This is a genomic window from Roseburia sp. TF10-5, assembly GCF_003462365.1.
GTDB classification, from domain to species: domain Bacteria; phylum Bacillota; class Clostridia; order Lachnospirales; family Lachnospiraceae; genus Roseburia; species Roseburia faecis.
Window position 1 is genome coordinate 1 of record NZ_QTYW01000016.1, and the last position, 57,671, is coordinate 57,671.

The 57,671-nt window shown below is 43.7% G+C and carries 58 protein-coding genes (1 of these 58 running past the window's edge); 49 read left to right on the forward strand and 9 right to left on the reverse strand.

The features are described from left to right. Window positions 1–134 (reverse strand): winged helix-turn-helix transcriptional regulator (locus tag DXD06_RS12830; protein ID WP_147343632.1); only part of this gene is annotated, 134 nt, incomplete at its 3' end. 130 nt (window positions 135–264) lie between these two features. Here DXD06_RS12830 and DXD06_RS12835 point away from each other — a divergent pair. Next, window positions 265–774, forward strand: a complete 510-nt coding sequence (locus DXD06_RS12835) for a nitroreductase family protein (protein WP_055067323.1) — start codon at window positions 265–267, stop codon at window positions 772–774. A gap of 183 nt (window positions 775–957) precedes the next feature. Here the strand turns inward: DXD06_RS12835 and DXD06_RS12845 are convergent, their stop codons facing one another. Beyond that, a complete protein-coding gene (locus tag DXD06_RS12845) occupies window positions 958–1,461 on the reverse strand; it encodes a hypothetical protein (RefSeq protein WP_330418205.1) in 504 nt (167 codons plus the stop codon). 150 nt (window positions 1,462–1,611) lie between these two features. Beyond that, complete coding sequence (locus DXD06_RS12850) at window positions 1,612–2,262, reverse strand: DUF6198 family protein (RefSeq protein ID WP_055067324.1); 651 nt, start codon at window positions 2,260–2,262, stop codon at window positions 1,612–1,614. 254 nt (window positions 2,263–2,516) lie between these two features. On the opposite strand from DXD06_RS12850, the gene bsh reads away from it, so the two are divergent. From bsh to DXD06_RS12885, 7 genes are all read left to right on the forward strand, one after another. Beyond that, on the forward strand, window positions 2,517–3,491 hold the full coding sequence (gene bsh, locus DXD06_RS12855; RefSeq protein WP_117832289.1) for a choloylglycine hydrolase: 975 nt from the start codon (window positions 2,517–2,519) through the stop codon (window positions 3,489–3,491). 40 nt (window positions 3,492–3,531) lie between these two features. Then, window positions 3,532–4,278: a zinc ribbon domain-containing protein gene (locus tag DXD06_RS12860; RefSeq protein ID WP_117832292.1), complete on the forward strand. Its 747-nt coding sequence runs from the start codon at window positions 3,532–3,534 to the stop codon at window positions 4,276–4,278. Between the two features lie 258 nt (window positions 4,279–4,536). Beyond that, on the forward strand, window positions 4,537–4,764 hold the full coding sequence (gene thiS, locus DXD06_RS12865; protein ID WP_117832294.1) for a sulfur carrier protein ThiS: 228 nt from the start codon (window positions 4,537–4,539) through the stop codon (window positions 4,762–4,764). Window positions 4,765–4,963: 199 nt separating this feature from the next. Then, the gene (locus DXD06_RS12870) at window positions 4,964–5,734 is read left to right on the forward strand and encodes a thiazole synthase (RefSeq protein ID WP_022046362.1); all 771 of its coding nucleotides are present in this window, start codon (window positions 4,964–4,966) and stop codon (window positions 5,732–5,734) included. A gap of 11 nt (window positions 5,735–5,745) precedes the next feature. Next, window positions 5,746–6,999: a 2-iminoacetate synthase ThiH gene (gene thiH, locus DXD06_RS12875; protein ID WP_055261678.1), complete on the forward strand. Its 1,254-nt coding sequence runs from the start codon at window positions 5,746–5,748 to the stop codon at window positions 6,997–6,999. Further along, window positions 6,986–7,549, forward strand: a complete 564-nt coding sequence (locus DXD06_RS12880; protein ID WP_330418206.1) for a thiamine phosphate synthase — start codon at window positions 6,986–6,988, stop codon at window positions 7,547–7,549. Before thiH ends, DXD06_RS12880 begins: the two co-directional genes overlap by 14 nt. Before the next feature lie 148 nt (window positions 7,550–7,697). Continuing rightward, a complete protein-coding gene (locus DXD06_RS12885; protein ID WP_117832296.1) occupies window positions 7,698–8,588 on the forward strand; it encodes an alpha/beta hydrolase in 891 nt (296 codons plus the stop codon). Between the two features lie 78 nt (window positions 8,589–8,666). Here DXD06_RS12885 and pdxT read toward each other — a convergent pair whose 3' ends face one another. After that, the gene (gene pdxT / locus DXD06_RS12890; RefSeq protein WP_117832298.1) at window positions 8,667–9,212 is read right to left on the reverse strand and encodes a pyridoxal 5'-phosphate synthase glutaminase subunit PdxT; all 546 of its coding nucleotides are present in this window, start codon (window positions 9,210–9,212) and stop codon (window positions 8,667–8,669) included. A 2-nt stretch (window positions 9,213–9,214) separates the two neighbouring features. After that, window positions 9,215–10,093, reverse strand: a complete 879-nt coding sequence (gene pdxS / locus DXD06_RS12895; RefSeq protein WP_022046358.1) for a pyridoxal 5'-phosphate synthase lyase subunit PdxS — start codon at window positions 10,091–10,093, stop codon at window positions 9,215–9,217. A 235-nt stretch (window positions 10,094–10,328) separates the two neighbouring features. On the opposite strand from pdxS, the gene DXD06_RS12900 reads away from it, so the two are divergent. From DXD06_RS12900 to DXD06_RS12925, 6 genes are all read left to right on the forward strand, one after another. Continuing rightward, window positions 10,329–11,129 (forward strand): lysophospholipid acyltransferase family protein, encoded by an 801-nt coding sequence (locus DXD06_RS12900; protein ID WP_022046357.1) that lies wholly within the window; start codon window positions 10,329–10,331, stop codon window positions 11,127–11,129. Beyond that, window positions 11,126–11,962, forward strand: a complete 837-nt coding sequence (locus DXD06_RS12905; protein ID WP_117832300.1) for a glycosyltransferase — start codon at window positions 11,126–11,128, stop codon at window positions 11,960–11,962. The genes DXD06_RS12900 and DXD06_RS12905 overlap by 4 nt, the downstream gene beginning before the upstream one ends. 44 nt (window positions 11,963–12,006) lie before the next feature. Continuing rightward, entirely contained in the window at window positions 12,007–13,818 is a 1,812-nt protein-coding gene (locus tag DXD06_RS12910) for a glycosyltransferase (RefSeq protein WP_158569538.1), read from the forward strand. A gap of 134 nt (window positions 13,819–13,952) precedes the next feature. Next, the gene (locus tag DXD06_RS12915) at window positions 13,953–14,297 is read left to right on the forward strand and encodes a PadR family transcriptional regulator (protein ID WP_022046354.1); all 345 of its coding nucleotides are present in this window, start codon (window positions 13,953–13,955) and stop codon (window positions 14,295–14,297) included. 1 nt (window position 14,298) lies between these two features. Next, window positions 14,299–14,739 carry a DUF1700 domain-containing protein gene (locus tag DXD06_RS12920; protein ID WP_158569539.1) on the forward strand — a complete coding sequence of 147 codons (441 nt, stop codon included), beginning with the start codon at window positions 14,299–14,301 and terminating at the stop codon, window positions 14,737–14,739. A 21-nt stretch (window positions 14,740–14,760) separates the two neighbouring features. Next, window positions 14,761–15,201 (forward strand): hypothetical protein, encoded by a 441-nt coding sequence (locus tag DXD06_RS12925; RefSeq protein ID WP_022046352.1) that lies wholly within the window; start codon window positions 14,761–14,763, stop codon window positions 15,199–15,201. 29 nt (window positions 15,202–15,230) lie between these two features. Here the strand turns inward: DXD06_RS12925 and DXD06_RS12930 are convergent, their stop codons facing one another. Next, a complete protein-coding gene (locus DXD06_RS12930; protein ID WP_117832306.1) occupies window positions 15,231–16,034 on the reverse strand; it encodes an AraC family transcriptional regulator in 804 nt (267 codons plus the stop codon). Between the two features lie 191 nt (window positions 16,035–16,225). On the opposite strand from DXD06_RS12930, the gene DXD06_RS12935 reads away from it, so the two are divergent. The 9 genes from DXD06_RS12935 to DXD06_RS12975 all read left to right on the forward strand — a co-directional run bounded on the left by DXD06_RS12935 (window position 16,226) and on the right by DXD06_RS12975 (window position 26,075). Then, window positions 16,226–18,235 carry a beta-galactosidase gene (locus tag DXD06_RS12935; RefSeq protein ID WP_117832308.1) on the forward strand — a complete coding sequence of 670 codons (2,010 nt, stop codon included), beginning with the start codon at window positions 16,226–16,228 and terminating at the stop codon, window positions 18,233–18,235. A gap of 310 nt (window positions 18,236–18,545) precedes the next feature. Beyond that, a complete protein-coding gene (locus tag DXD06_RS12940) occupies window positions 18,546–18,731 on the forward strand; it encodes a PspC domain-containing protein (RefSeq protein WP_055261692.1) in 186 nt (61 codons plus the stop codon). 40 nt (window positions 18,732–18,771) lie between these two features. Next, entirely contained in the window at window positions 18,772–20,079 is a 1,308-nt protein-coding gene (locus tag DXD06_RS12945) for an alpha-amylase family glycosyl hydrolase (RefSeq protein ID WP_117832310.1), read from the forward strand. Further along, window positions 20,030–21,166, forward strand: a complete 1,137-nt coding sequence (mutY, locus tag DXD06_RS12950) for an A/G-specific adenine glycosylase (protein WP_330418207.1) — start codon at window positions 20,030–20,032, stop codon at window positions 21,164–21,166. The genes DXD06_RS12945 and mutY overlap by 50 nt, the downstream gene beginning before the upstream one ends. Before the next feature lie 325 nt (window positions 21,167–21,491). Next, window positions 21,492–22,505 carry a glycosyltransferase gene (locus tag DXD06_RS12955; RefSeq protein WP_117832314.1) on the forward strand — a complete coding sequence of 338 codons (1,014 nt, stop codon included), beginning with the start codon at window positions 21,492–21,494 and terminating at the stop codon, window positions 22,503–22,505. Window positions 22,506–22,592: 87 nt separating this feature from the next. Beyond that, window positions 22,593–23,951 carry an L-aspartate oxidase gene (locus DXD06_RS12960; protein WP_117832316.1) on the forward strand — a complete coding sequence of 453 codons (1,359 nt, stop codon included), beginning with the start codon at window positions 22,593–22,595 and terminating at the stop codon, window positions 23,949–23,951. A gap of 28 nt (window positions 23,952–23,979) precedes the next feature. After that, entirely contained in the window at window positions 23,980–24,840 is an 861-nt protein-coding gene (gene nadC / locus DXD06_RS12965; protein ID WP_117832318.1) for a carboxylating nicotinate-nucleotide diphosphorylase, read from the forward strand. A gap of 19 nt (window positions 24,841–24,859) precedes the next feature. Continuing rightward, on the forward strand, window positions 24,860–25,417 hold the full coding sequence (locus DXD06_RS12970; protein WP_022046342.1) for a transcription repressor NadR: 558 nt from the start codon (window positions 24,860–24,862) through the stop codon (window positions 25,415–25,417). Window positions 25,418–25,478: 61 nt separating this feature from the next. After that, window positions 25,479–26,075, forward strand: coding sequence for a DUF4190 domain-containing protein (locus DXD06_RS12975; RefSeq protein WP_055261698.1), 597 nt, complete (start codon window positions 25,479–25,481; stop codon window positions 26,073–26,075). Between the two features lie 28 nt (window positions 26,076–26,103). Here the strand turns inward: DXD06_RS12975 and DXD06_RS12980 are convergent, their stop codons facing one another. Next, window positions 26,104–27,117: a LacI family DNA-binding transcriptional regulator gene (locus DXD06_RS12980; RefSeq protein ID WP_117832320.1), complete on the reverse strand. Its 1,014-nt coding sequence runs from the start codon at window positions 27,115–27,117 to the stop codon at window positions 26,104–26,106. A gap of 276 nt (window positions 27,118–27,393) precedes the next feature. Here DXD06_RS12980 and xylB point away from each other — a divergent pair, with 276 nt between their 5' ends. The 13 genes from xylB (at window position 27,394) to DXD06_RS13045 (ending at window position 43,128) form a co-directional block, all read left to right on the forward strand. Beyond that, on the forward strand, window positions 27,394–28,866 hold the full coding sequence (gene xylB, locus DXD06_RS12985) for a xylulokinase (RefSeq protein WP_022046339.1): 1,473 nt from the start codon (window positions 27,394–27,396) through the stop codon (window positions 28,864–28,866). 61 nt (window positions 28,867–28,927) lie between these two features. Further along, entirely contained in the window at window positions 28,928–30,412 is a 1,485-nt protein-coding gene (locus DXD06_RS12990) for an L-fucose/L-arabinose isomerase family protein (protein WP_117832323.1), read from the forward strand. Between the two features lie 269 nt (window positions 30,413–30,681). Then, a complete protein-coding gene (locus DXD06_RS12995) occupies window positions 30,682–31,548 on the forward strand; it encodes a DMT family transporter (RefSeq protein WP_117832325.1) in 867 nt (288 codons plus the stop codon). 12 nt (window positions 31,549–31,560) lie between these two features. Continuing rightward, window positions 31,561–32,493, forward strand: a complete 933-nt coding sequence (locus tag DXD06_RS13000; protein ID WP_117832327.1) for a hypothetical protein — start codon at window positions 31,561–31,563, stop codon at window positions 32,491–32,493. A 326-nt stretch (window positions 32,494–32,819) separates the two neighbouring features. Further along, the gene (gene ileS, locus DXD06_RS13005; RefSeq protein ID WP_117832329.1) at window positions 32,820–35,987 is read left to right on the forward strand and encodes an isoleucine--tRNA ligase; all 3,168 of its coding nucleotides are present in this window, start codon (window positions 32,820–32,822) and stop codon (window positions 35,985–35,987) included. Window positions 35,988–36,021: 34 nt separating this feature from the next. Beyond that, a complete protein-coding gene (locus tag DXD06_RS13010) occupies window positions 36,022–38,490 on the forward strand; it encodes a glycogen/starch/alpha-glucan phosphorylase (protein WP_117832331.1) in 2,469 nt (822 codons plus the stop codon). A gap of 156 nt (window positions 38,491–38,646) precedes the next feature. Continuing rightward, window positions 38,647–39,375, forward strand: coding sequence for a LytR/AlgR family response regulator transcription factor (locus DXD06_RS13015; RefSeq protein WP_055261708.1), 729 nt, complete (start codon window positions 38,647–38,649; stop codon window positions 39,373–39,375). A gap of 223 nt (window positions 39,376–39,598) precedes the next feature. Beyond that, window positions 39,599–40,618: a sensor histidine kinase gene (locus DXD06_RS13020; RefSeq protein ID WP_158569540.1), complete on the forward strand. Its 1,020-nt coding sequence runs from the start codon at window positions 39,599–39,601 to the stop codon at window positions 40,616–40,618. Window positions 40,619–40,827: 209 nt separating this feature from the next. Beyond that, window positions 40,828–41,424, forward strand: coding sequence for a DUF4474 domain-containing protein (locus DXD06_RS13025; protein WP_117832335.1), 597 nt, complete (start codon window positions 40,828–40,830; stop codon window positions 41,422–41,424). An 85-nt stretch (window positions 41,425–41,509) separates the two neighbouring features. Beyond that, window positions 41,510–42,064: a DUF5104 domain-containing protein gene (locus tag DXD06_RS13030; RefSeq protein ID WP_055068700.1), complete on the forward strand. Its 555-nt coding sequence runs from the start codon at window positions 41,510–41,512 to the stop codon at window positions 42,062–42,064. Next, window positions 42,054–42,641 carry a DUF5104 domain-containing protein gene (locus tag DXD06_RS13035; protein ID WP_117832337.1) on the forward strand — a complete coding sequence of 196 codons (588 nt, stop codon included), beginning with the start codon at window positions 42,054–42,056 and terminating at the stop codon, window positions 42,639–42,641. Before DXD06_RS13030 ends, DXD06_RS13035 begins: the two co-directional genes overlap by 11 nt. 26 nt (window positions 42,642–42,667) lie before the next feature. Beyond that, window positions 42,668–42,904, forward strand: coding sequence for a hypothetical protein (locus tag DXD06_RS13040; RefSeq protein WP_117832339.1), 237 nt, complete (start codon window positions 42,668–42,670; stop codon window positions 42,902–42,904). 26 nt (window positions 42,905–42,930) lie between these two features. Continuing rightward, window positions 42,931–43,128 (forward strand): accessory gene regulator B family protein, encoded by a 198-nt coding sequence (locus tag DXD06_RS13045; RefSeq protein ID WP_117832341.1) that lies wholly within the window; start codon window positions 42,931–42,933, stop codon window positions 43,126–43,128. 127 nt (window positions 43,129–43,255) lie between these two features. Here the strand turns inward: DXD06_RS13045 and DXD06_RS13050 are convergent, their stop codons facing one another. Both DXD06_RS13050 and DXD06_RS13055 read right to left on the reverse strand, forming a co-directional pair. Next, the gene (locus tag DXD06_RS13050) at window positions 43,256–43,528 is read right to left on the reverse strand and encodes a hypothetical protein (RefSeq protein WP_147343633.1); all 273 of its coding nucleotides are present in this window, start codon (window positions 43,526–43,528) and stop codon (window positions 43,256–43,258) included. A gap of 344 nt (window positions 43,529–43,872) precedes the next feature. After that, complete coding sequence (locus tag DXD06_RS13055; protein WP_117832346.1) at window positions 43,873–44,724, reverse strand: patatin-like phospholipase family protein; 852 nt, start codon at window positions 44,722–44,724, stop codon at window positions 43,873–43,875. Between the two features lie 187 nt (window positions 44,725–44,911). Between DXD06_RS13055 and DXD06_RS13060 the strand changes: the two genes are divergently transcribed. The 13 genes from DXD06_RS13060 to DXD06_RS13120 form a co-directional block, all read left to right on the forward strand. Continuing rightward, complete coding sequence (locus tag DXD06_RS13060) at window positions 44,912–48,409, forward strand: DNA polymerase III subunit alpha (protein ID WP_117832348.1); 3,498 nt, start codon at window positions 44,912–44,914, stop codon at window positions 48,407–48,409. Between the two features lie 63 nt (window positions 48,410–48,472). Then, complete coding sequence (gene pfkA, locus DXD06_RS13065; RefSeq protein ID WP_117832350.1) at window positions 48,473–49,444, forward strand: 6-phosphofructokinase; 972 nt, start codon at window positions 48,473–48,475, stop codon at window positions 49,442–49,444. Window positions 49,445–49,537: 93 nt separating this feature from the next. Then, window positions 49,538–50,311 (forward strand): threonine/serine ThrE exporter family protein, encoded by a 774-nt coding sequence (locus DXD06_RS13070; protein ID WP_117832351.1) that lies wholly within the window; start codon window positions 49,538–49,540, stop codon window positions 50,309–50,311. Continuing rightward, a complete protein-coding gene (locus tag DXD06_RS13075) occupies window positions 50,308–50,742 on the forward strand; it encodes a threonine/serine exporter family protein (RefSeq protein WP_117832353.1) in 435 nt (144 codons plus the stop codon). The genes DXD06_RS13070 and DXD06_RS13075 overlap by 4 nt, the downstream gene beginning before the upstream one ends. A 27-nt stretch (window positions 50,743–50,769) precedes the next feature. Further along, window positions 50,770–51,564, forward strand: coding sequence for a TrmH family RNA methyltransferase (locus tag DXD06_RS13080; protein WP_117832390.1), 795 nt, complete (start codon window positions 50,770–50,772; stop codon window positions 51,562–51,564). Further along, complete coding sequence (locus DXD06_RS13085) at window positions 51,548–51,811, forward strand: hypothetical protein (RefSeq protein ID WP_117832356.1); 264 nt, start codon at window positions 51,548–51,550, stop codon at window positions 51,809–51,811. Before DXD06_RS13080 ends, DXD06_RS13085 begins: the two co-directional genes overlap by 17 nt. A 142-nt stretch (window positions 51,812–51,953) precedes the next feature. Next, window positions 51,954–52,613: a GTP pyrophosphokinase gene (locus tag DXD06_RS13090; RefSeq protein ID WP_022046320.1), complete on the forward strand. Its 660-nt coding sequence runs from the start codon at window positions 51,954–51,956 to the stop codon at window positions 52,611–52,613. Between the two features lie 48 nt (window positions 52,614–52,661). Further along, window positions 52,662–53,006 carry a DUF3837 domain-containing protein gene (locus tag DXD06_RS13095; RefSeq protein ID WP_117832358.1) on the forward strand — a complete coding sequence of 115 codons (345 nt, stop codon included), beginning with the start codon at window positions 52,662–52,664 and terminating at the stop codon, window positions 53,004–53,006. A gap of 91 nt (window positions 53,007–53,097) precedes the next feature. Next, the gene (locus DXD06_RS13100) at window positions 53,098–53,550 is read left to right on the forward strand and encodes a SpoVA/SpoVAEb family sporulation membrane protein (protein ID WP_082413936.1); all 453 of its coding nucleotides are present in this window, start codon (window positions 53,098–53,100) and stop codon (window positions 53,548–53,550) included. Between the two features lie 114 nt (window positions 53,551–53,664). After that, complete coding sequence (locus tag DXD06_RS13105; protein ID WP_117832361.1) at window positions 53,665–54,327, forward strand: stage V sporulation protein AA; 663 nt, start codon at window positions 53,665–53,667, stop codon at window positions 54,325–54,327. Further along, window positions 54,308–54,766: a stage V sporulation protein AB gene (locus DXD06_RS13110; RefSeq protein WP_243001079.1), complete on the forward strand. Its 459-nt coding sequence runs from the start codon at window positions 54,308–54,310 to the stop codon at window positions 54,764–54,766. The genes DXD06_RS13105 and DXD06_RS13110 overlap by 20 nt, the downstream gene beginning before the upstream one ends. 86 nt (window positions 54,767–54,852) lie before the next feature. Further along, window positions 54,853–57,606 (forward strand): glycoside hydrolase family 3 protein, encoded by a 2,754-nt coding sequence (locus DXD06_RS13115; RefSeq protein WP_117832363.1) that lies wholly within the window; start codon window positions 54,853–54,855, stop codon window positions 57,604–57,606. Window positions 57,607–57,609: 3 nt separating this feature from the next. Further along, window positions 57,610–57,671, forward strand: partial view of a Crp/Fnr family transcriptional regulator gene (locus tag DXD06_RS13120; protein ID WP_117832365.1) — the 5' end (the start) only. It continues 2,179 nt past the right edge of the window; the window shows 62 of its 2,241 coding nt (coding positions 1–62); its start codon is at window positions 57,610–57,612; its stop codon lies off the right edge, out of view.

Below are 57,671 nucleotides of genomic sequence, written 5' to 3' on the forward strand. Positions count from 1 at the left end.
ATAGCTGGAATTTTTTTGTGGATTTGGTTATACCTTAGCGTGTTGTTGCCAAGATGATACAATATAACGGCTTTATATTTTCCACCAATTTTAGATATCGTTGCATCAACAGGACAATTATATTTGTTTTGCATTTTTACATTTTACACTTTCTTTTTAGTTAGTATATTACAAAAAAGTACGTTCTTGTCTTTTTTATATCGAATCCATTATAATCAAATTGTCTAGACAATACAATCATAATTTTAAGGAGATTATACAGAAATGAATATTTTAGATATTGCAAAACAGCGTTTTTCAGTAAGAAACTATCTGACTAAAGAGATTTCACAGGAGACATTGGAGACAATTTTAGAAGCAGCTCATGTAGCACCAACCGCAGCAAATATGCAGCCTGTTAAACTATTGGTTGTAAAAAGCGATGAAGCAAAAGAAAAACTGGCAAAGGCAGCCAATATTTACAGTGCTCCAGTTGCAATCATTGTGTGTGCAGATACGGATAAAGCATGGACGCGTCCATTTGATGGGATGAAAACAACGGATATAGATGCGTCAATCATTACCGATCATATGATGCTTACAGCTACAGAACTTGGCTTGGGCTCTGTTTGGATTTGTTACTTTAAACCAGATGTGATAAAAGAAGAATTTAAACTTCCGTTGGGACTTGAACCAATCAATATATTGGCGATTGGATATACGAATGAGAAAGCAGATGCAAATAGACATGAATCCCAGCGTATACCAATGAAAGAATTTGTTTCATTCCTTTAATATAAAAATTATATATCAGCTCAAATTGCAGATGTAACAGAAAAGAGCATATCTGAAATTGAGAAAATTGTAAAGAAAGAGCCAGCAATGGCGTAAATATCATTAACGAAATAATAAAAAATAAGAGACGGCAAATCGTCAACAAGTTGTTGATAATTTGCCGTCTTTGTTGGTATATGGGAGTTATTCCTCTTTTTTTCTAGCCCTTGTCTTATAGACATTATACTGATTCTTGCATTTCGGAGAGCAGAATTCATTTCCCTTACGGCTTGCGATAAATGCCCTGCCACAGTGCTTACACAGCTTCATATCGCAGTCAGAATCCGTAAGCATAAAAGAAAAGCACATCTGGATCATGACGAGCAGGGAATGGAAGTTCCATACGATAACAGGGGCATTTTCCGCTAATGCGATATGGTAAGTCGGGGATATGCCGCCAAATGCAGACATACCCTGACGATATAGGTTTTTTGTCTGTTCATCCAGACTGTCATAGTCCATATAGTATAAGAAACTTGTGGTAAAGGTAAATGCCCAGTCGGAAAATTCTTTCACCAGCCAGTCATAGCGTTCTGCATATTCCTTCTGAAAACTCATCGTAACAGCCTGTGGATTCTTTCCCGTTGCAAGTGCGATTGCAATGCCATTCCGCATTGGTGGTGATGAATTTGTTGTATTTGCCGGCATGACACAAAAACAGGTTGAGTCAACCCTGCTCGAATTAAAGCATACAACAGAGAAGTAGTCTGGGACAAAGGTTGACAGAGTGAGTATCTCTGTTGGATATGCTCTTACGGAAGACCATAAAGAATTTTCTATTGAGGAGCTTGTGTATCATTAAGACAACAGGGAAACAAATTCCACGCGCTGATCCATCCAGTTCCCGATAATTGCAATTCCTTTTCCCATGGTAAAAGCTGCAACAATGGTTCCGATGCCAAGTCCCATGATATGTCCAAGACAGAAGAACGTCATACATGCGGTAATAACCAGACAGGTTACATCAAAACCGATTTTGATGCGGGCATAGGGAACCTTTGTGATGTCTGCGGCTTCCCGCGGAAACAGATCGGTTGGGATGATCGGTAGTTTGCAGCGGTTTGACAGCGCAATTCCAAAACAGATGATAAGATAACTCAATACAAAGTAGAGGATGCGAAGTGGTATATTCAGCGGCAGCCGCGTAATCCACAGTTCATGCAGATCCATCATCTCTCCAAACGCAAACCCTACAACAAAACTAAATAAATAGGATGGGACAAATTTTTTTCGCATAATCATTAGAATGCAGATCAAAAGTCCCTGAAACAGGTAAGTCCAGGTGCCGAGTGTCAGTTTCGGGAAAACCTGTTGAAACGCATACGGTACGCTTGAAATGGCGGAGATTCCGGAGCCGGACTGAAGCATCAGAAGGACACCGAGGCTGTTAATGATAACGGCAAGGACAAGTGCTGCCTCACCACGTAAGATTTTTTTCTGTTGTTTCATGATAATAGTGCTCTTTTCCGATAGATTTTGTATGCATTGCACACGGTTGCGATTATAGTCCTTTTTTCACAGATTTTCAAGTGTGGGTTATGTAATGGATGCATTTCCAGTGCAGAAGGTAACCGATTGTGGAGAGATTGCGTAAAACAGAATAAATTCTGATAAAATTTCTTGCAAAGTAGGTTTCCTTGTGGTATATGGTATTAAAACGGTTAAACTATGGAAACAGAAACGAAGAAAAGAGGGCAATCACAATGTGTACAGCAGCAACATACAAGACAACGGATTTTTATTTTGGACGTACCCTGGATTATGAATTTTCCTATGGGGATGAAGTGGCAGTCCTGCCACGGAATTATGCGCTTACCTTCCGGCATATGGGTGTATTAAAAGAGCATTATGCGATCATCGGTATGGCATATGTAGTGGGCGATTATCCACTGTATTATGATGGAATCAATGAAAAAGGACTGGGTATGGCAGGGCTTAATTTTGTCGGCAATGCCGTGTATCAGAAAATTGAAGAAGGGCGGGAAAACATCGCACAGTTTGAATTTATCCCATGGATTTTAGCACAGTGCGCTTCGGTTTGTGAAGCAAGAGAAAAGCTGGAGAAGATGAATCTGGTAGGAACACAGTTCAGTGAGCAGCTTCCGGCGGCACAATTACACTGGATGATTGCGGATGAAAAGGAATGTATTGTAGTAGAATGTATGGCGGATGGATTGCATATATATGACAATCCGGCGGGAGTTTTGACGAACAATCCGCCATTTCCGCAACAGATGTTTTTGTTGAATCAGTATATGCATCTGTCATCGAAGCAGCCGGTCAATGCGTTTTCCAAGCAGCTTCCTCTGGAGCAGTACAGCCGCGGCATGGGAGCACTGGGCTTGCCGGGGGATTTGTCTTCTGCTTCACGGTTTGCCCGTGTGGCATTCACCCGGCTGCATGCGATGTCGGGTGAATCCGAAAAAGAGAGTATCAGTCAGTTTTTTCATATTTTAGGTTCGGTGGATCAGCAGCGTGGCTGCTGTGAGGTGGCAGATGGCAAATATGAGATTACGTTGTATACTTCCTGCTGTAATGCAACAAAGGGTATTTATTACTATACGACATATGAAAATCATCAGATTACTGCTGTGGATATGCATCGGGAGAATCTCGATGGGGAAACGCTGGTGCATTACCCAATTGTGACAGGAGAACATATTTTGTGGCAGAATTAAAAGGGTGACATACACGAGGAGATGGAAAGGGAAGTTTGAAATGAAATATATTCCGTTAATCATAATATTACTTCTGATTCTGGCAATTTTGGTTTTGATTTTTTACGGAGTGTACCGTGTGAAACGTTTTTCCAGACAATTGTTTGGCACAGATGATATTTTGCAGGGCGTAAAAAAAGCGCAGGAAGATCTGTCAACAACACCGCGTTCGGTATCGGCAATGACAAGAATTGCCCTGCCGCAGATCGTTTCCGATTTTCCGGATTTTGAGTACAATGAAATGAAGCAGCGTGCAGAAAATGTCCTGATGCAGTATTTCGAGGCAGTAACGGCACAGGATGTAACAATTTTACAGGAAGGAAATGAAGATTTGAAAGAACAGCTTCGTTCGCAGATTCGCGCATTGGTCTCACAGGAAAAATGGGAACATTTTACGCAGGTAAAGATTCATCAGACGGAGATCGCCCGGTATCGGAAAGAAGCTGGCCGTTGCATCGTGACATTCCAGTCGGCGGTGGAAAGTTTTCATTATGTGACAGATGCAGCACATGCCGTGGTGCGGGGATCGGATCATATCTTAGAGCAGAGCCGCTATAATGTTGATCTGGTTTATATTCAAAATCGTGACCTTGCCAAAGGAAATACCGATGGAGCGCTTGGAGTCACATGTCCGAACTGTGGTGCGCCGATCACAAATCTCGGTGCAAAATTCTGTGAGTATTGCGGAGCAGGGGTTGTGGAGTTGAATGTACATGCATGGTCATTTGAGAATATTGAGGAAGCATAACTGTTTTGTATTTATTTGCAAGCATAGGTGAAATTGTTTTTAGTCTGCTTGCGTTTGCTGTGATATTGTGTTAAAGTACATATTGTTCTGAATATGAGAACCAGAGAGTGATGACAGAAGTCACACGAAGGGGTACACCACCGCGGGTGTAGCTTTCTTTGTGTGGCTTTTTTTGTTGCAATAATAAGTGATTGCGAAACTTTTTCCAGATTCTTCCGTAATCGCCTAAATAATTTCAAAATAAAAAGGAGGTCTTACATGGTACATATCAATGGAAAAGACATAGATGTGGCAGGGCAGTCCCTGATGGATTTTTTAAATGCAAATGATTATGAGATGGGTACGTTTGTTGTGGAATGCAATGAAGAGATTATTCATAAAGAGGATTATAAAACATATATCCTCAGGGATGGTGATGTTATAGAAGTTGTCCAGTTTATGGGGGGTGGCTGCGGTACATCTCTGATGTATCGCTCCATGATGTAGCGTCGGTCCATTTGCGAAGCAAATTTTTCAAATCATAGGAAATTCCTTCCTATGATTCAAAAACGCTCCGCGGGGATGCGCAGCTCGCGGAGTTGAGGGTTATGTTGAACATACCGCTCGCGCGCGAAAGTGTGCGGTCAAGCGCACACTTTATTTAAAGAAAAATACCAGAGAGAATACAAGAAAGAAGGAAGAAAAAATGAAGAATGACACATTTACATTAGGAGGAAAAGAATTCTCCTCGCGTTTTATTTTAGGATCAGGAAAATATTCCATGGAGCTGATCAAGGCTGCCGTTGAAAACGCCGGAGCACAGATTATTACATTAGCAGTGCGCCGCACCAACACAAAGAAAAAAGAAAACATTCTGGACTTTATCCCGGATAACGTAACATTGCTTCCAAACACTTCAGGTGCAAGAGATGCAAAAGAAGCAGTCCGCATTGCGCGCATGGCAAGAGAACTTGGATGCGGAGATTTCGTAAAGGTTGAGATTATGAAAGACAGTAAATATTTGCTGCCGGATAATGTGGAGACCGTAAAGGCAACCGAAATGCTGGCAAAAGAAGGATTTGTGGTACTTCCATACATGTATCCGGATCTGTATACCGCACGTGATTTGGTCAATGCCGGAGCCGCAGCTGTTATGCCATTGGCGTCTCCGATCGGTTCTAATAAAGGTTTGGCAACGAAAGAATTTATCCAGATTCTGATTGATGAGATTGATCTGCCGGTAATTGTGGATGCCGGAATCGGAAGACCTTCCCAGGCATGCGAGGCAATGGAGATGGGAGCTGCCGCAGTTATGGCAAATACCGCAATTGCAACAGCAGGAGATGTCCCGGCCATGGCGGGTGCATTCAAGGCAGCCATTGAAGCTGGAAGAAGTGCATATCTGTCGGGACTGGGCCGTGTACTTGAGCGTGGTGCTTCCGCAAGTGATCCACTGACCGGATTTTTGAGAGACTAGGGGGCGAAATCATGGCTGAAAATCAATTTTTTATTGACTCCGATAAGTTAAGCGAAGCTGCACTGGAGCGCAAACATAAACTGGAAACCGATCCGTCGAGCAGAACGAACCATATGGAATATATGCCGGGGATGGAACAGATCGATCCAACCATAAGAAATAAAGTCCTTTCCGAGATGGACAGTTACGATTACAACAAATATACGGCAAGAGATGTGCAGAATGCATTAGAGCATGAAACCTGCAGCGTTGAGGATTTTAAAGCATTGCTTTCGCCAGCCGCAGAACCGTTTTTGGAGCGCATGGCACAGCGTGCAAAGATCGAGACAGGCAAGCATTTCGGAAATACGGTGTATCTGTTCACACCGCTTTACATTGCAAACTACTGCGAGAATTACTGTGTGTACTGCGGATTTAACTGCTACAACGACATTCATCGTAAGAAACTGACTTTTGAGGAAATCGAGCATGAGATGAAAGTCATTGCAGACTCCGGCATTGAGGAAATCCTGATGCTGACTGGCGAGAGCCGTGCGCAGAGTGATGTCGAGTATATCGGGGAAGCCTGCAGGCTGGCAAAGAAATATTTCCGCAATATCGGTCTGGAAATTTATCCGGTCAACAGTGATGAATACCGGTATCTGCATGAATGTGGTGCAGATTATGTGACCGTATTTCAGGAAACCTATGACAATGTGAAATACGAAACCCTGCATCTGATGGGACATAAGAGAGTATTCCCTTACCGCTTTGAGGCACAGGAGCGTGCGTTGATGGGCGGCATGCGTGGCGTTGGATTTTCTGCATTGCTGGGGCTTTCTGATTTTCACAAGGATGCACTGGCATCGGCATTGCACATTTATTATCTGCAGCGCAAATATCCGTATGCGGAGTATTCTCTGTCCTGTCCGCGTCTGCGCCCGATCATCAACAACGATAAGATTAATCCACTGGATGTGCATGAGAAGCAGTTGTGTCAGATTCTGTGTGCGTATCGTATTTTTCTGCCTTATGTCGGTATCACCGTTTCTTCCCGCGAGCAGAAACATTTCCGTGACGGTATTGTAAAGATTGCAGCAACAAAAGTTTCGGCAGGCGTATCCACAGGAATTGGTGATCATGAGAGTAAATATACGGGAAAGGATACCGGAGAATCCGGAGATGAACAGTTTGAAATCTCCGATGGCAGAAGCTTTGACCAGATGTATAACGATATGGAAAGCGAAGGTCTGCAGCCGGTGTTAAACGATTATGTCTATGTATAGAAAGATTTGTGTGACGAACCGCCATCTGGCAGAGCGGCCGTTTCTGGAACAGTTAGAGCGTGTGCTTGCCACGAAACCGTATGCCATGATTCTGAGGGAAAAAGATCTCACGGAAGAGGCATACGAAGAACTTGCGGGAAAAGTAAAAAAGTTGTGTGAAAACACGGACACCAGACTGATTCTGCACAGCTTCCCGGATGCTGCAATGCATCTGGGGGGTACGGCCATTCATATGCCGTTGCATCGGTTTATGGAGATGCCGGAAGAGCAAAAGCAAAAATTTCTGGTGCGCGGTGTCTCCGTACATTCGGTGGAGGATGCGCACCGGGCAGAACAATGTGGGGCAACCTATCTGACGGCAGGGCATGTGTTTGTGACTGATTGTAAAAAAGGACTGGCACCGAGAGGACTTGATTTTTTGCATGAGGTGTGCAGCTCTGTGAAAATTCCGGTATACGCAATTGGCGGGATTCATGAAGAAAATATGGAAAGCTGCATCCAGTCAGGTGCAGCAGGCGTGTGCATGATGTCGGAATATATGAAAATCTGATACAGAAAAACGGATAACAAAGCGGTGAAAATATGATTTTCGGTATTTGTTTTTTATTGCTGAAAAAACCATCGTAACGTGTTATACTGGCAGAAGCATGAGGATAAATGTCAGGAAACATGAAAGAAGAGGTTACCAGTCAATAAAAATGAGTAACATACTGGAAAAACAGTTTTTAAAACAACGAAATGATTTTGAAAAATCCTGTGTGGAGAGAGATAAAAAACACCACTTTCCGCAAGGAGTGATTTTTGAAACAGATATCGCATATGCAAAGGATAAAAACAAAGCGCACCGTCTGGACAGATATCGTCCAAGAGGGAAAGAAGCGCAGATACTTCCGGTGATTATCAATGTCCATGGGGGAGGGCTGCTTCTCGGAAATAAGGAATTTAACAAGTATTTTTGTGCGCTGCTCAGTAAGAAGGGATTTCTGGTGTACAGCATGGAGTACCGGCTCATCCCGGACTGTACATTTTTTGATCAGCTGCGTGACATCTTTCTTGCAATGGATTTTGTAAAGGAACATGCTGCAGCAGACGGAGGAGATCTGTCGCATGTCTATCTTGTCGGGGACAGTGGCGGGGCCTGTCTGGCCACTTATGCAAATGCAATACAGAACAGCAAAAAAATAGCAAAGGCAGCGGGCGTAAAACCGTCTGAGCTTAAGGTGCACGCACTTGGTCTCATCAGTGGGATGTTTTATACGGCAAAATTTGATAAGATTGGTCTGTTTCTTCCGAAATATCTGTATGGAAAACAGTACAAAAAAGCACCATTTGCGGCTTATGTAAATCCGGAAAATCCGGAGCTGCTTTATGCGCTTGCACCGGCATGGCTGGTGACAAGCCATAACGATCATCTGAGAAATTACACGATCCGTTTTGAGAAGGCGCTGACAGCTGCAAAGAAAGAGCATGAGATTGTTGATTTTCCGAAAAACAAAAAACTGACGCATGCATTTTCTGTGTTTGAACCGTTTCTTCCGGAGAGTCATGCCGTTATTGATATGCTTACGGAATATCTCAGAAAATTTTGACATCGGAGTGGAAAAAACGGAATCAGATTTAGATAACAGAACAGGGAGATTGCAGCGAATGCTGCATTCTCCCTGTTTTTAGCTGATCATATCCAAAAACATCTGATGGATTTTCCGGTCGCTGTCGAGTTCCGGATGGAAAGCAATTGCGACCTGATTTCCATAGCGTACACCGACGATATGGTCATCGACTACTGAGAGAATCTCCACACCGTCCGATACACTCTCTACATAAGGGGCGCGGATAAAAGACATTGGAACCAGTCCGAGATCTTTAAATTCTGCCTTCGTATGGAAACTGCCGAGCTGGCGGCCGTAGGCATTTCTTTTTACCTGCATCGGGATTGTGCCAAAATGTTCCGGGGAGCCTAAAAGGATCAATCCGGCGCAGGTGCCAAGCACCGGCAGTCCATCAGTAATCTGCTTTCTCAGTGGATCAAACATTCTAAGTTCCCGGAGAAGTTTTCCCTGTACAGTGCTTTCCCCACCCGGCAGGATCAGTCCGTCATACGGCTGGTCTAGGTCTGCCGCCTGACGCAGTTCCACGGTCTTTACCCCAAGTTCTTCCAATACATGTTCATGTTCGATAAATGCACCCTGCAGGGCAAGTACTGCAACAGTCATGTTTATTTCCCTCTTTCTGCCATCAGTAAGGCGATTTCCTGTTCGTTGATTCCGACCATGGCTTCTCCAAGCCCGGCAGATAATTCTGCGATCAGTTTTGCATCGGTATAGTTTGTGACGGCTTTTACGATAGCAGCTGCACGCTTGGCAGGATTGCCGGATTTAAAGATTCCGGAACCGACAAAGACACCTTCTGCTCCGAGCTGCATCATTAAAGCAGCATCTGCCGGGGTAGCGACACCGCCGGCAGCAAAGTTAACCACCGGAAGTTTTCCGTTATTATGGACATAGACAACCAGATCATACGGTACCTGTAATTCCTTTGCTGCTTCGAAAAGTTCATCTTCCCGCAGGCTGACAACTTTTGCAATCTGGCTGTTGATCTTTCGCATGTGGCGGACGGCCTGTACGACATCACCGGTACCAGGTTCTCCTTTGGTACGGATCATGGATGCACCTTCACTGATACGACGGAGTGCTTCACCGAGATCTTTGGCACCGCAGACAAACGGAACCTTGAACTGGTGCTTATCGATATGGTAGACGTCATCGGCAGGAGAGAGCACTTCACTCTCGTCGATATAGTCGATCTCGATAGCCTCTAAAAGCTGTGCCTCTACAAAATGACCGATCCGGCACTTGGCCATAACCGGGATGGATACGGCTTCCTGAATGCCGCGGATCATCTGAGGATCGCTCATGCGGGAAACGCCGCCGGCTGCACGGATGTCGGCAGGAATCCGTTCGAGTGCCATGACGGCGCATGCGCCAGCTTCTTCTGCAATTTTTGCCTGTTCTGGTGTGGTGACGTCCATAATTACGCCACCTTTTAACATCTGTGCAAGGTTTTTATTTAATTCATACTGTTCTGCTGTGCTCATCGGTATTCTTCTCCTTTTTTGTTAAAATTTGTTTTATGCCGGTCATTATAGAACTTGATTGGATATATGAAAATAGCCAAAATAAATATTTATTATAAGACCAGAACGACAAAACAACGTTAAATGATATAAAATCACATGATGTAGTAATAAAAACCATATAATATAGTAGACATGCGATGACAAATGGTGTAATATGATGTGTGACATAAAAGGAGTAGAAAACGGAGGCGGGATGAAGCTGAAACAGCGCACGATTTATTATCAGGATGAACTGCATGACGAGTTTGCCGGAGATCATATTAAAGCAAAACATATTGGACAGGATTACCGGTATATCCGGGTGCGTCCGTTGGAACGTATGCTGCACGGATTCTGGTATGGCATAGTTGCAATTCCGCTTGCACGTCTTTACATGAAACTGCATTTTTCACATAAAATAATAAACAAAGAAGTGTTAAAGCAGGCCGGAAACAGTGGATTTTATCTGTATGGGAATCATACACATTTTCTGGCGGATGCGCTGATACCAACGCTGGTAAATCATCCGCGGGAAACGGCGGTGATCGTGCATCCGAACAATGTTTCCATGCCGGTGCTGGGGCGGATTACACCATATCTTGGGGCACTTCCGCTGCCGGATGACAGAGGTGCCATGAAACATTTTCTGGAGGCATTGACCTGGCATACCGATTGTGGAGATTGTATTATGATCTATCCGGAAGCACATATCTGGCCGTTTTATACCGGAATACGGCCGTTTCCTGATACATCATTCCGCTATCCGGTGCAGCAGAAACTTCCGGTTTTCTGTCTGACCAATACTTATCAGCGCAGGGGAAAGTCTCACATTCCGCAGATCGTAACGTATCTGGATGGGCCATTTTATCCGGATGCAGAATTGCCTGCAAAACTGCAAAAAACGCAGCTGAGGGATCAGGTGTATGAAGCCATGGGAAAACGGGCGCAAAACAGCAATATGGAAATGATTCGTTATATAAAAAAAGACACTGACAGGGAGAAATCATTCATATGAGAAATATTCTTTTTTGTGGAAACAGTAAAGTATTTGATGGTGTGCTTACATGCATGTTGTCTGTTTTAAAAAGAACACATGCAACAGATCCGTTCTGTTTTTATATTTTCACAATGGACATGACGCGGATCAGACCGGAATATACGCCGATCAGCGAAGATATGACAGATTTTCTGGAGCGCGTTGCAAAAAAATTTCATCCGCAGAACCGGGTGATTTCGGTGGATGTAACAGTATTATATGAGCGTTATTTCGGAGGATGTCCGAATGAAAGTGCTTATTGTTCGCCATATACACTTTTGCGCCTGCTGGCAGATCTGGTGCCGGGAATGCCGGATAAACTGTTGTATCTGGATGCGGATATTCTGTTTCAGAGAGATATCCGCCTGCTGTATGACAAGGATGTGTCACACGTGGAATATGCCGCGGCAAGGGATCATTATGGCAAGTATCTGATCTCCCCGGATTATATTAATGCGGGGGTATTGCTGCTTAATATGAAAAATATCAGAAGAACCGGTCTGTTTATGAAAGCACGGAAGCTGCTTCAGACCCAAAAACTCATTTTTGCGGACCAAAGCGCGATTATTCGCAGTACGCGTGCGAAAATGCTGCTCCCGCAGAAATTTAATGATCAGAAATTTTTACATAAACATACCGTTGTGAGACATTTTTCCAGGCGGCTGTTTTATCTGCCGTATCCGCATACGGACAACATCAAACAATGGGAGGTAGAACGGGTGCATACGGTATTTCATTACCACGCATTTGATGACATTTTAAAAGAGTATCTGTATTTAAAACATATTTACGAAAAAAGGAAACACATATAAATTGCTGCACCCGGATGAAGCGGATGCAGGGGAGGAGAAGGATCATGAAAGAGAAAATGAATAAAATACCGGTGTTTTACGCATGTGATGATAATTTTGTGAAATACACGATGGTTTCACTGCAGTCGATGATGGATCATGCATCCAAAGAGGTACAGTATGAAATTCATGTACTTCATACCAATATTTCGGAAGAAATGCAAAAGAAGATGTATGCTATGGAGAATGCAAATTTTTCTGTGCAGTTTGATCATGTGACGGAATATTTACATTCCGTACAGGAGAAACTTCCGCTTCGGGATTATTATTCCAAAACAACATATTTTCGCCTGTTTATCGCGGAAATGTTTCCGGAAATAGACAAAGCTATTTATATCGACAGCGATACGGTTGTGCTGGGGGATATTGCACAACTGTATGCTTATGATCTTGGAGATGCTTATGTGGGAGCGTGCAAGGAGCAGGTGATGATCCAGGAAGATGTATATGGCACTTATGTGGAGAAGGTGCTTGGGGTGGAACGCGACAATTATTTCAATGCGGGGATGCTGGTCATCAATTGTGAACAGTTTCGTAAAAATCACGTATTAGAGCAGTTTATGGAACTTCTCCCGATGTACAATTTTGTGGTCACTCAGGATGAAGATTATCTGAATCTGATCTGTCACAACAAGGTGTGCTGGCTGCCCCAGAAGTGGAATGTGGAAGTGTTCGGCCAGATCCCGTGCAGGGAAGAAGAAATCTGTGTGCTGCATTATATTATGGTCTCGAAGCCGTGGCATTACAGTGACTGCCGTCTGCAGGGATATTTTTGGGAGAGCGCACAAAAGACCAGTGTGTATGCCGAGATCCGTAAGGTGCTTGAAAGCTATACAGACGAAGAAAGAAAGCGGGATGCGGAGTCCTGTGACCGTCTGATGCAGACCGCAAAGGATGAGATCGCAAAGGAAAATAATTACCTGAATTTGGTGAAAGCAGGGAAATTAAAGTCCAAAGACCGCCTGGAAGTACTTGAAAAAATTGCTTTGTACGAAAGAGAAGGCCGTTTTGGGGAAGATGTGGAGGAAGATCCGCCTACCCGTGAGCTTCAGCCGTCTGAGATCGATTATCTGCGCAAAAAATTAAAGAGCCGTATCAAGACAAGATTGACTTACAAAGTAGCGCGGACATTTTTAAACAAGATCATTGAAAATAAACAGCTGATCATCAAGGATGTCATTGGAACGGAACATATGGATGCACTGACTTCCGGTGCGGTGATTACCTGTAATCATTTCAACGCATTTGACAGCTTTGCCATGCAGATTGCCTATGAAAAATCAAAACAGTGCAAAAAACGCCGGCTTTACCGTGTGATCCGGGAAGGAAACTATACGAATTTTCCGGGATTTTACGGAATGCTCATGCGAAACTGTTACACGTTTCCACTGAGTTCCAACCGCGATACGATGAAGAAATTTTTAAGTTCCATGGATACTGTGCTGCAGCACGGAGATTTCATGCTGGTCTATCCGGAGCAGAGTATGTGGTGGAATTACCGCAAACCAAAACCGTTAAAGAAGGGTGCCTATACATTTGCCGCCAAAAACCATGTGCCGGTGCTGCCTTGCTTTATCACCATGGAAGACAGCGACATCCTCGGCGATGATGGCTTTTATGTGCAGGAATACACGATACACATTGCAGAGCCGATTTATCCGGACCCACAGAAAACACAGGCAGAAAATGTGGATGCGATGCGCAGGAAAAATGCTGCTGTATGGAAACAGATTTACGAAGAGTTTTACGGAATTCCCCTGGTATATGATACTGCGGAAGCAGTGCAGTATGTGGGAAAACCGACCAATATCGCATAAGAACAGATACCAGACCGCCGGAGGATGCCTCCGGCGGTTTTTTCATAAGGGGATTGACAGAAAAGCAGTGTGAGAGTACTATACTACTTAGCAATGCTAAATAGCACCACTAAATAAAAAGAAAAGGGATGGGTATGGAAGAAAAGTATATACAGCAGTTTAAAAAGGGCGCATACGAAATGATCCTGCTTTCGCTGATCGCCCAAAAAGAAACATACGGTTATGAGATTCTGACGGAAATACAAAAACAGGGTGGTGAAATCTTTGCATTTGCCAAAGAGGGAACCATTTATCCGATCTTGTACCGTCTGACAAAGGCAGGACTTATCCAGTACCGCCTGGTGCCGGCGAAAGCAAACGGGGGCGAAAAAAAATATTATTCGCTTACCGGAGAGGGAAAAGATATGCTCGAAAAAATGAAAAATTTTTGGGAAAACTACAAGGATTGTGTGGATGGATTTATGAAAGGGGATGCGTAATATGAACAGAGAAACCTATATACGGAAAGTAAAAAAACAACTGGACTGTTCCGTGAAAGAAAAAGAGGAGATCGTGCGGGATCTTCAGGAGATTTTTGATTCTGGAAAAGAGCATGGAAAAAGCGAAAGCCAGATCATAAAACAGCTCGGAAAACCGCAGGCGTATGCACAGGCGCTCGGCTGTGGCAGACAGACCATGCCGCTGTCCGGAAAACGAAAAGTTGCTGTAGTGTTTTTGGCGGTGGGTGGACTGTTCTGTCTGTATGCACTGGGCGAAAGTCTGCGGTTTCGGATGCCGAAAAATGCCATTGGCGGTGGGGATGCGATGACGATGATCGTGCTGCAAAACTCGTCACCGGTAAACAGCAGCGAGATTTTTGGGGGATTGGCGGTCATCTGTATGGTTGCACTGGTTTTTCTTTTACGAAAGAGGAAAAAATAAGGAGAGGAATATTAAGAAATAATGGAACACATAAAGAAAAAACTAGCAGTAATTGTTGTGTTTTTCGCTGTTTTTATTGGAATTGTTACAATCTGGACAGTCCGAAAACAAAGCCAGCCAAAATTGACAGCGGTCACATGGAAATTGGAGGAAGAAGCGGATTTAGACGGCAACGAGCTTTCATCCTACGCAAAAGATCCTTCCAAAAGCAAGGTCGTTCTGACATTTAAAAAAGATCAGACCTATCGGTGCAAAAATCTTGAAAACAAAAAAATCTGGAAGGGAACATACACACTGTCGCGTACAAAATCGAAAGATACCTACATGCTGCATCTCGTTCCGGATCAGGGAACGGCATCGTACTATGGCGTGTACGGGACACGCGAGTATGAAGATGGTACCGGGCACATGTCGGTCATACTGACCACAAAAGACAAAATTTTATCATTCCTTGCAGAATAAGGAAAAGACAGCAATTCCGGCTGTTCCTTTTACTGTCTGCGGAACTGTGCGGGTGTCATGCCGGTAAGTTTTTTAAACATCACGATAAAATGGCTGGAATCTGTATAACCGACATCGTGTGCGATCTCCTGAATTTTGCGGTCACGGCGCATAAGCAGCAGCTCTTTTGCCTTGGTGATCCGGTAGTTTGTTAAATATTCGTAGACGGAGCAGCCTAGGTAGCGCACAAACAGGCGGGACAGGTATTGCGGGGATACATAGACCTGCCGGCATAACTTTTCGGCGGTCAGGTCTTCCATATAGTGTGTTTCGATCAGCCGCAATACGGGCTCAACATATTTTTCCCACAGGGGATCGCTGGTATTTGCGTGGAAAAATCCATTGGAAAACTGCAGCAGCAGTGCATAACAGTCGCAGGAAAGCTGGTGTGTATTGACTGGTGCTGTTTTAAAACGTGCTACAGCACGGTCGATTACAGCTTTGATTTCCAGAGCATTTTCCTTTTCTGTAAAAATTATGCGGTTGTTGCCAAGAATCTGCGGCAGATGTGCTTCCATTGTACCGCCAAATGTTGCAAAACACGTAATCCATGCAGAGGTGTCTGCTGCACGGTAAGCATGTGGGACATGCGGTGTGATCAGAATGCCGTGACCTTCGGGCAAAAAATATTCTTTTCCGTCAATTGTGAAAATGCCACAGCCTTCTTCTGTCTGCAAATAGTGATAGATTGGGTAACCTTGTGGACGGCTGAGCGCTTCCTGCAGCCAGTGGTTTCCAACGGAATCAAACTGGAATGGTTCTTTGCTGAGCGTGTTGCTGAAATAGATTGCCATGAGATACCTCCACTTCTTTTTTCTATGGAATCATAGCATATTTCAACAGAAAAAGAAATAGTTTCAAAATGTTATATAAATTGGTTTATCATGTTATACAAATGTAAAAGATTGTATCGTATAATAGGGAAAAATCAACGAAAACAAAAAATGAGACATAAATTCAGAATCGAAAAGAAAAGGAGAAAACTATGAGCACGCATTTTAAGAGAATCCTCTACGGAGGAGATTACAACCCGAATCAGTGGCCGAAGGATATCTGGCAGGAAGATATGCGCATTTTTAAGGATGCACACATCAATACCGCGACAATCAATGTATTTTCATGGGCAAAGATCCAGCCGTCGGAGCATGAATATTATTTTGATGAGCTTGACGAGATCGTGGATATGCTTTCGAAAGAAAATTACGATATCGTATTTGCCACGTCCACGGCAGCCCTTCCGGGATGGATGGTGCGTAAATATCCGGAAGTGATGTTTACCGATTATGAAGGAAGACAGCACAAATTTGGCGGCCGTCACAATGCCTGCCCGAATTCTTTTGTGTTTAAACATTATGCGCGTGAACTGGCATATAAACTGGCAGAGCGCTATGCAGACAATCCACATGTGACCTGCTGGCATGTCAGCAACGAATATGGAAACGAGTGTTTCTGTGAGAACTGTCAGAAGGCATTCCGTGTGTGGCTGAAAGATAAGTATAAGACAATTGATGCATTAAACAGGGCCTGGAATATGGAATTCTGGGGACATACCGTTTACGACTGGGATGATGTGGTACCGCCAAATGCGTTAAGTGACGGAATCGGAAGTGAAAAAACCGCTTTCGCAGGTATTTCCATTGATTATCGCAGATTTTATTCGGACAGCCAGTTAGCGTGCTTCAAGATGGAGCGCGACGCTATAAAGAGTGTGAAACCGGATGCATTTGTTACCACAAACCTGATGGGAACGTTTAAAGGACTTGATTATTTCAAATGGGCAAAAGAGATGGATGTTGTATCCTGGGATAATTATCCTTCCTATGATACGCCGTGGAGCAGCATTGCCATGACACACGATCTGATGCGCGGTTTAAAAAATGAGCCGTTTATGCTGATGGAGCAGACACCAAGCCAGCAGAACTGGCAGAAATACAATTCCCTGAAACGTCCGGGGCAGATGCGGGCACAAAGTTATCAGACACTGGCACATGGGGCAGACACGATCCAGTTTTTCCAGCTTCGCAGAAGTGTGGGCGGATGTGAGAAATTCCATGGCGCTGTGATTGCACATGCAGGAAGTGAAAATACCCGTGTTTTCCGTGAGGTGGCTCAGCTTGGCGCGGAGCTGGAAAGCTTTGGAGACCGTACTTTGGGATCACGCAATGAAGCGGAAGTCGGACTGATTTTCGACTGGGATAATTACTGGGCATTGGAGTACACCAGCGGTCCGTCCGAGGATTTAAAATATGTGGATCAGATTCATCAGTACTATCAGTATTTTTACAAAAAGAATATTGGTGTGGATATGATTCCTGTGGATGCGGATTTTTCAAAATACAAGATTGTTGTGGCGCCGGTGCTTTATATGGTAAAGGATGGAATGAAAGAAGCGCTGGAGAATTTTGTGAAAAATGGCGGTATTCTGATTACTACGTTTATGAGCGGAATTGTCGGACAGTCGGATAATGTATATCTGGGCGGTTATCCGGGACCGCTCCGCGAGATGGCGGGGGTATGGGTTGAGGAGATTGATGCCCTTGCACCGGAACAGAAAAATAAGGCAAAGTTTGCAGACGGCAGTACAGCAGCATGCGGTCTTCTGTGTGATCTGATGCATTTAGAGGGTGCGAAAGCACTTGCCTCTTATGAGGAAGATTTCTATGCGGGAATGCCGGCAGCATCGAAGAATACATACGGAAAAGGTACCACATATTATATTGCAACCCAGTTTGAGGAAGAAGGGCTTGCAAAGATTTTGGATCAGGCAGTCCAGGAGGCCGGAGTTTCATCCGTTATCCCGGAAGAAACCGGACTTGAAGTTGTCACACGCGTCAGTGATACCACGCGATTCTATTTTGTCATGAACTTTACGGATGAGGAGCAGATTCTGCCGGAGAGTCTGACCGGAAAGAAAGACATGATCAGCGGAAAGATGACAGAACACGGAATGAAATTGAAAAAATGGGATGTCCTTTTACTGGAAGAACATCTGTAAACAAAAGACAGCGCCGGAATCCGGGAAAGTGGATCCGGTGCTGTTTTTATTCCCGTTTAAAGTACAGGTTTGCATGGTATCTCTCCCCTCCTGGTAATCTTTTCATTATTTTCTTGATTTTATCACAGAACAGTTCATACAACATCGATCTATCTTGCAAATTGTTATGCATTCTTTTGATTTTGCAAAAATCCTTAAAGTTTTTTTAACCAGGCATGAACAGTTGAAGGGACAGTGGAAATTTTATTCAGGATTGTGTATACTGAAACTATCCTGACAATTGCAGATTTTCAGAAAAGAGGGAAATACTATGAAGAAAAGATTATACAAGAGCAGTACAGATAAAAAGGTTTGTGGAGTATGTGGCGGAATCGCAAACTATTTTGACGTAGATCCGACCGTGATTCGTCTGATCTGGGTGATCTTTACACTTGCGGGCGGCAGTGGACTGATTGCATACATCATTGCGGCCATTATCATGCCGGATGAAATGTAACATAAAATGATAGAAAGCCGAAAGGAGAATTAATAAATATATGTGGGCTTACGAAAGTGTTTTTTATCAGATTTATCCGCTTGGGTTCTGCGGAGCACCATTTGAAAATGACGGTGTGCTGGAACATAGAATTGAAAAAGTAAATGACTGGATTCCTCATATTAAAAAATTAGGGGCCGATGCCATTTATTTTTCTCCGGTATTTGAGTCGGACACACATGGATACAATACCAGAGATTATACAAAGATTGATACCCGCCTGGGTACAAATGAGGATTTCGCAAATGTATGTAACAATCTGCACAAAGAAGGAATCCGCGTGGTACTTGACGGTGTATTCAACCATGTGGGAAGAGGGTTCTGGGCATTTGAGGATGTCTTGAAAAACCGGGAGCAGTCACCTTATGTGAACTGGTTCGGACGCATTGCCTTTGACGGAAATTCCAACTACAATGACGGCTTATGGTATGAGGGATGGGAAGGAAACTATGATCTGGTCAAACTGAACCTGCGCAATGAAGAGGTGATCCAGCATATCTTTTCTGCCATCAAAGGATGGGTAGACGAATTTGATATTGACGGACTGCGGCTGGACGTGGCATATTGTCTGGATCATGATTTTGTGCGCAGACTGCGCAGTTTCTGTAATGAATTAAAACCGGACTTTTTCCTTGTCGGAGAGACACTGCATGGGGATTATAACCAGCTGATGAACGATGAAATGCTGCATTCGGTGACGAACTATGAGTGTTACAAGGGATTGTATTCCAGCTTTAACTGCATGAACATGTTTGAGATCAATCATTCACTGCTTCGTCAGTTCGGACCGGAAAACTGGACGTTATATAAGGGAAAACACCTGTTGTCTTTCGTGGATAATCATGATGTGACCCGTGTGGCCTCCATTCTGACCAATAAAAATCATCTGCCGCTGATTTACGCGCTTGCTTTTGGGATGCCGGGAATCCCATGCGTATATTACGGAAGTGAGTGGGGCGCAGAAGGACGCAAAGAAGATGGAGATCCGGCACTTCGTCCAGCGTTTGAGAAACCGGAGTGGAATGATCTGACAGAGTGGATTTCCAAACTGGCAGAGGCAAAGAAACAGTCCAAAGCACTGCAGTATGGAAACTTTATATCTAAAGTTCTGACCAATGGACAGTGCGTGTTTGAAAGAGAATGGGAAGGGGAACGCGTCTACGTTGCGATCAATGCGGCAGACAGTCCGTTTTATGCAGGATTTGATGCCGGAGCAGTGGAAGCCACCGACCTGATCACCGGAGAAAAAATTGCATTGAATGGTGGATTTGAGATTCCGGGATATCGTGCGTTTTTCCTGCGGGTGTAATATGGTAGCGGATTTTGAATTAAAGAAGCTGGTAAAGCCATTGCAGGACTGGTTTGATGGGCATGCCCGCGTACTCCCCTGGAGAGATGATCCGAAGGCATATAAAGTATGGATTTCTGAGATCATGTTACAGCAGACAAGGGTAGAAGCCGTTAAACCTTACTTTGCACGGTTTATGGAGGCGCTTCCCGATGTGGAGGCGCTTGCCGCGTGTCCGGAGGATCGTTATCTGAAACTGTGGGAAGGACTTGGTTACTACAACCGTGTCCGGAATCTGCATGCCGCAGCGGAACAGATTATGGAGCAGTATGGCGGGACAATTCCGGATACGGTGGAAGAACTGCTTCGCCTGAAAGGCATCGGAAGCTATACGGCAGGAGCGATAGCTTCGATTGCCTATAACCGGCCGGTTCCGGCGGTGGACGGGAATGTGCTGCGGGTGATTTCCCGTGTGTGCGCAGATGATTCGGATATCATGAAGCAGTCGGTTCGCAGTGCGATGGAGCGCAGCCTGCAGGCGATGATGGAAACGGAAGTAACGAATGGTCTGATTCCGCGCAAATTTAACCAGGCACTGATGGAGTTAGGCGCAATGGTGTGTGTGCCGAATGGGGCACCGCATTGTCCGGGATGTCCATGGTATGGATTCTGTGAGGCACGTCTGCAGGATAAAATTGACACGATTCCGGTGAAAACCAGAGCAAAAGCGCGCAGAATCGAGGAGCGCACGGTGTTTGTTATCCGGGACGGAGAACATGTGGCATTGCGCAAGCGGCCGGCGAAGGGGCTTTTAGCAGGCTTGTATGAACTTCCGAATGTTTCGGGTATCTTAGAGCAGCAGGAGGCTTTGGAATATGTGAAAAACCAGGGGTTTTCACCGATACGGATACATGCACTTGCACCGGCCAGACACATTTTTTCCCATGTGGAGTGGCATATGCATGCCTATGTGGTTCTCGTAGAAGAAACTACGGCACCAAAAGAAAATATTTTATTTACTGAGGCACAGAAAGCAGTGGAAAACTATGCAGTTCCCAGTGCTTTTTCCGCGTATTGGAATGCCATTAAGATGGAAATCAAAGAGTAAGCAAAAGAGCTGTCCGGACAGGACAGCTCTTTTTATGTGTTATGAGAAAAAATTAATCTCTAAAAAAGGGAGGACCTCGCGCCTTGCGGTGCGAGGATTATGAAAAAGAAAAAGTTTATTTCTTAGGTATGACTAAAGTATAGTTTGCAATTATGACGCCGGTGTGTGGAGTTTATGAGAGATTTGTAAATAAATTATGAACAAAAATAACAATGGAAAAAGATTAAGCAAATGTTAAGATAATATCTCTCGACTGTTTATAAATTCTCATTTATAATAGGTCTATCAATTATTTTTTCAGCAGGTTTGTACGAAGGGAAAACATATGAAATTATTAACATTTACAATACCGTGTTACAATTCACAGGATTATATGCGTCACTGCATTGAATCGATTCTTCCGGGAGGGGAAGATGTGGAGATTTTGATTGTGGATGACGGATCAAAGGATGATACCGCTGCGATTGCAGATGAATATGCCGAAAAATATCCAACGATTGTAAAAGCAATTCATCAGGAGAACGGGGGACATGGAGAAGCTGTGAATGCGGGAATCCGCAATGCAACCGGTTTATATTTTAAGGTAGTGGACAGTGATGACTGGGTAGACTGGAACGCTTATCAGGCGATTCTTGCAAAGCTTAGGGAGATTGCAGGGGGAAGTGTGGCACTTGATATGCTTCTGGCAAATTATGTATATGAGAAGGAAGGGGCAAAACACAAGCGGGTCATGCGTCAGACCGGTTTTCCGAAAGATCAGATCTTTACCTGGAGTGATGTGCGGCATTTTTATAAAGGACATTACATACTGATGCATTCCGTGATCTACCGTACAAAACTTCTCCGGGAATGTGGACTTGAACTGCCGAAACATACTTTTTATGTGGATAACATTTATGTATATAAGCCATTGCCGCATGTGCGGACGATGTATTATATGGATGTGGATTTTTACCGTTATTTTATCGGAAGAGAGGATCAGTCCGTCAATGAGAAGGTGATGATCAGCCGGATTGACCAGCAGATCCGTGTGAATAAGATCATGATTGACGATGTGGATCTGAATAAAGTGTCCAATTATAAATGTCGGCATTATATGATAAACTATCTGGAAATTATCACGGTTGTCACGACGGTTATGCTGCTGCGTTCCGGTACAGAAGAAAACCTTGAGAAAAAGCGTGAATTGTGGCGATATATCAAAAACAAGGATATCGGCCTGTTTCACCGCCTGCGCAGAGGCATTATGGGACAGACCATGAATCTGCCGGGAAGAAGCGGAAGAAAAATTTCGGTTGCGGCATATCGTCTGTCGCAAAAAGTGGTTGGATTTAATTAAAAAAGTTTACTGTCTTGTCACCTGTAAAGATATGTGCTATACTGCATGTCAAACACTATTGAAATATACATACAGAAGGTGGCAAAAATGAAAACAGATATTCTGATCGTGGGAAGTGGATGTTCCGGTTTATACTGTGCATTAAATCTTCCGCGGGAGAAACAGATTACAATTATTACAAAGTCAGATGTTAAGAGCAGTGATTCTTACCTTGCACAGGGAGGAATCTGTATGCTTAAGGATGACAGTGATTATGACAGTTATTTTGAGGATACGATGAAAGCGGGACATTATGAAAATGACCGGGAATCCGTATCGATTATGATCCGTTCGTCACAGGATGTGATTCATGACCTGATCGGATTTGGCGTGGATTTTGCCCATGACGAGAATGGCAATCTTGCATTTACCAGAGAGGGAGCACATTCGGACAAGCGTATCCTTTTTCATGAGGATATTACAGGAGAAGAAATTACAAGCAAGCTGCTTGCAGCTACCCGCAAGTGTCCGAATATTACCATATTGGAAAATACCAGGATGGTAGATATTGTGACGAAGGATAACTGCTGTTACGGAGCCGTAATCCGCAGGGAGGACGGTACAATTGAAACGGTGGAAGCGGAGCATACCGTCTGGGCATGTGGAGGAATCGGAGGATTATATCGTCATTCGACTAATTTCCGTCATCTGACCGGAGATGCCCTTGCACTTTCCATCAAACATGGAATCCGTTTGAAAGATGTGAATTATGTACAGATTCATCCGACCACATTCTATTCGCCGGACGAAGAGGAACGCAGTTTTCTGATTTCGGAATCTGTCCGCGGAGAAGGGGCAAAGCTTTATGACAAGAATAAGAAACGGTTTGTCAATGAGCTGCTGCCGCGTGATCTGCTGGCAGAAGAAATTTATAAGCAGATGGCAAAAGATGGAACAGATCATGTATGGGAAGATCTGCGTACCATTCCAAGAGAAGAATTGATGGAACATTTCCCGAATATTGTGGAACATTGCCGTGAAATGGGGTATGATGTAACCAAAGAATGCATTCCTGTGGTACCGGCACAGCATTATTTCATGGGTGGGGTATGGGTAGATCACGAAAGCCATACGTCCATGGAACGTCTGTATGCTGTGGGAGAGACGGCATGTAACGGAGTACACGGAAAAAACCGTCTGGCAAGTAATTCCCTGTTGGAAAGCCTTGTATTTGCAAAACGGGCGGCAAAGCAGATGAGTGAGCAGAAGGAAAAGATTTCCACAGCACCGGAACTGTTTGCGGCAATTGACCGGAGTATCTATGCGGATGCTGCAGCACTGGCGAGCCGGTATCATGAATATGTACGGGAAGCGATTATCGCGGCAGATGCAAAGATGCAGCAGGTACAGGATGCAAGGACAAAAGCAACGGTTGCATTTCGCAAGCAGTGTGCACAGGTCGGATAAAATAAAATAAGAAAATCAGGAGAAAAAGATGTACGATCAGGTAACTTTAAAATTAAATGTAGATCCATGGATTCTCAGTGCTTTAAAAGAAGATATCACAAGTGAGGATGTCTCCACAAACAGTGTCATGCCTCATCCACAGGCAGGAGAAGTGGATCTTATCTGCAAAGAAGATGGCATTATCTGTGGTCTGCAGGTATTCGAGAGAGTGTTTACCCTTCTCGATGAAAAGACAACCGTTGAATTCTTTGTGCAGGATGGAGCAGAAGTTCATAAGGGACAGCTTATGGCAAAAGTGCATGGCGATATCCGGACCCTTTTATGCGGAGAGCGTACCGCACTGAATTATCTGCAGCGTATGAGCGGAATTGCAACCTACACACATTCCGTGGCAGAATTATTAAAAGGAACCGGAATCAAACTTCTGGATACCAGAAAGACAACACCAAACAATCGTATTTTTGAAAAATATGCAGTAAGAATCGGTGGTGGAAATAACCACAGATATAATCTTTCCGACGGGGTATTGCTGAAAGATAATCATATCGGAGCTGCAGGCGGAGTAAAAGAAGCGATTGCTGCTGCAAAGGAGTATGCACCGTTTGTCCGTAAGATTGAGGTAGAAGTAGAAAATCTGGATATGGTAAAGGAAGCTGTGGAGGCAGGTGCGGATATTATCATGCTGGATAATATGGACACCGATGCGCTGAAAGAAGCCATCGCCTATATTGACGGACGGGCAGAGATTGAAGTTTCCGGAAATGTGACGAAAGAAAATATTGCAAGACTGACCGGGCTTGGCGTAGATTATGTTTCCAGCGGAGCACTGACACATTCGGCTCCGATCCTGGATATTTCTTTGAAAAATCTGCATCCGGTAGAAAATTAAAGAAGGTGGGATTCCAGAAATGAGCGGGGAAGAAAGGCGTGGAAAAATTATACAGGCACTAAAAAACAGTGACAAAGCAGTTTCTGCCACGACACTGGCAAAAGAATTTGACGTGAGCAGACAGGTCATTGTGCAGGATGTTGCACTTCTTCGGGCAAATGGAAAAAATATATTTTCGACCAACCGGGGGTATCTGATACAGGAAGATGAGGAGACAACCCGTGTATTTAAGGTACAGCATGAAGATGATGAGGTTGAAAAAGAGCTGACAACGATTGTGGATCTCGGAGGAACCGTTGAGGATGTATTTGTATATCATAAGGTATACGGAGTGCTTCGGGCAGAGATGAATATCAAATCCCGTATGGATATCCGCAATTATATGGAGGAGATCCGTTCCGGGAAATCCAGTCTGTTGAAAAATGTTACTTCCGGATATCATTATCATACGGTCCGGGCGGAACGCGTGGAAATTCTGGATATGATTCAGGAGGAATTGCAGAAGAAGGGGCTCCTTGCAAAACTACAGGACTATGAACCTGTTGATTTTTGGGGACAGAATAATTATAATGAGTAAATGACTACTATTGTGATTATTGATAAGAAGTCAGAGAAAGAATAAAAAGGAGAAGGATGGAATGAGCGACGAGTTTACAACAAACGAAAACGGTTCAAAAACACCGGAGGAAACAAACTTTCAGGATTATACGGCACCGGAAAATGAGATCGTACAGAATGAAACATCACAGATGACGCAGGAACAGCCGGAGACTTCTTATGGAGCAACATCGGCAGAGGAAAATCCGCAGCCGGACAATACGGCATATGCGTATGGACAGACTGCGTACCAGCAGGCATATCAGAGTGAACAGTCACAGCCGAATGCATATCAGCAGGCATATTACGGACAGACACAGGCAAAGGGAACAGGAACCGGATTTGGAATTGCCTCACTGGTTCTTGGAATTTTATCTGTTTTTACATTTGCATGCTGCATTAATTATATTCTGGCAGTGCTTGCGATTATTTTCGGTATTGTGCAGATGGTAAAGAACGAGAAAAAGGGGCTGGCGATTGGTGGAATTATTACAGCAGTGATTTCGATTGTTCTTGGGATTGCCGTTTCGCTTTATGCTGTGAATATTGCGGAAAAAATGCAGGACCCGGACAGTCCGTTTTATCAGTATTTTGAAGAGTATGAGCAGAAACTGGAAGAAGGAAAGAGTTCTTTCTAGCCGGGAGTTATAAAAAGGAGAACCTGTTTTACAGGTTCTCCTTTATTCGTATATCGATGTCTGTGTAGTGGAATTCTTCGCAGGAGATGCCCTCAATCAGATAACGGGAGAGCAATTCTACCGGAAGGTATCCCTGCTTGTATGGCTGCTGGCAGATGGTAGCAGTGATAATGCCATCATCGAGCAGTTTTTTTGTGGAAGGAACACAGTCGTAAGTAAAGATACGCATGGCATCGATCCGGCCGCTTTCGACTGCGGCACGGCATCCGCCTGCTACACCGCCGGCTGCAAAATACAGCACATTGATTTCGGGGTGTGAAGCCAGCATTTCTTTGACTTTTTCATAACTTTCATTATCATCATCATGATTTTCTATTGTTTCCACGATATGAATACGTTCGCCCTTTTCGGAAAGCGTTGAAGTGAAACCCTCGATACGATCGGAGTGACAGAGTACATGTGACGAACCGGTTACAATACCAATATGAATTTCCCCGAATGTCATCAGAGAAACCAGTCCGGCAGCAGTCTGTCCGGACAGGCGGTAATTACTTCCGACATATGCGATCCTGCGGGACAGAATATCGGTGTTTACGGTGATGACCGGAATGTTCATTTCTGTGAGGCGGTCGATTTCTGCGGCAATATATAAAGAATTGAATGGTGCGATAACTAATCCGTTGATGCCTTCCGCAAGCAGTGCTTCCATGGTATTAAATTGTTCGGTCTCATCAAATGGAACCTGACGGATAAGAACGGTGAAATTATAGGCAGATAATTCTTTTGCCTTGGCATTTACGCCTTCAAGGACTTCACTGAAAAAAGGATTGGAATCGGGAAATAAAATAACACCGATTTTCAGATTCTTTTTCTGTGCAGCAAGCATTAGTCCTGCTTTGTTGGGTTTATAGTTTAATTTTTCTGCAATTTCACGTACACGGGCTGCAGTATTGGCATTGACGGAACCGCGGTTGTTCAGTACACGGTCAACCGTACCGCGTGAAACACCTGCCATTTCAGCAATCTGTTTTATAGTGGCCATGTCGTTCCCCCTTGTTGAATTTTTCCTGAATAACTCTTACAAGGGTAGCATTGATAAGGTAAAATGTCAATTGAAATACAGAAAATGTGTGCGTGCACGACAAGAGCGGGGAAAGTTACTGTACGCTTTTCACAAAATAAGCGCAACCGGTTTGGAAGAAATCACGAAAAAGAGAAAAAATTTCGGAAAACAGTTGAAAATATCAGCGCATCGTTGTAGGATATGAGTAGAAACGTGCACGAGCACAAAATTAACATTTCAGAATTGAGGGTTATCATGAATTACATAGGAATTGATCTGGGAACTTCTGCTGTTAAACTTCTTTTGATGGAGGGCAGTGGAAAAATTTTAAAGATCGTCAGTCGTGAATATCCAATCTGTTTTCCAAAACCGGGATGGTCGGAGCAGAATCCGTATGACTGGTTTACACAGTCAATGGATGGACTGAAGGAATTGCTGGATGGTACAGACAGGAGTCTGGTTGCCGGCATCAGCTTTGGCGGACAGATGCATGGACTTGTAGCACTGGACGATAAGGATGAAGTGATTCGTCCGGCAATTCTCTGGAACGACGGAAGGACGACAAAAGAGTGCGATTATTTAAATCAGGTAATTGGGAAGGAACGTCTTTCTGCATACACAGCCAATATTTCATTTACCGGATTTACTGCACCGAAAGTACTCTGGATGAAAAACAATGAACCGGAGAATTTTGCAAAGATTCATAAAATTATGCTGCCAAAGGATTATCTGGCATTTCGCCTGAGCGGCAATTACAGTACGGATGTATCGGATGCGTCCGGAACACTGTTCTTTGATGTAAAGAATCGCTGCTGGTCAGAAGAAATGTGTGAGATCTGCAGTATTAAAACAAGCTGGCTTCCAAAAGTATACGAAAGTTATGAGGAAGTTGGAACGCTGCTTCCGGAACTGGCGAAGGAACTCGGCGTATCGGATCAGGTAAAAATTGTAGCCGGAGCCGGAGACAATGCGGCAGCAGCTGTGGGAACCGGAACCGTTGGAGATGGTGCATGTAACATTTCTTTGGGAACGAGCGGAACCGTATTTATTTCTTCCGATAAATTCGGAGTGGACGAAAATAATGCACTGCATTCGTTCGACCATGCGGATGGAAGTTATCATCTGATGGGCTGCATGCTTTCCGCAGCATCCTGTAATAAATGGTGGATGGATGATATTATCGGCACAAAGGATTATGGCGCAGAACAGGAAAATATTACGAAGCTTGGAGAAAACCATGTATTTTTCCTTCCATATCTGATGGGGGAGCGGTCTCCGCACAATGATCCGAATGCAAGAGGTACTTTTATCGGTCTGACCATGGATACTACCAGAGCGGATATGACACAGGCGGTACTCGAAGGTGTGGCATTTGCCTTAAGGGATTCTTTTGAGGTGGCACGTTCACTCGGCATTCATATTGCCCGTACCCGTATTTGCGGTGGAGGAGCAAAGAGTCCGCTGTGGAAAAAGATTGTGGCAAATGTGCTCAATATTCCGGTAGATATTCCGGAAAATGAACAGGGACCGTCAATGGGTGGCGCAATGCTTGCAGCAGTAGCTTGTGGAGAATACCCGACCGTCCGCGATGCAGCAGAGGCAATTGTAAAACTGACTGATACGGTAGAACCGGAACCGGAGCTTGCAGCAAAATATGAAGAGCGTTATCAGAAGTTCCGTAAGATTTATCCGGCATGCAGGGATCTGTTTTTGGAACTTGCAAAATAAAATCATATCATCGTATCTAACAAAAAATTAAAATGATTACATACAACAAGGAGGCAAAATCATGATTAATATTCCAGAAGTAAAAGTAGGTATCGTTGCAGTCAGCCGTGACTGTTTCCCGGAGTCTCTTTCCGTAAACCGCAGAAAGGCGCTGATCAAAGCATATACAGACAAGTATGATGCAAAGGATATTTATGAGTGTCCGGTCTGCATCGTAGAGAGTGAAATTCATATGGAGCAGGCGCTGGCAGATATTAAAGCAGCAGGATGCAATGCACTGTGTGTATACCTTGGAAACTTCGGACCGGAAATTTCCGAGACCATGCTTGCAAAATATTTTGATGGACCAAAGATGTTTGTTGCAGCAGCAGAGGAGTCCCAGAACAATCTGGTTCAGGGACGTGGAGATGCATACTGCGGTATGTTAAATGCAAGTTACAACTTAAAACTTCGCAATGTCGGTGCTTACATTCCGGAATATCCGGTTGGAGATGCAGAGGATTGCGCAGATATGATTCACGACTTTTTACCGATTGCAAGAGCAGTAGAAGGACTTGCAAACTTAAAAATCATTTCCTTTGGACCAAGACCAATGAATTTCCTTGCATGCAATGCTCCAATCCAGCAGCTTTATAATCTGGGCGTGGAAATTGAGGAAAATTCAGAGCTGGATCTGTTTGAGGCATTCAACAACCACGCAGGAGATCAGCGTATTCCGGAGGTTGTTGCAGATATGAAAGCAGAACTCGGTGAGGGAAACAAAAAGCCGGAGATTTTAGAGAAACTTGCACAGTATGAACTGACACTGCTTGACTGGATTGAGGCGCACAAAGGTTCCCGCAAATATGTTGCAATTGCAGGAAAATGCTGGCCGGCATTCCAGACACAGTTTGGATTTGTTCCGTGCTATGTCAACAGTCGTCTGACCGGAAGAGGCATTCCGGTATCCTGCGAGGTAGATATTTACGGCGCACTGAGTGAGTTTATCGGTACCTGCGTGAGCGAGGATGCTGTCACACTGCTCGACATCAATAACTCCGTTCCGAAGGATATGTACAAAGAGTCGATCGAGGGCAAGTTTGACTATACACATAAAGATACATTTATGGGATTCCATTGTGGCAATACCTGTTCAAAGAAGCTGGCATCCTGTGAGATGAAAAACCAGATGATCATGGCAAGAAGCCTTCCTGTCGAAGTAACAAACGGTACCCTTGAGGGAGATATTGCACCGGGCGATATCACATTCTACCGCCTGCAGTCCACTTCCGACAATAAGCTGCGCGCGTATGTGGCACAGGGAGAAGTCCTTCCGGTTGCAACCCGTTCGTTCGGAAGCATTGGCGTATTTGCCATTCATGAGATGGGACGTTTCTACCGTCACGTTCTGATCGAGAAGAATTATCCGCATCACGGAGCGGTTGCATTCGGACATTACGGAAAGGCTCTGTTTGAGGTATTTAAGTATATTGGGGTTCCGATGGAGGACATCAATTACAACCAGCCGGCATCTCTGCCTTATCCGACGGAGAATCCGTTCGCATAAAGAAAAATAATATGGGAATAAGCACCAGCTTGGGCCTGTAGATGTCTGCAGGTTAAGCTGGTGCTTTTTAAATGGGAGTTTCATCCCAAAGATACCCAGTGAAACAGGAAAACTAAAATCATTTGGCAGGTAATTCATCCGGCAGCAATACAGAAAATGACAACAGTACAAAGTAAAAATTCAGATTTTCAAAAAAAGAAAAAGTATGGTATTATAAAACTGGCATCACGGATGCCGGTTCTATAATAAAAATCTGAGGTGATTGTACAATGAAACAGGAAAATTATATACGTGGCATGATAATGATCATTTTGTCGGCATTCTTTTTTGCGTGTATGAATGTGAGTGTGCGGCTGGCGGGAGATCTGCCGTCCGTACAGAAAAGTTTTTTTCGGAATCTGGTAGCTGCATTTTTTGCGGCAATTATTCTTATCAAAAATCATACAGCACCTAAGGTGGAAAAAACACAGTGGGGTTCACTGTTTTTACGCTGTGCATTTGGGACACTTGGAATTCTTTGTAATTTCTACGCGATTGATCACCTGCTGGTGGCAGATGCTTCTATTTTAAATAAATTATCTCCCTTTTTTGCAATTATTTTTTCCTTCCTGTTATTAAAAGAAAAGATAAAACCAGCTCAGGCAATGTGCGTTATACTGGCATTTGTCGGCTGTTTGTTTGTGGTAAAACCGGGGTTTGAAAATGCACATCTGATCCCTGCGCTTATTGGCGTATGCGGAGGACTGGGTGCAGGAATCGCATATACAATGGTGCGGAAGATGGGTACACACGGAGTAAAGGGACCGGTCATTGTGTTTTATTTTTCCTGCTTTTCCTGTATTATTGTGATACCGTGGATCATATTTCATTATCAGCCGATGTCACTGCGGCAGTTGTTGACGCTGCTTCTTGCGGGACTTTTTGCAGCGGGAGGACAGTTTACGATCACCGCAGCATATACCTATGCACCCGCCGGAAAAATTTCTATTTTTGATTATTCACAGATTATTTTTGCAACATTACTTGGATTTCTTTTATTCGCGGAGATTCCGGATCGATACAGTCTGATAGGATATGGATTGATCATTCTGGCTTCACTGGGAAATTTTCTGTATAACTGGAAACACAAAGATTAAAGGAGTATTCACATGTCGATTATTTCATTTCGGTGTCATACAACCATTCATCTGGCACCATTGGTAAATCAGGAAACCATTCATCAGGATATGGATAGGGGACAGCAGCTTATGTCAAGGATCAATCAGGGAATCCTTAGGGAGATAAAGCCCAAAAACCCACTGGTTGAATGGTATTACTGGACGGACAAACACACAGTTTCGGATGTCACAGAGCATAGTTTGTTTAAGATGGCGCAGGGGATGCTGTCCCCCGTGGAAAATGATAATTACCGGTTGGAAGAGATCGAAGAATTAAATAATGCATGGGCCGTTTATGATAAAAAACTGAACACATTTTTTGCGTTTGACCCGGCAATTACGACATTGCAAAAAGATGAGAAGCGAAACCGTGTGCTGGTGGTCTGTGAAGACAAGGAACGCGGGCTGATTGATGTTATTGAAGCGGGAGCTCTGCTGCTTGAGTGTCTGCGTGCATTTACAGGGATAGAAGAACTTTGCTTTCTTCCGGTCAACCCGGACTACTATATATGGACAGGAATGGTGACAGGGATTGACGGATTGAAGATGCGCAGTAATGGATATGCCGGTACCTGGCTGCTTCTGCAGAGTGAAAGTCAGGTGAAAAAATTGCGGATGCTTGCAACCATTTACAGTATGGATTATCCGAATCTGGTAGATTCGGATGAACTGGCACGCAGACTGGCAAAGGAGGAAGCCGCAGGGCAGTGCATCCGAAGCAGGCATGGGATCGTGCTGTTTACAGAAGAGGGACTGGTGTATATGGATGGAACAAATCCGGACAATGACTGGGAACTGAAGTATCCGATTTATGAGAATGACTGTTATTATGAGATGTTGAGATTTGCTTACCGGAAACAGGTATCCGGGGAACTGGAAAATTACTGTGCATGGAAAGCCTGGCTGAACAGGAATTTTACTTGACATCTGAAAGAATCATTACTATACTTAAAACCAAAGGTGAAAAACGAAGACGAAGACAGTAACTGTGATAGGAAAGTCAAAGAGAGTTGGAACAGGTGAGAGCCAATACGAGTAATATGACAGTGAAAATCACTTCCGAGTTGCGGATCGAAATCCCAGGAGAGTAGAGTTCGACGTATTTCCAGCGTTATGGGAACGAAGTATGCAAATCCTTTTTGAATAAGGGATTTAAGTACATGGTAATCAGGTGGTATAACGTGACCCCGCGTCCTAATTACTGGACGTGGGGATTTTTTATTTCAGAATCATAAATGCAGGAGGAAAATATGTACAACAAAGTAGATACCAATATGAACTTTGTCGATCGCGAAAAAGAAACGGAAAAATTCTGGCGCGAAAATGATATCTTCAAAAAATCCATGGAGAACCGTAAGGGAGGCGAGACTTACACATTTTATGACGGACCGCCTACGGCAAACGGAAAACCACATATCGGACATGTAGAGACACGTACCATCAAGGATATGATTCCGAGATTCCAGACCATGAAAGGAAAGTACGTTCCACGGAAAGCCGGATGGGATACCCACGGTCTTCCGGTAGAAATCGAAGTGGAGAAACTTCTTGGACTGGATGGAAAGGATCAGATCGAAGCATATGGTCTTGAGCCATTCATCAAAAAGTGTAAAGAATCCGTCTGGAAATACAAGGGTATGTGGGAAGATTTCTCAAATACGGTAGGTTTCTGGGCAGATATGGACAATCCATATGTCACTTATGATGACAATTTCATTGAGTCTGAGTGGTGGGCGTTAAAGGAGATCTGGAACAAAGGTCTTCTCTACAAGGGATTTAAGATTGTGCCGTATTGTCCGCGTTGTGGAACTCCGCTTTCTGCACAGGAGGTGGCACAGGGCTATAAACTGGTAAAAGAAAAATCCGCAGTTGTTCGTTTTAAGGTTGTGGATGAAGATGCTTATTTCCTGGCATGGACGACAACTCCGTGGACACTGCCAAGTAACGTGGCACTTTGTGTAAACCCGAATGATACCTATATCAAGGTAAAAGCAGTAGATGGTTATACGTATTATCTGGCAGAGGCACTGGCAGACAAGGTGCTTTCTCCACTTCTTTCCAAAGAGGATAAAGAGGCAGGAAAGAAAGCCTACGAAGTGCTTGAAACCTACAAGGGACAGGATCTTGAACGTAAAGAATATGAGCCTCTTTATGCCTGTGCAAAGGAACTGGCAGATAAGCAGGGCAAGAAAGGCTTCTTTGTGACCTGCGATACTTATGTCACGATGTCCGATGGTACTGGAATCGTTCATATCGCACCCGCATTTGGTGAGGATGATGCCAATGTCGGAAGAAACTACGACCTTCCGTTTGTACAGTTCGTAAATGGAAAAGGAGAACTGACTGAGGAGACACCGTTTGCCGGTATGTGGGTAAAGGATGCCGATCCGGAAGTATTAAAGGATTTAAGTGCCAGAAAGCAGCTGTTTGATGCTCCGAAGTTTGAACATGAGTATCCACACTGCTGGAGATGTGACAAGCCTCTGATTTATTATGCAAGAGAGTCCTGGTACATCAAAGAGACTGCAGTAAAGGATGATCTGATCCGCAATAACAACACTGTTAACTGGATTCCGGAATCCATCGGTTCCGGACGTTTCGGAAACTGGCTGGAAAACATTCAGGACTGGGCAATTTCCCGTAACCGTTACTGGGGTACTCCACTTAACATCTGGGAGTGTGCGTGCGGACACAGAGAATGTATCGGAAGCCGCGCTGAATTAGCAGAAAAAGCCGGTGATCCAAAGGCAGCAGAGGTAGAACTTCACAGACCATATATTGATGCGGTGACGATCAAGTGTCCGGAGTGTGGCAAGGATATGCACCGTGTACCGGAAGTATTGGATTGCTGGTTTGATTCCGGAGCTATGCCGTTTGCACAGCATCACTATCCATTTGAAAATAAAGAAGTATTTGAGCAGCAGTTCCCGGCCAAATTTATCTCAGAGGCAGTTGATCAGACCAGAGGATGGTTCCATTCTCTTATGGCAGAATCGACACTGCTTTTCAACAAAGCACCTTATGAGAACGTCATCGTGCTCGGACATGTACAGGATGAAAACGGACAGAAGATGTCCAAGTCCAAGGGAAATGCCGTAGATCCGTTTGATGCTCTGCAGACATACGGCGCAGACGCTATCCGCTGGTATTTCTATACGGCATCCGCACCATGGATTCCAAAGAGATTCTCCGGCAAGCTTGTGCTTGAGGGCCAGCGTAAGTTTATGGGAACGCTCTGGAATACCTATGCGTTCTTCGTACTTTATGCAAATATTGACCAGTTTGACGCTACAAAATACAAGCTGGAGTATGACAAATTATCGGTTATGGATAAGTGGCTGCTTTCTAAGCTCAATTCTGCAGTAGCTGGTGTGGATGAAAGTCTTTCTAATTATAAGATTCCGGAAGCTGCAAAATATCTGCAGGAGTTTGTCGATGATATGAGTAACTGGTATGTCCGCCGCTCCCGTGAGCGTTTCTGGGCAAAAGGCATGGAGCAGGATAAGATCAATGCTTATATGACATTGTATACCGCACTTGTTACAATCAGCAAAGCGGCAGCACCGATGATTCCATTTATGACAGAAGATATTTATCGCAATCTGGTATGTTCCATTGATCCGTCTGCACCGGAAAGTATTCACCTGTGTGACTTCCCGACGGTGGATGAGAAGATGATCGACAAGGATCTGGAAACTGCAATGGATGAGGTATTAAAGATCGTTGTTATGGGACGTGCGTGCCGGAACAGTGCCAATATCAAAAACCGTCAGCCGATTGGTCAGATGTATGTCAAGGCACCGGAAGCACTGGGTGATTTTTATAAAGAGATTATTGCCGATGAGTTGAATGTCAAAAATGTGGCATTTACCGATGATGTTTCTTCTTATACAGATTATCAGTTCAAGCCGCAGCTTCGTACGGTTGGTCCGAAATATGGTAAGTATTTAAAACAGATTCAGGCTGCCCTGTCAGAACTTGACGGAAATGCTGCAATGAAAGAATTAAAAGAGAACGGATGTCTGAAACTTGACAGTGTAAGTTCCGAGGTTGTATTATTGGAGGAGGATCTTCTGATTACCATGACACAGGCCGAAGGCTTTGTGACCGAGGGGGATAACAATGTGACAGTTGTTATGGATACAAGACTGACACCGGAATTGATCGAAGAAGGTTTTGTACGTGAACTGATCAGTAAGATTCAGACCATGCGTAAAGAGGCTGGTTTTGAAGTTATGGATCATATTGCTGTTTCCTATACAGCAGACGAGAAGGTAACTGGTATTTTCAATAAATACGGAGAAAAGATCCAGACAGAGGTACTTGCAAATGCTATCACTGCAGGCACACTTGCCGGATATCAGAAAGAATGGAGCATTAACGGTGAGAAGGTTACGCTGGCAGTGGAAAAACAATAGTGTCACGCAAACCAAGCACAGAGGAGGACTTTTGATGCGAGACAAAGTGTTTAGTAAAAAGGAGTTTATTGCTTCCGTGACAGAAAATGTCAAGACGATGTATCGTAAGACATTGAAAGAAGCGACACAGCAGGAGATTTATCAGGCTGTTTCACTGGCTGTCAAGGATGTTGTCATGGATGAATGGATGGCAACACAGCAGGTCATTGAAAAAGATGACCCTAAGATATTGTATTATATGTCCATGGAGTTTCTGATGGGCAGGGCACTGGGGAATAATCTGATTAATCTGGGGGCTTATGGGGAAGTAAAAGAAGCACTTGAAGAGATTGGACTGGATTTGAGTGTCATTGAAGACCAGGAGCCGGATCCGGCTCTTGGAAATGGCGGACTTGGCCGGCTGGCAGCATGTTTTATGGATTCTCTTGCTACTCTGGGCTATGCCGCATATGGATGTGGAATCCGTTACCGCTACGGTATGTTCAAGCAGCAGATTATTGATGGATTTCAGGTTGAAGTACCGGATAACTGGTTAAAGGATGGATATCCGTTTGAACTTCGCAGACCGGAATACTGCTACGAGATCAAGTTTGGTGGTCATGTGGAAGAAACCGCAGGGGAGGACGGAAATCTGCACTTTGAGCAGGTAGGGTATCAGTCTGTTCTTGCAATTCCTTATGATATGCCGATCGTTGGCTACGGCAACCATGTGGTAGATTCCCTGATGATCTGGGATGCACAGCCGAAGGAAGAGTTTTCACTGGATTCCTTTGACCGTGGAGATTACGATCAGGCAGTGGAGCAGGAAAATCTTGCCCGCAACCTGGTAGAGGTGCTGTATCCGAACGACAATCACGTAAAAGGAAAGGAACTGCGCTTAAAACAGCAGTATTTCTTTGTTTCCGCAAGTATCCAGCGTGCGCTGGAGCGTTTTAAGAAACATCACAATGATCTGCATGATCTGCCAAAGAAGGTAACGTTCCAGATGAATGATACCCATCCGACGGTTGCTGTTGCAGAACTGATGCGAATCCTTCTGGATGAGGAAGGCATGTCATGGGATGAGGCATGGGAGATCACAACACACTGTGTAGCTTATACCAACCATACCATCATGGCAGAGGCACTTGAAAAGTGGCCGATCGACATCTTCCAGAGACTGCTTCCGCGTGTATATCAGATCGTGGATGAGATCAACCGCCGTTTTGTAGAAGAGATCCGTGCAAAATATCCGGATAATGAGGAGAAGGTGCGCAAGATGGCAATTCTCTACGACGGACAGGTGAAGATGGCAAATCTTGCAATTGTTGCCGGATATTCTGTCAACGGTGTGGCAAGACTGCATACAGAGATTCTTGAGAAGCAGGAACTTCGTGATTTCTATGAACTGTTTCCGGAGAAATTTAACAATAAAACCAACGGTATCACACAGAGACGTTTCCTTGCACATGGAAATCCACTGCTTGCAGACTGGGTAACAAAGCATGTCGGAAAAGACTGGATCACAAGTCTTGCGAAGGTCGAGGATCTGACAAAATATGCAACCGATCCGAAAGCACAGCAGGAATTTCTGGAGATCAAAAAGCAGAATAAGATCCGTCTGGCAAAATATATCAAGGAGCACAATGGTATCGAAGTCGATCCGAATTCTATCTTTGATGTACAGGTTAAGAGACTGCATGAGTATAAGAGACAGCTTATGAATATCCTGCATGTGATGTATCTGTACAACCAGATCAAGGCAAATCCGGGCATGGATTTCTATCCGAGAACCTTTATCTTCGGAGCAAAGGCTGCAGCCGGATATCGTACGGCAAAGAAGACCATCAAGCTGATTAACACTGTTGCGGATGTAATCAATAATGATCCATCCATCAACGGAAAGATCAAGGTTGTGTTCATTGAGGACTACCGTGTATCCATTGCAGAGTGGATTTTTGCGGCAGCAGATGTCAGCGAACAGATTTCCACAGCAAGTAAAGAGGCATCCGGAACCGGAAACATGAAGTTTATGTTAAATGGTGCGATTACACTTGGAACCATGGATGGAGCGAATGTTGAGATGTACGAGGAAGTCGGTGCAGACAATATCTTTATCTTTGGTATGAGCGCAGATGAGGTTATCGCACATGAGCAGCATCATGATTACAATCCATATGATATCTACAACAACGATGAGGATATCAGGAAAGTTGTCAACCAGCTGGTAGATGGAACGTATTCTCATAATGACCGTGAGTTGTTCCGCGAGCTGTACAACTCACTGCTCAATCCACAGCAGGGACAGGTAGCAGACCGCTACTTTATCCTTGCAGATTTCCGTGCATATGCAAATGCACAGAAGAAGATCGGTGTTTATTACACCAACAAGAGTGCGTGGGCAAAGTCTGCAATTTTAAATATTGCGCACAGTGGTAAATTCTCTTCTGACAGAACCATTCAGGAATATGTGGATGATATCTGGAAACTTGATAAGATTGAAGTGAATACGGAAGGCTGTTAATCGCTTGGATGGCAGTAAAAAAGGCGGGAACCTGGTTGCGGTTTCCGCCTTTTTCGCGTAGAAATACTGGTCAAAAATTTCCTTTGTGGTAACATTTTCAGGATCAGTTTGACGTAGATAAAAGAAATGGTAAAATAAAAATGGAGGAGAATATCGATGAAAATTGCAATATGTGATGATGAAAAACATTACTGCAAACAGATACAGGAATGTGTGGAAATATATTTGGACAAGCATCATATATACGGGAAAACAGAAATTTTTATGGATGGAAATGCCTTGTTAGAAAGAGGTATGCTGGCGGAATTTGATGCTTTGTTTCTAGATGTGGAATTTGGTGGAAAAGCGCAGGGAATGAAAATTGCAAGAGAGGTGCATCAGAGAAATGCAATGCTTCCGATTGTATTTGTGTCGGCATTTATTAAATATTCCGTAGAAGGATATCGCGTAAATGCGCTACGTTATCTTTTGAAAAATGCAAAAGATTTGCAGAAAGAAATAGAAGAAAGCATGGATACCGTTCTTTCCGTGTATACGCAGAGACAAAAGAAAAAAACATTTCGTTTTCGGGGGGAGACCGTAACGCTTTTACTGGATCAGATTATGTATATTGAAAGCAAAGCTCATCAGCTGTTTTTTTATTTGTGCGATGATACCTGTCGATGTATGGGAAAACGGACACTTGATGAAATGCAGAGAGAACTGACGGAGGATGAAGGAAGATTTTTGCGTATCCATAAAAGTTTTTTGGTGAATATGAACGACATCAGCACGCTCAAACGTTATCAGGTTCAGTTATTTTCGGGAAAACAGCTGCCGATTCCGCGAGAGCGTTATGCGGTGGTGGAAATGCAGTATGAGGAGTGGAAAAACAGAAATGATTGATTTTGTGGAAAATCTGTTTTTTATTTTAATTGAGACGATATGTTGCTGTCTGTATTTTCAAACGTTTTCAAAATTTCGGTTTACAAAGAAAATACAAATCTTGCAATTTATTGGGCTGACAGGGTGTATGACGGCGGTAATCTATCTTTTTGCAACAATTCCTTTTTGGAAAATGCCAACAGTCTGGTTTTTATTTGCGGTATCGATGTATGGAATGTTTCAAATGAAATTTTTCGAAGCATTGGGAATGGGAGCTTTGTACTATGCCCTTCTTCTGGTTGTGGATGTATTGGCATATGCCTGTAATGACATTTTGCAATTTCGTATGGGAGGGGAAACAAAAGTGTATGGGTGGAAAGCATGGCTGATTGCATTGCTTGGGAAAATGTTCTTATTTATAATTATTCTTTTGGTAAGACGAATATTCGGGAAATCGGCAGTAGAAACACTCTCGAAGAGAGAATGGATAAAGTTTCTGGTATTTCCGATATTCACCATTTTTATGATCGCATGGATGCTGGTGGTCGTTCAGAGTTCACAGGCGGGACCTGGAAAAATCCCTATAGTGTTGGCATTTTCACTGGTAGGACTCAATGTTTTTATTTATGGATTGCTCTATGATATCCTTCAGAAAGAAGTCAGGACAAGAGAATATATGGTGTCCATGGCGAAAGCAGAGGGAAAAATACAATTATATCAAAAGCAGACGGCTTTTATACATGATTACCAGAATCAGATGCAGTGTGTCAGAACATTGCTGATGAAAAAAAATTACAAGGAGGCAGAGCAGTATTTGGAGCAGATGTGTAATGTGGGTGCGGATGTATGGAATGTTATTGATACGAATCATATGATCGTAAATGCGGTTCTCAACGCAAAATATCAGGAAGCACAGGAAAGTGGAATTGGAGTTACGATAAAGATTAATGATTTATCTGGCTGGAGGATGGCTTACAATGATGTGACGATATTGCTTGCAAATTTGCTTGATAATGCAATTGAAGCCTGCAAATTATGCGAAGACAAAAAGCATATCTGGTTTAAATGTGTTCAGGAATCGGGAAAAATTATTTTATCCGTAAAAAATACATATTGCGAAATGAATAGGAAAAAGAAAGAGGGACTACACGGAATAGGATTAAAAAATGTAGAACATGTGATCACATCTTATGGTGGAAATTACAGTATAAAAAAAATACAGGGAAAATTTATTGTGACTATTTTATTCTGGATGGAAGAATAGAGATTCAAGCAGCTGAAAAGAGAACTTTTACAGATATTATGTAAGGGTTCTCTTTTTTGTTGTGATAAATGGTCGAATTTTGTACCAGTAATGCTGTTTTTTGTTCATAGGCTTGCTTGGAGAAAATTATTCTTATAATGTAAAAATGGAGGTAGAATATAAAGTTTAAATAATGGTTTAGAAAGGAAACAACGGAGGCGGGGGCAGCTATTTTAAATTTTGTAAAAGATACAGATGATGAGGCATATCATTCCCAGGTAGAAACTTGGCAAAGAAGTTTTGGATATAATGTGTTTTATGATGAAGTATTCCGGATGGGAACAAAGATGAATGAAAAAGATTTTCCATTCAAAGTAGGAAATGAAGAGTATGCGCTTTGGATGTGGAAAGGGAATTACTGGAATTTGCATAGTGGAGCAGAAATAGGGTTGTACAAATATGATAGAACCCATGCTGGAACAAAACATTATGATGCCATTGATTTTGAAGTACCAATGCGTTTGAGTTTGTATCGATATTCTAACAATGGGAAACAGATCGATACGATATTTAACTGGTATCCATATGGTGGTCAATGGTGGATTACAGGATTTAGTGGAGATAATTCTCAATTCAGAAATACAAATTGTAATAACATGGCAGCTATTGGGTATGTTGATTTATCAAAACATATAGATATATATAAAGGGATTAGGAATGCTGGCAGAAATTATAAAGGGGATAGAAAGACCGCGAATAATAAGTATTTGATTTTTGATGATAAAAATTATTTGATTTGGATATATTGGTACGAAGGAATTAAATAAATAATGCCCAAAAAACATTTATAATAATACTGGTAATGGAACTAAGAGTATGTACTGCTCTGGATAATGGAAGGATGGTAGGAAAATGATGAAAAAAAAAATGATCGTAAATGACATTTTATGTTTATTCAGTTGTTTTTTTTTGATGGGATGTAATGCAATTAAAGAAGATAATACAAAGGTATACGTTGATTCTTATAGCCAAACAGCTCTGCAACAGGCTGACATCATTATGGATGGCATTCAGTCAGAAAATTGCGAAGAAATAGCAGATATTTTTTGCACTTATATCAAAAAAAATCATCCGGAGCTGCAAACAGATATAAAAGCATGGATGAAATATATTGATGGTAATATTATATCTTATGATCCGCCAACAACAGAAAGAGGATCGTTAAATACTGGGGAATCAGGAGTGGAAATGTTGGTTATGGAAGCTGATATTGATAATGTGAAGACGGATACCGGAAAAACTTACTGCATAGGTATGGGATCATATTCTGTATTTAAAAATCATTCAGATTGCGTAGGAGTGACAGATTTATTAATTCGTGATTTGGATGCAGAAAAAGAAAACAAAGAGGATTCGCAAGTTAGAGTGGAATATGATGATATATGGACGATAGAATATGGAAAATGAAATAAAGCGGTTAGAAAAAAATAAAAGTGTCACGATAGTAGTAATGCTGGTAATCATGCTGGCAATCGTATTGAGTGCATGCACAGTTTCGGCAGGTGGGGAACCGCATGTAAAATCCAAAAGTGAAAAAGCAATTGAGCAGGCAAAAACAATACTACAGGGGATAAAATCCGGTGATGCAGAGAAAATAGCAGATCAGTTTAGTCCGATTGCGAAAGAAAAACATCCGGAATTAGAAAATGATATCAAAAAATGGATGGGTTTTTTAGACGGAGAAATTATATCCTATGGTGAACCTGTTCGTGATTTTGGGGATGCAACATGGGATGAAGATGGATATATTATATGGGGAGGAAGTATAGAAATTGATAATGTAAAAACCGATACAGGGAAAACATATGAGATTGTTTATGGGGTGTATGCTACAGTAAGGGATCATCCAGAATATGAAGGGGTGACAGATTTACTTGTAATTGATACCAAAAAACAAGAAAAGGCAAATATGGAAGATAAAGACATAGATCTTTCTGATGCGCAGAAAAGCGTGGGCTATGATGATGTTTATTGGGAGTGGTAGACAAAGGAACAGTAGGAGAAAAAGTTATGGCGTTTGTGACAATGATTTTTGCATACATGGTAATAGCTGGAGTAATTGCATTGGTGATTGCCGGGACAATCAGCACGATAGGTCTTATTGTCTTGATTATATCGTTGATTCGACGGCACAGGGCTAAAGTCCGGGGAGAAAAGCCAAAAAAATTTGGTTTGATTACAGGGTGGATTTTGTTTTTGCTACCAATATTTGTAGTTATTGGTTTTATAGTCTACTGGTTTGTTTGAATATTGAGTTGGTGGATGTGGAGATAATGTTAGATCAAATAATTAAAAATTGTCTGGATCAAATGCAGGAATTTGTGAATGGGGTGATTTTTCTTATTTCATTTTTGGCTTTACGAAGAAGAACTGGTGGTTTTCATATGAAGACGTTTAAAGCATGCTACGTGGCAACCATCGGGACATTTATAGGTGTTTTGCTTGTGAAAAATATTATGTATACAAAATGATAGTACATCATCAAAAATTCCCTTTGTATTTAAAATGATTTTCTGTGTAGCATCGTTAAGCAACAGATTTGTATCTTCCACACAGCGGTTTTCGACAGTATAGACATGTCTGCCGATATGGAACGGATCAAAGGTGCAGACAAAGATTACAAAACTCTGTTTTAACTGTGTGTTCAATGTTGTAAACTGTATTGGAATCATCTTCAACGTACACATCTAACCGGATGCTCTTCGCATCAAGGGACAGATTGATCGTTTTCTGGTCTTGTGGGTACTCAATGCGCGAAATCTTAATATTCAGTATGGTTTCCCAAAACGGCTTGCAGTACTTTGGATTGCGCATGATAATGCCAAACATAAAATCATCACTAATGGTAAGATCTTCGAACTTTTTGCTCATATGCATCTTCTTCTCCTTTGTAGTGGTGGAGAGGAAAACGTGTCATATAGAGGCTGATCTTCTATCAGAATTGTAACATGGAAGTATTCAGCTTTCAATATCTGAAAATAAAAAACAATAATAAAATAACAACAGAATCTTTGTTCTGCACGAAATTTCTCTCCAATATCTAATTAGTACACATGGAAAAATGGATGAAATATCCAATGAAATGCAGTCAAATATAAAAAGACTGCACATTCGATATGTGTAAAGAAAATATAGCATGTGGAAGGCATATATACAATAGGAAAATAGAACTAAAAACAGCTAGCGGATGATAAATATCCGCTAGCTGCCTTCTTTCAGGAAAGAAATGTATGTAGTTCTTTCAGGCGTGCATCAAAGTCGGAAATCCCCAGATCATACAACTCCTGTTCTAACTTTTCATCGCGCGCGTAAGTACTCATTTTTAACTCTTTCGAAGGTGCAAAGACGAGGGCTTCCCCGGTGGTTTCGTGTTTTTTAACATCGGCAACATTCTGGCGGTACATCAGATGCCGGTTGTCAAGTGCTGCGATTGTCTGCGGATATTTGTGCAGGGCATGCCGGTAAATATGCCGGAAACCTTCCGGTTGTTTGATAAAGCTGCGCGGTTTGCTTAAAATCACAACGACGCGGTCGCAGCCTTTGGCAAATGCGCGTTCAATAGGGATGGAGTCGGACAGTCCGCCATCAAAATAGGTTCTGTCGTGAAAGGAAATCGGACGGCACATCACAGGCAGGGCACAGCTTGCCATAATGGCACGGTAGTCATCCTGTTTCATATCAGCTTTGGTAAAAAAAACAGGCTTTCCGGTTGCAGCATCCGTTGCCACAAGTTCAAACTCGGCGGGATTTGCCATGATGGCAGGATAGTCAATCGGATCAGCACCGTCGGAGTTGGTCAGTGTTGCATAAATATACTGCAGACCGAAAAACTGTCCGGTGCGCAGCAGATTTTTGACACCCATATAACCCGGTTCGTTAAGATGATCTACATAAAATCGAAGGTTTCGTCCGCGCTGTCCGGCAAGATAGCTTGCCACATTTGCAGATCCGGCAGATACGCCGATGCAGTAGTCAAATGTGATATGTTCGTCTAAAAAACGGTCGAGAATGCCTGCGCTGTAGGCACATTTCATGCCGCCGCCTTCTACTACAAGTCCTGTCTTCATGTCTAAGATACTCCTTTTTCCAAGAATTAGCATTATTGTAGCACTTTTTCCCATTCTGTCAAATTTTTAACAATGAGGGGTTCAGAAATAGCAACAGAAAAAGAGAAATCTTGTCAGAACAGTTAAAAACCGATATAATGATTACATATGTGGGATACCACAATGAACGAAAAAGCGAGGAAAAATCATGGCATTTGCACATCTGCACACCCATACGGAATATTCATTACTCGATGGTTCCAACAAAATAAAAGAATATGTAAGCCGTGTGAAAGAACTGGGGATGAACAGTGCCGCGATCACCGATCATGGCAATATGTATGGTGTGGTGGAATTTTATAAAACCGCAAAGGCAGCAGATATTAATCCGGTGATTGGCTGTGAGATCTATGTGGCGCCGAATTCCCGGTTTGACCGCGAGACCAGCCATGGCGAGGACCGGTATTACCATCTGATCCTGCTTGCGGAAAACAATACCGGCTATGCAAACCTTATGAAGATCGTCTCCATCGGTTTTACGGAAGGGTATTATTACAGGCCGCGTGTGGATTTTGAGACGCTGCAGAAATACCATGAGGGATTGATCTGCCTGTCGGCGTGTCTGGCGGGAGAAGTGCCGCGCTATATTGTGCGTGGATTTTATGAAGAGGCAAAAGGCATTGCAAAAAAATACCAGGACTGTTTTGGAAAAGACAACTATTTCCTGGAATTACAGGATCATGGCATCCCGGATCAGAAGACGGTCAATCAGGGGCTTCTTCGGATCAGTCAGGAACTGGACATTCCCCTTGTCTGCACGAACGATATCCACTATACCTATGAAACGGATGTGGAGGCACACGATGTCCTTCTCTGTATCCAGACCGGTAAAAAGATTACGGATGAAGACCGTATGCGTTACGAGGGCGGACAGTTTTTCGTAAAAAGCGAGGAGCAGATGCGGAGTCTGTTTCCGTATGCAAAAGAAGCCGCAGACAACACGCAGAAAATCGCAGACCGCTGCCATGTCACACTCGAATTTGGCAATTACCAGATTCCAAAATATGCACCGCCGGAAGGCTATGACAGTGCGTGGACATTTCTGGATGCGCTGTGTGAGAAGGGATTTAAGGAAAAATATACGGACAATCCGGCGTACGATGAGACGCAGTGTGCAAAGATCCATGACGATATGGAATACGAGCTTGGCATTATCCAGAAGATGGGATTTGTCGAGTATATCTTAATCGTGTGGGATTACATCAACTGGGCGAAAACACATGACTGCTGGGTCGGACCGGGGCGTGGTTCCGGCGCGGGCAGCCGCGTGTGCTATTGTACCGGCATCACAAACATTGATCCGGTCAAATATAACCTCCTTTTTGAGCGTTTTTTAAATCCGGAGCGTGTGTCCATGCCGGATATTGATGTGGATTTTGAGTATGCGGAGCGTTCCCGCGTGATCGAGTACGTCACAGAAAAATATGGAAAGGATTCTGTGACACAGATTACGACCTTTGGTACGATGGCAGCCCGCGGTGTCATCAAGGCAGTTGGAAAAGCACTCGATTTTCCGTATGCGGAGATGGACCGTGTGGCAAAAATGGTGCCGATGGAATTAAACATCACGATTGACCGTGCCCTGCAGGTCAATCCGGAATTCCGCAGTCTCTACGAGGGAGATGCGCGGATGCATGAACTGATCGATATGGCAAAGCGTCTGGAAGGACTGCCGAACCATACTTCTGTGCATGCGGCAGGTGTTGTGATCTATCCGGGAGAGGCGAGCAATTATGTGCCGCTGGGGCGTGCCAGTGACGGAACACCGACGGCAGAGTACAATATGGTACAGCTTGAGGAACTTGGTCTTTTAAAGATGGATTTCTTAGGACTCCGCACGCTTACCGTATTAAAAGATGCCGTCAAAAATGTAAAGGCATCCCAGGACATCGACATTGACATCGATCATATCGATTTGAATGATAAAAAGGTGCTTGATTTTATCGGAACCGGGCGCACCGAGGGTGTGTTCCAGCTGGAATCTGCGGGCATGCAGAACTTCATGAAGGAGTTAAAGCCACAGAATTTCGAGGATATTGTTGCCGGAATTTCCCTGTACCGTCCGGGACCTATGGATTTTATTCCAAACTACATCAGGGGAAAGAATAATGCAGACACCGTTACTTACGTGACGCCGGAATTGCAGCCGATTCTTGAGCCAACGTATGGATGTATCGTTTATCAGGAGCAGGTGATGCAGATCGTACAGCAGCTTGCGGGGTATACGATGGGACAGGCGGACAACATCCGCCGCGCCATGAGCAAAAAAAAGCAGTATGTCATCGATGCGGAGCGGCAGAGTTTCGTCTACGGAGATTCAGAGCGCGGTATCAGGGGCTGCGTGGCAAACGGCATTGATGAGAAAGCGGCAAACAGTATTTACGATTCCATGGTGGATTTTGCAAAGTATGCGTTTAACAAATCCCATGCGGCAGCCTATGCGGTCATCAGTGTGCAGACCGCGTGGCTGAAGTTTTACTATCCGGTGGAATTTATGGCAGCACTTATGACGTCCGTGATTGACAATTCGGCAAAAGCCGCGGAGTATCTGCTGCATTGTAAGGAACTCGGTATTTCCGTGCTCCCGCCGGATATCAATGTGGGACAGGGAGAATTCACGGCAGAGGGAAATGCCGTGCGCTATGGTCTGTATGCCATTAAATCCCTGGGACGTCCGGTGATTGACAGCATCATCGGGGAACGCAAAAAAGGTGGTTCATACCGCACCCTGCAGGATTTTATTGAACGTACGGTGCAGCGGGACATCAACAAACGTGCGATCGAGAATCTGATCAAGGCAGGTGCCTGTGACGGGCTTGACGGTAACCGGCATCAGATGTCCATTGTCTATACGTCCATTGTAGATGATGTCGTGCGACGGAAAAAGACCGGGCTGGAAGGACAGATGAGCCTGTTTGATTTTGTCGGGGAGGAAGATAAAAAGGACTACGAAGTCCATTATCCAAATGTGGAGGAGTTCCCGAAGGAAGTGCTGCTTGGCTTTGAAAAAGAAGTGCTTGGGATTTATTTAAGCGGGCATCCGCTGGAAGATTACCTTGGTAAAATGAAGAAAAATGTCACGGCAAATGCAGCGGATTTTGTCAGGGAAGAGGAAAGCGGCACAATTCGTGTGACAGATAATATGCATGTGGTTGTGGGTGGCATGATTGCAGCAAAAACCGTTAAATATACAAGGAATAATCAGGCAATGGCATTTCTGACAGTGGAGGATCTGACCGGTTCTGTGGAAATTATTGTATTCCCAAAAGATTATGAGAGATACAACCGCTTTTTGAATGATGAGGAGAAGATTTTCGTAGTCGGACACGCAACGGTGGAGGAGGAACAGGACGGAAAAGTGATCTGCGAGCGGATCGTTCCGTTTGACGATACCAGAAAGGAACTCTGGCTGCAGTTTCCGACAAAGAGTGATTTTTCTGCGAAAGAACAGCAGGTGTATGAGATTCTCCGGGATTCGGACGGAAATGATGAAGTGGTAATTTATATATCGGATGTCAAGGCATTTAAAAGATTGCCAAGAAACCGTGCGGTTGGTACAAATTCTGTACTCTTGGCACGTTTGACAGAATTTCTGGGCGAAAAAAATGTAAAAGTTGTAGAAAAAGGCATTGAAAATCGCGCGTAATAAGTATAGAATAAAACAGATTAAAGAATTTCATTTTAATTTTAATAAATGGAGGATTTCACAATGGCGAAAGAGATTAACACAATTGGTGTACTGACCAGTGGAGGAGATGCCCCGGGAATGAACGCTGCAATCCGTGCAGTTGTCCGTCAGGCTTTATCCAAAGGAAAGAAAGTGAAAGGAATCAAGCGTGGATACGCTGGATTATTAAACGAAGAAATTATTGACATGAACGGACAGAGCGTTTCAGATACAATCTCTCGTGGTGGTACTATTTTACAGACTGCCCGTTGTATGGAGTTTACCACACCGGAAGGACAGCAGAAAGGTGCTGAGATCTGTAAGAAGCATGGAATTGATGCAATTGTAGTTATCGGTGGAGATGGTTCTTTCAAGGGTGCACAGAAGCTTGCTGCACTGGGAATCAATACCATTGGTCTTCCGGGAACCATTGATCTGGATATTGCATGTACTGATTATACCATTGGTTTTGACACCGCTGTTAATACAGCCATGGAAGCGATTGATAAGGTCCGTGATACTTCTACATCTCATGAGAGATGTTCAATTATCGAGGTTATGGGTCGTGGAGCCGGACATATCGCATTATGGTGCGGTCTTGCAAACGGTGCTGAGGAGATTCTTCTTCCGGAAAAATATGATTATGATGAGCAGCGTCTGATTGATCAGGTAGTCAACGCAAGAAAGAACGGAAAGCAGCACTATATTATTGTAAATGCTGAGGGTATCGGTCATTCACAGAGCATGGCAAAGCGTATCGAGGAAGCGACAGGTGTTGAGACACGCGCAACGATTCTCGGACATATGCAGCGTGGTGGAAGCCCGACATGTAAGGACCGTGTCTATGCAACCACAATGGGTGCAATGGCAGTTGACCTTCTCTGCGAAGGAAAGAGCAACCGTGTCATTGGACATAAGGGTGGCAAGTTTGTAGATTTCGACATTGATGAAGCTCTGGCTATGAAGAAAGATGTCGATGAGTACATGTACGAAATCTCAAAGACACTGGTATAGTTATTCCTTTTATTGGAGAACATAGTGCGGCAGGGAATTCTCTCTGCCGCATTTTTAGGTTTGAAATCAATGGGATTTTCAAGGAGACGGGCAATGGACAACACCAAGGAAATTCTCACACTGGCAGTAGAAATCGGGGACGCGATGCTGCGGTGCGGAGCAGAAATTTACCGGGTGGAAGATTCTGTGATACGCATATTGGAAGCTTTTGGCCTGGATGATTTTGATGCTTATGTTTTATCCAACGGAATTTTTGCAAGTGCAAATGAGAGCAGGGAGGATGCCTGCAGTGTGGTAAGGTATGTTCCGCTTTCGGCAACCCATCTGGGGAAACTCGCTGCTTTAAATCAGCTGACCCGTGATATCTGTAATCATAAATGTTCGATTTCGGAGGCATCGGAGCGGCTTGAACAGTGCAAAAACATTCCGGTTTATGCGAATGCGGTACAGTTACTGGCATGTGGAATCGGTTGTGCAGCGTTTACCTTCATGTTTGGAGGGCATTTGCCGGAAGCACTGTATGCATTTTTTGTAGGGCTGATAGAGCAGCTGGCATTGTTTGTGTGCCGGAAGCGTAAAGTTTCCAGATTTTTAACGAATGTATATGTCAGTCTGCTGATCTCTTTGCTTAGTCTGCCAGCGGCCGCGGGTGTAATACCTGTTTTGCATGACAAAGTGGTGATCGGGGCAATTATGCCGTTAGTACCTGGAATTGCACTGACAACATCCATTCGTGATTTTTATAATGGCGATTATTTGTCCGGAACGATCCATCTGATTGATGCACTTCTTACGGCACTTTGCATTGCAGTGGGCATTGCACTGCCGATTCTGTTGTTGCGATATGGAGGGAATTTACCGGTATGAGTTATGTACTTCAGTTTTTTATTGCAGCGATTGCCACGGTTACTTTTGCCATTTTGTTTGCGGCACCGAAAAAGGAACTGGTTTTCTGTGGCGTATCAGGCGGGCTTGCCTGGCTGGTTTATTTTATTTTGTACAGGCAGTCGGGGAATGTGGTTTTGGGCAGTCTGGTGGCAACCTTTGTTTTGACAATTTTAAGTCGTATTCTGGCAGTAGCAAGATGCAATCCTGCCACGATTTATCTGGTATCCGGGATTTTCCCACTGGTTCCGGGAGCCGGTATCTATTATACGGCATATTATCTGATATCCGGAATGCCGGCAAAATGCTCGGCAAAAGGGCTGGAAACTTTTGAGATTGCCCTGGCCATTGTATTTGGGATTATTTTTGGCTTCTCGATTCCGGAAGCACTGTTTCATAAAAGGAAACAGTAAGTAATGGGAAAGGATTATACGGATGATATGATTACAAGCAGTGCAAATCAGCAGATGAAACATCTGTCACAGCTGATGAAAAGGGCGAAAGAACGAAAAAAAGAACAGGTCTTTGTTGTGGAAGGAATAAAGATGTTTCAGGAAGCACCGGCGGATACGGTGGTGTCTGTCTACGTGTCGGAAAGTTTTCTGGAAAAACCGGAACATGAAAAATGTCTGCAGGGATACCGGTATGAGGTCGTGAGTGATGCGGTATTCCGGGAAATTTCGGATACACAGACTCCGCAGGGAATCCTTGCGATTGTCCGCATGCCGAAGTATGATCTGCCCGATCTTTTGCAGGGGGATCACACGCATCTTTTAATTCTTGAGAGCGTGCAGGATCCGGGAAATCTTGGAACGATGGTGCGCACCGGAGAGGGTGCCGGCATCACGGGAATTATAATGAATAAAACGACGGTGGATCTGTTTAACCCGAAAACCATACGCTCGACGATGGGAAGTATCTACCGTGTTCCGTACCTGATCACGGAGCATCTGCCGGATCTGCTTGATGAGCTGCATAAGGAGAATATCCGATTGTATGCGGCACATTTAAAAGGAGATACATATTATGATGCCTTTGATTTTACCGGGGCATGTGGCTTCCTGATTGGAAATGAGGGGAACGGTCTGTCTGATGAAATTGCAGAGTGTGCGGATTGCTATCTGAAGATTCCCATGGAGGGAAAGGTGGAGTCGCTGAATGCAGCCGTTTCCGCAGCACTTTTGATGTATGAATGTAAGAGACAGCGGGGAGAGCACAATGAAAATATGGTTTAAAATCTGGGAAAACACACACTTATTAAAATCGGAAACCATAGAAGATAATACGGAGGATACACGTACACATAAGATTTTTCATGCGCTTGAAGAAGTCTGTCTGAAGTGGGATCTGGGAAAACCGATCTGGTTTGATGCGAATATAGCGGAATTTCAAAGGCATGCGCGAACGAGGTTTGGCAAGGACAATTTTGTAGAGGAAACAGAATTTGATTATCTGGAGATACAGGTGATAGACGAAGATTAAAAAAATATTAAATTTGTTGCTTTCTGCGTACAGAACGTGTTTCTTGTGATATGATAATACCGTATAGGAAAGCACGGTGAGGTCTGCTTTCGCATTTATGAAAGGAATGTCTGCCATTGTGGCAGGAAAGAGGAGGAATGACATGGGAACATCGCAGATGCTGGGGGAAGATATTGATAGTTGGGAAACTATGATGTTTTTATATAATTCTGCACTGAAAGAGGTTGGAACAAAACTTGAGATTTTAAATGACGAGTTTGTTCATATACATAAGTACAATCCGATTGAATATATTAAGTCAAGGATTAAAACACCGGAAAGTATTGTAAAAAAATTAAAGCGTGACGGATATGAGAGTACGATCGAGAATATGAGAAATTATATTAACGATATTGCAGGAATCCGTATTGTCTGCTCGTTTACTTCGGATATTTACCGTCTTGCAGAGATGATCGGAAAACAGAATGACCTGACCGTGATCTGTGTAAAAGACTATATCAAAAATCCGAAAGTCAGCGGTTACAAGAGTTTCCATATGCACGTGACGGTTCCTATCTTTTTATCGGACCGTGTGGTTGATACAAAGGTGGAAATCCAGATCCGCACCATTGCAATGGATTTCTGGGCAAGTCTGGAGCACAAGATTTATTATAAATTTGAGGGGCATGCCCCGGAATATATCAGCCGGGATCTGCGTGCCTGTGCAGAAATTGTTTCAAACCTCGATGCAAAGATGCTGCAGCTGAATGAAGCAATTTTAGAAGAAAAGGAAAAAGAGGAACAGAAGAAAAAGGAAGAATAGTTACGAAGAATAAAATTATTACGGAACAGTCGGAAAGAAGGGAATGCTATGGTACCTTCCATTGCACGTCAGAGTGTGATTTTAAAATGTAATATGCAAAAATCCGTGATGCTTGGAAACTACGAATTTTTCTATGCTGCGGGACTGATGAGAAAATTATACAACATAGAGATCCGGACAGATATGGAACCGGAACAGATTCTGGAAGCGATTCTGCGGATGCAGGATAATCTGGCCCCGCAGAGTGAACAGGAAAAATATCTGATACAGATCATAAAGAATTATGAGCCGTCAGCGGATCATGATGCACAGATGGATGAGCTGTTTGCCTGGGGAGAACAGGAACCTGACATGTGGCAGGTCACGACATCGTTCCATCCGGTTATAAGGTAACTATGAGCGATAGTTACCTTATATTTTTGCAATTTTCGTACATACTACAAGTAATTTTAAAAGAAAGATGAGGATGTATGAAATGAGTAAGATGACTCTGGAACAGGAAGAAGTGCGCAATCAGGAGTATAATGAGTATGTCGAACAGATGACACCGAAACATAATCTGTGGGCAAATATGGGAAAAGCCTTTTTGCTGGGGGGAGGTATCTGCCTGTTGGGACAGATTATTTTACAGATTGCAGCCGGGGTATTCGGACTTAAGGCAGAGGATGCCGCTCTTTGGTGCAGTTTACTTCTTGTTCTTCTTTCGGTGATCCTGACGAGCTGTAATGTATATGGGATTCTTGCCAACTGGGGAGGTGCAGGGGCATTGGTTCCGATTACCGGATTTGCAAATGGCGTGTGTGCTTCTGCGGTGGAATTCCAGAAAGAGGGACAGGTATTTGGTATCGGATGCCAGATTTTTAAGATTGCCGGTCCGGTGATTTTGTATGGAATTTTTTCAAGCTGGGTGCTGGGACTTATTTACTGGCTATTTTAAATTCGCTGGGGAACTGCGTGGCCCGTCGCATAGAGAAAACTTATGTTTTTCCGTGTACTCCTTTTCAATTTTGCACATACTACCGTAGAGAATAAGTAATCAAAGAGGTGCAGAATGAAAGAAAAACGGGAAATAGTTTATCTGAAGGCAGACCGCAACAGTGTCTGCCATGATCCAAAAATAAAGATACAGGATGTGATGTCTGTACAGTGTGCAGATTCTGCAATCTGTGCCGGAATAAAAAATAAAACACTGTATACGTTTAAGAAAAACGATGACCAGAAAAAAGAAGGAAAAAAGAAAAAACGAATGGAAGTATTTTCGATGCTAAATGTGATCGAACGGATACAGACGGATTACCCGGATGTGGAAATTGTTAGTATCGGGGAACAGGATTTTGTGGTGCAATTGTTAGATGCACCGATGGCACCGAAATGGCTGGAGACGCTTAAAGTTGTTGTGATGGTTGTAGTAATCTTTCTTGGAGCGGCATTTACGATTATGGCATTTAACAATGACGTGTCCGTGGGGGAAGTGTTCGACCGGTTTTATCAGCAGGTGATGGGAAAAGAAAAACCGAAAGTATCAGAAATCGAAATTTTTTACTGTCTGGGACTGGCAGTGGGAATTTTGGTATTTTTTAACCATATCGGAAAGAAAAAAATCACTTCAGATCCGACACCGATTCAGGTTGAGATGCGAAAGTATGAACAGGATGTCGATATGACGTTTATAGAGAACGCGGGAAGAAAGGGGCATGAACACGATGTTTCTTAGACACATTTTTATGGCGGGCCTTGCGACAGCCTGCGGCATTGCGGTTTCTGCCGGAACGTTTGCGTTTCTTCTGGTGATCGGGGTCATTCCGCGCATGATCAAACGCTGCAATTTTGGAGAACGGATACTGATGGTCGAAAATACGGTTATACTGGGGGTATTGACCGGTGCCGTATTTTCTGTGATGGAGTGGAAGGCACAGCTGCCGTATCCGTGGCTGGCGCATGTCATTTTGGGCGCTTATGGAACTGCAGCGGGAATTTTTGTGGGATGTACTGCGGTGGCACTGGCAGAAATATTAAATACTTTTCCGATCCTGTTCCGGCGTCTGTATATCAACCGTGGACTCAGTGGTGTTATGATTGCCATGGCACTGGGGAAAATGGCTGGTTCTTTTTATTATTTCTTTTTTGGTTACGGGCTTCCAAAATATTGGTAAATCCATATTTTCTAATTGCAATCTTCTTTGTGTCTGGCGTATAATAAAAGGTACGATTAGTTACAGACTAAAGGAGAGGATTTTAAATGGGCAGATATGCATTGGATATGGAAAAATATGCAGATTTGGCAAGGACTGCATCTGCGGAGGGATGCGTGTTATTGAAAAATGACAACAGTACCCTGCCACTTAAAAAAGGAGATAAAGTTGCTGTATTTGGGCGCATGGCGTTTCATTATTACAAGAGCGGACTTGGCTCGGGCGGACTGGTAAATACACGCTATGTGGTTGGAATCCTTGATGCGCTGCGCGCCTGCAAAGATATTGCGCTGGATGAAGAACTGATTGGGATCTACGAAAAATGGATCAAAGACCATCCATATGACGAAGGTGAGGGATGGGGGCTGGTTCCGTGGTCACAGGAAGAAATGCCCGTGACGGAAGAGATGCTTCAAACCGCATCCGGGGATGATGTGGCACTGGTGATTCTTGGACGTACGGCGGGGGAAGACCAGGACAATACGGACAAGCCGGGTAGTTATAAGCTGACACGGACAGAAGAAGACCTGATCCGTAAAGTGAGCAGTCAATTTTCACGCACGGTCGTTATTTTAAATGTGGGAAATATCATTGATATGAAATGGGTCAGAGAATTTGATCCGGCAGCGGTACTCTATGCATGGCAGGGAGGTCAGGAAGGTGGAAACGGTGTCTGTGATGTACTTACGGGGCGTGTGAATCCGTGCGGAAAACTGACCGATACGATTGCAGAGGATATCAGTGACTATCCATCCACGTCAAATTTCGGGGATTTACAGAAAAACTATTATAAAGAAGATATCTATGTGGGATATCGGTATTTTGAGACATTTGCCAAAGATAAAGTTTTGTATCCGTTTGGATTTGGATTGTCGTATACTTCTTTTTCCGTGCAAGCGTCTGCAGAAGAAAAGGACGAGCATACGGTCTGTGTAAAGGCAACAGTGAAAAATACCGGAACAAAACCGGGGAAAGAAGTGCTTGAAGTATATGCCAAAGCCCCACAGGGGGTACTGGATACACCGGTGCGTGTTCTTTGTGGATTTGCAAAGACAAAGGAACTGGCAGCAGGGGAAGAAGAGCATATTACTCTGGAGATTCCGAAAAATACATTTGCCTCCTATGATGACAGTGGTGTAACCGGACACAGGGACTGTTTTGTGCTGCTGGAGGGTACTTATACCATTTATGTGGGAACCGATGTGCGGACGGCACAAAAGGCAGGCGATTATCCGCAGACGTTTACGGTGATTGAACAGCTTGAGGAAGTTTGTGCACCGCAGAAACCGTTTGCCCGTATGACAAGAAAGCCGGGTGATGTGATCGGATATTCCGATACACCGGAACGGATCTATGGTCCGTATGACCGCGTGGAAAAACCGGCAGAGATTTCACAGACTGGCGATAAAGGCTATCGTCTGGAAGATGTATATGACAAAAAGATTTCCATGGAGACATTTGTGGCACAATTGTCGGATGAGGATCTGATTATGCTGTTCCGCGGAGAAGGCATGTGCAGTCCGAAGGTGACTCCGGGTACTGCAGCGGCATTTGCAGGACTGACTCCGTCTTTGAGGAAGTTTAGAATTCCGGCAGAATGTGCATCGGACGGACCATCCGGAATACGTATGGACTGCGGAACAAAGGCGTTTTCCCTTCCGAACGGAACGCTGCTCGGATGTACATTTAACTGTGAACTGGTGCGTCAATTATATGAAATGACAGGGCTTGAACTACGGTTAAACCGTGTAGATACATTGCTCGGACCGGGATTGAATATTCACAGAAATCCGTTGAACGGACGAAACTTTGAGTATATTTCCGAAGATCCGTTTTTAACCGGAAAAATGGGAGCCGCACAGCTGCAGGGACTGAATATTGCAGGTTCCACAGGAACCATCAAACATTTTGCGGCAAACAATCAGGAAACGAAACGACATGAGGCAGATTCGATTATTTCCGTGCGGGCACTGCGGGAAATTTATCTGAAGGGATTTGAAATTGCGGTAAAAGAAGGACCGGCCCGCTCTGTTATGACTACATATGGCCCGGTCAACGGGGTGTGGACTGCAGGAAGTTATGATCTCAATACCATTGTATTGCGCAAAGACTGGGGATTTTCCGGCATCGTTATGACCGACTGGTGGGCAAAGGCAAACCATGAGGGACAGCCATCGGATCCGCGTATGCATGCGGTCATGGCAGCGGCACAGAATGATGTATATATGGTGACTGCAGATGCGCAGGATATGCAGCAGGATGATATGCTCGAAGAATTCCAGAAGGGAAATCTTACGAGAGGACAGCTGCAGAGAAATGCCATCAATATATTGCAGTTTGTACTAAAATCCCCGGCGATGCTTTATGAGATGGATAGGATTTCTCCGGAAGAACTTAAAGACCGGAAGAATGCTGCAAAAGATGATCTGGATGTCTCAAAGATGATGAAATTTGTGGCAGATGAACAGGGAAACATCTGCATTTCCGGTGACGGCTGGGATACACATCAGGGAAAAGAAATACTTGCGGATCTGGATATGAAAGCCGGAAGTTATGAACTGCAGATGAAAGTGAAATCAAATCTGGATGATCTGGCACAGCTTCCGGTAACGGTATATCTGGACAATATTATCAAAGGAACAATGTCCTTCCGGGGATCGAAAGGGCAGTGGGTGACACAGCAGATCCGGTTTGATACATTCGAGGGACATCATTATATGAGGTTATATTTTGGAGCAACCGGACTTACGGTAGATCATATAGCGTTTCAGCTGTCCGGCGGCGCAGACAAGGAGCAGTAAGATATGAATGTTTTAAAGGTAAAAAAGGGAGAAACGCTTGCCAGAAAACAGGACAAGGTGATGGA

What these genes read in the sequence shown, in the direction of transcription:
- DXD06_RS12835 (WP_055067323.1), top strand. Translation starts at nt 265, where the DNA reads ATGAATATTTTAGATATTGCAAAACAGCGTTTTTCAGTAAGAAACTAT.
- DXD06_RS12870 (WP_022046362.1), top strand. Translation starts at nt 4,964, where the DNA reads ATGAAGAATGACACATTTACATTAGGAGGAAAAGAATTCTCCTCGCGT.
- DXD06_RS12905 (WP_117832300.1), top strand. Translation starts at nt 11,126, where the DNA reads ATGAGAAATATTCTTTTTTGTGGAAACAGTAAAGTATTTGATGGTGTG.
- DXD06_RS13015 (WP_055261708.1), top strand. Translation starts at nt 38,647, where the DNA reads ATGAAAATTGCAATATGTGATGATGAAAAACATTACTGCAAACAGATA.
- DXD06_RS13035 (WP_117832337.1), top strand. Translation starts at nt 42,054, where the DNA reads ATGGAAAATGAAATAAAGCGGTTAGAAAAAAATAAAAGTGTCACGATA.
- DXD06_RS12925 (WP_022046352.1), top strand. Translation starts at nt 14,761, where the DNA reads ATGGAACACATAAAGAAAAAACTAGCAGTAATTGTTGTGTTTTTCGCT.
- DXD06_RS13060 (WP_117832348.1), top strand. Translation starts at nt 44,912, where the DNA reads ATGGCATTTGCACATCTGCACACCCATACGGAATATTCATTACTCGAT.
- pdxS (WP_022046358.1), bottom strand. Translation starts at nt 10,093, where the DNA reads ATGAGCACAGCAGAACAGTATGAATTAAATAAAAACCTTGCACAGATG.
- DXD06_RS13110 (WP_243001079.1), top strand. Translation starts at nt 54,308, where the DNA reads ATGAACACGATGTTTCTTAGACACATTTTTATGGCGGGCCTTGCGACA.
- DXD06_RS13090 (WP_022046320.1), top strand. Translation starts at nt 51,954, where the DNA reads ATGGGAACATCGCAGATGCTGGGGGAAGATATTGATAGTTGGGAAACT.
- DXD06_RS13045 (WP_117832341.1), top strand. Translation starts at nt 42,931, where the DNA reads ATGTTAGATCAAATAATTAAAAATTGTCTGGATCAAATGCAGGAATTT.
- DXD06_RS12885 (WP_117832296.1), top strand. Translation starts at nt 7,698, where the DNA reads ATGAGTAACATACTGGAAAAACAGTTTTTAAAACAACGAAATGATTTT.
- DXD06_RS13010 (WP_117832331.1), top strand. Translation starts at nt 36,022, where the DNA reads ATGCGAGACAAAGTGTTTAGTAAAAAGGAGTTTATTGCTTCCGTGACA.
- DXD06_RS13095 (WP_117832358.1), top strand. Translation starts at nt 52,662, where the DNA reads ATGGTACCTTCCATTGCACGTCAGAGTGTGATTTTAAAATGTAATATG.
- DXD06_RS12990 (WP_117832323.1), top strand. Translation starts at nt 28,928, where the DNA reads ATGATTAATATTCCAGAAGTAAAAGTAGGTATCGTTGCAGTCAGCCGT.
- DXD06_RS12930 (WP_117832306.1), bottom strand. Translation starts at nt 16,034, where the DNA reads ATGGCAATCTATTTCAGCAACACGCTCAGCAAAGAACCATTCCAGTTT.
- DXD06_RS13115 (WP_117832363.1), top strand. Translation starts at nt 54,853, where the DNA reads ATGGGCAGATATGCATTGGATATGGAAAAATATGCAGATTTGGCAAGG.
- nadC (WP_117832318.1), top strand. Translation starts at nt 23,980, where the DNA reads ATGTACGATCAGGTAACTTTAAAATTAAATGTAGATCCATGGATTCTC.
- pfkA (WP_117832350.1), top strand. Translation starts at nt 48,473, where the DNA reads ATGGCGAAAGAGATTAACACAATTGGTGTACTGACCAGTGGAGGAGAT.
- DXD06_RS12880 (WP_330418206.1), top strand. Translation starts at nt 6,986, where the DNA reads ATGTCTATGTATAGAAAGATTTGTGTGACGAACCGCCATCTGGCAGAG.
- DXD06_RS13050 (WP_147343633.1), bottom strand. Translation starts at nt 43,528, where the DNA reads ATGAGCAAAAAGTTCGAAGATCTTACCATTAGTGATGATTTTATGTTT.
- thiS (WP_117832294.1), top strand. Translation starts at nt 4,537, where the DNA reads ATGGTACATATCAATGGAAAAGACATAGATGTGGCAGGGCAGTCCCTG.
- DXD06_RS12960 (WP_117832316.1), top strand. Translation starts at nt 22,593, where the DNA reads ATGAAAACAGATATTCTGATCGTGGGAAGTGGATGTTCCGGTTTATAC.
- ileS (WP_117832329.1), top strand. Translation starts at nt 32,820, where the DNA reads ATGTACAACAAAGTAGATACCAATATGAACTTTGTCGATCGCGAAAAA.
- DXD06_RS13105 (WP_117832361.1), top strand. Translation starts at nt 53,665, where the DNA reads ATGAAAGAAAAACGGGAAATAGTTTATCTGAAGGCAGACCGCAACAGT.
- pdxT (WP_117832298.1), bottom strand. Translation starts at nt 9,212, where the DNA reads ATGACTGTTGCAGTACTTGCCCTGCAGGGTGCATTTATCGAACATGAA.
- DXD06_RS13075 (WP_117832353.1), top strand. Translation starts at nt 50,308, where the DNA reads ATGAGTTATGTACTTCAGTTTTTTATTGCAGCGATTGCCACGGTTACT.
- DXD06_RS12910 (WP_158569538.1), top strand. Translation starts at nt 12,007, where the DNA reads ATGAAAGAGAAAATGAATAAAATACCGGTGTTTTACGCATGTGATGAT.
- thiH (WP_055261678.1), top strand. Translation starts at nt 5,746, where the DNA reads ATGGCTGAAAATCAATTTTTTATTGACTCCGATAAGTTAAGCGAAGCT.
- DXD06_RS13080 (WP_117832390.1), top strand. Translation starts at nt 50,770, where the DNA reads ATGATTACAAGCAGTGCAAATCAGCAGATGAAACATCTGTCACAGCTG.
- DXD06_RS12920 (WP_158569539.1), top strand. Translation starts at nt 14,299, where the DNA reads ATGAACAGAGAAACCTATATACGGAAAGTAAAAAAACAACTGGACTGT.
- DXD06_RS13085 (WP_117832356.1), top strand. Translation starts at nt 51,548, where the DNA reads ATGAAAATATGGTTTAAAATCTGGGAAAACACACACTTATTAAAATCG.
- DXD06_RS12940 (WP_055261692.1), top strand. Translation starts at nt 18,546, where the DNA reads ATGAAGAAAAGATTATACAAGAGCAGTACAGATAAAAAGGTTTGTGGA.
- DXD06_RS12955 (WP_117832314.1), top strand. Translation starts at nt 21,492, where the DNA reads ATGAAATTATTAACATTTACAATACCGTGTTACAATTCACAGGATTAT.
- DXD06_RS12995 (WP_117832325.1), top strand. Translation starts at nt 30,682, where the DNA reads ATGAAACAGGAAAATTATATACGTGGCATGATAATGATCATTTTGTCG.
- xylB (WP_022046339.1), top strand. Translation starts at nt 27,394, where the DNA reads ATGAATTACATAGGAATTGATCTGGGAACTTCTGCTGTTAAACTTCTT.
- DXD06_RS13040 (WP_117832339.1), top strand. Translation starts at nt 42,668, where the DNA reads ATGGCGTTTGTGACAATGATTTTTGCATACATGGTAATAGCTGGAGTA.
- DXD06_RS12915 (WP_022046354.1), top strand. Translation starts at nt 13,953, where the DNA reads ATGGAAGAAAAGTATATACAGCAGTTTAAAAAGGGCGCATACGAAATG.
- DXD06_RS12900 (WP_022046357.1), top strand. Translation starts at nt 10,329, where the DNA reads ATGAAGCTGAAACAGCGCACGATTTATTATCAGGATGAACTGCATGAC.
- DXD06_RS13100 (WP_082413936.1), top strand. Translation starts at nt 53,098, where the DNA reads ATGACTCTGGAACAGGAAGAAGTGCGCAATCAGGAGTATAATGAGTAT.
- DXD06_RS12970 (WP_022046342.1), top strand. Translation starts at nt 24,860, where the DNA reads ATGAGCGGGGAAGAAAGGCGTGGAAAAATTATACAGGCACTAAAAAAC.
- DXD06_RS12860 (WP_117832292.1), top strand. Translation starts at nt 3,532, where the DNA reads ATGAAATATATTCCGTTAATCATAATATTACTTCTGATTCTGGCAATT.
- bsh (WP_117832289.1), top strand. Translation starts at nt 2,517, where the DNA reads ATGTGTACAGCAGCAACATACAAGACAACGGATTTTTATTTTGGACGT.
- mutY (WP_330418207.1), top strand. Translation starts at nt 20,030, where the DNA reads ATGGTGGATTTGAGATTCCGGGATATCGTGCGTTTTTCCTGCGGGTGT.
- DXD06_RS13030 (WP_055068700.1), top strand. Translation starts at nt 41,510, where the DNA reads ATGATGAAAAAAAAAATGATCGTAAATGACATTTTATGTTTATTCAGT.
- DXD06_RS13000 (WP_117832327.1), top strand. Translation starts at nt 31,561, where the DNA reads ATGTCGATTATTTCATTTCGGTGTCATACAACCATTCATCTGGCACCA.
- DXD06_RS12845 (WP_330418205.1), bottom strand. Translation starts at nt 1,461, where the DNA reads ATGCCGGCAAATACAACAAATTCATCACCACCAATGCGGAATGGCATT.
- DXD06_RS13055 (WP_117832346.1), bottom strand. Translation starts at nt 44,724, where the DNA reads ATGAAGACAGGACTTGTAGTAGAAGGCGGCGGCATGAAATGTGCCTAC.
- DXD06_RS12945 (WP_117832310.1), top strand. Translation starts at nt 18,772, where the DNA reads ATGTGGGCTTACGAAAGTGTTTTTTATCAGATTTATCCGCTTGGGTTC.
- DXD06_RS13070 (WP_117832351.1), top strand. Translation starts at nt 49,538, where the DNA reads ATGGACAACACCAAGGAAATTCTCACACTGGCAGTAGAAATCGGGGAC.
- DXD06_RS12980 (WP_117832320.1), bottom strand. Translation starts at nt 27,117, where the DNA reads ATGGCCACTATAAAACAGATTGCTGAAATGGCAGGTGTTTCACGCGGT.
- DXD06_RS13020 (WP_158569540.1), top strand. Translation starts at nt 39,599, where the DNA reads ATGAAATTTTTCGAAGCATTGGGAATGGGAGCTTTGTACTATGCCCTT.
- DXD06_RS12975 (WP_055261698.1), top strand. Translation starts at nt 25,479, where the DNA reads ATGAGCGACGAGTTTACAACAAACGAAAACGGTTCAAAAACACCGGAG.
- DXD06_RS12935 (WP_117832308.1), top strand. Translation starts at nt 16,226, where the DNA reads ATGAGCACGCATTTTAAGAGAATCCTCTACGGAGGAGATTACAACCCG.
- DXD06_RS12850 (WP_055067324.1), bottom strand. Translation starts at nt 2,262, where the DNA reads ATGAAACAACAGAAAAAAATCTTACGTGGTGAGGCAGCACTTGTCCTT.